This is a genomic window from Pseudoalteromonas sp. bablab_jr010 (assembly GCF_016464105.1).
GTDB lineage: Bacteria > Pseudomonadota > Gammaproteobacteria > Enterobacterales > Alteromonadaceae > Pseudoalteromonas > Pseudoalteromonas simplex.
Genome location: NZ_JACDWV010000161.1, coordinates 1 through 57,671, shown reverse-complemented (window position 1 = coordinate 57,671; position 57,671 = coordinate 1). Strand labels below are relative to the sequence as shown.

Annotated in this window: 55 protein-coding genes and 1 pseudogene (1 of these 56 running past the window's edge); 24 read left to right on the top strand and 32 right to left on the bottom strand. The window is 41.2% G+C overall.

Annotated features, from left to right (window positions below; genetic code table 11):
- Both JIG37_RS17255 and JIG37_RS17250 read right to left on the bottom strand, forming a co-directional pair.
- Positions 1–342: the 5' portion of a pyridoxal phosphate-dependent aminotransferase gene (locus tag JIG37_RS17255; RefSeq protein ID WP_138600096.1), read on the bottom strand. 876 nt of this gene lie to the left of the window's left edge; only the first 342 of its 1,218 coding nucleotides appear in the window; the start codon lies at positions 340–342; the stop codon falls past the left edge of the window.
- Between the two features lie 93 nt (positions 343–435).
- Positions 436–780, bottom strand: a complete 345-nt coding sequence (locus JIG37_RS17250; RefSeq protein ID WP_054552950.1) for an Hpt domain-containing protein — start codon at positions 778–780, stop codon at positions 436–438.
- Between the two features lie 121 nt (positions 781–901).
- Here JIG37_RS17250 and JIG37_RS17245 point away from each other — a divergent pair, with 121 nt between their 5' ends.
- Together JIG37_RS17245 and JIG37_RS17240 are read left to right on the top strand one after the other, a co-directional pair.
- A complete protein-coding gene (locus JIG37_RS17245; protein ID WP_138600097.1) occupies positions 902–1,501 on the top strand; it encodes a tRNA-uridine aminocarboxypropyltransferase in 600 nt (199 codons plus the stop codon).
- Positions 1,501–2,277 carry a CLCA_X family protein gene (locus JIG37_RS17240; protein WP_138600098.1) on the top strand — a complete coding sequence of 259 codons (777 nt, stop codon included), beginning with the start codon at positions 1,501–1,503 and terminating at the stop codon, positions 2,275–2,277. Before JIG37_RS17245 ends, JIG37_RS17240 begins: the two co-directional genes overlap by 1 nt.
- Here the strand turns inward: JIG37_RS17240 and JIG37_RS17235 are convergent.
- The 5 genes and pseudogenes from JIG37_RS17235 to apbC form a co-directional block, all read right to left on the bottom strand.
- Complete coding sequence (locus JIG37_RS17235) at positions 2,243–4,738, bottom strand: EAL domain-containing protein (RefSeq protein ID WP_199529916.1); 2,496 nt, start codon at positions 4,736–4,738, stop codon at positions 2,243–2,245. The two genes, JIG37_RS17240 and JIG37_RS17235, sit on opposite strands and share 35 nt — an antisense overlap.
- Before the next feature lie 132 nt (positions 4,739–4,870).
- The gene (dcd, locus tag JIG37_RS17230) at positions 4,871–5,458 is read right to left on the bottom strand and encodes a dCTP deaminase (protein ID WP_054552946.1); all 588 of its coding nucleotides are present in this window, start codon (positions 5,456–5,458) and stop codon (positions 4,871–4,873) included.
- A 228-nt stretch (positions 5,459–5,686) separates the two neighbouring features.
- Positions 5,687–8,638, bottom strand: coding sequence for a TonB-dependent receptor (locus JIG37_RS17225; protein WP_199529915.1), 2,952 nt, complete (start codon positions 8,636–8,638; stop codon positions 5,687–5,689).
- A 78-nt stretch (positions 8,639–8,716) separates the two neighbouring features.
- Positions 8,717–10,861: pseudogene (locus JIG37_RS17220) on the bottom strand (glycoside hydrolase family 16 protein).
- Between the two features lie 320 nt (positions 10,862–11,181).
- Positions 11,182–12,261 (bottom strand): iron-sulfur cluster carrier protein ApbC, encoded by a 1,080-nt coding sequence (gene apbC / locus JIG37_RS17215; protein ID WP_199529914.1) that lies wholly within the window; start codon positions 12,259–12,261, stop codon positions 11,182–11,184.
- 178 nt (positions 12,262–12,439) lie between these two features.
- Between apbC and metG the strand changes: the two genes are divergently transcribed.
- Entirely contained in the window at positions 12,440–14,464 is a 2,025-nt protein-coding gene (gene metG, locus JIG37_RS17210) for a methionine--tRNA ligase (RefSeq protein ID WP_054552942.1), read from the top strand.
- A 93-nt stretch (positions 14,465–14,557) separates the two neighbouring features.
- Here metG and JIG37_RS17205 read toward each other — a convergent pair whose 3' ends face one another.
- A complete protein-coding gene (locus JIG37_RS17205) occupies positions 14,558–15,373 on the bottom strand; it encodes a hypothetical protein (protein ID WP_235372846.1) in 816 nt (271 codons plus the stop codon).
- 82 nt (positions 15,374–15,455) lie between these two features.
- Positions 15,456–16,115: a signal peptidase I gene (gene lepB, locus JIG37_RS17200; protein ID WP_166340699.1), complete on the bottom strand. Its 660-nt coding sequence runs from the start codon at positions 16,113–16,115 to the stop codon at positions 15,456–15,458.
- Between the two features lie 186 nt (positions 16,116–16,301).
- Here lepB and JIG37_RS17195 point away from each other — a divergent pair, with 186 nt between their 5' ends.
- Both JIG37_RS17195 and JIG37_RS17190 read left to right on the top strand, forming a co-directional pair.
- A complete protein-coding gene (locus JIG37_RS17195) occupies positions 16,302–16,760 on the top strand; it encodes a hypothetical protein (protein WP_199529913.1) in 459 nt (152 codons plus the stop codon).
- Positions 16,761–16,967, top strand: a complete 207-nt coding sequence (locus JIG37_RS17190; protein WP_054552938.1) for a helix-turn-helix transcriptional regulator — start codon at positions 16,761–16,763, stop codon at positions 16,965–16,967.
- Between the two features lie 56 nt (positions 16,968–17,023).
- On the opposite strand, the gene JIG37_RS17185 is transcribed toward JIG37_RS17190, so the two are convergent.
- The 4 genes from JIG37_RS17185 to aceK are packed head-to-tail and all read right to left on the bottom strand — an operon-like array spanning position 17,024 to position 20,580.
- On the bottom strand, positions 17,024–17,284 hold the full coding sequence (locus tag JIG37_RS17185) for a DUF2999 family protein (RefSeq protein WP_054561248.1): 261 nt from the start codon (positions 17,282–17,284) through the stop codon (positions 17,024–17,026).
- Between the two features lie 53 nt (positions 17,285–17,337).
- Positions 17,338–18,300 (bottom strand): zinc-binding dehydrogenase, encoded by a 963-nt coding sequence (locus tag JIG37_RS17180; protein WP_199529912.1) that lies wholly within the window; start codon positions 18,298–18,300, stop codon positions 17,338–17,340.
- A gap of 8 nt (positions 18,301–18,308) precedes the next feature.
- Positions 18,309–18,701, bottom strand: a complete 393-nt coding sequence (locus JIG37_RS17175; protein WP_199529911.1) for a hypothetical protein — start codon at positions 18,699–18,701, stop codon at positions 18,309–18,311.
- Between the two features lie 49 nt (positions 18,702–18,750).
- Positions 18,751–20,580: a bifunctional isocitrate dehydrogenase kinase/phosphatase gene (aceK, locus tag JIG37_RS17170; RefSeq protein WP_166340695.1), complete on the bottom strand. Its 1,830-nt coding sequence runs from the start codon at positions 20,578–20,580 to the stop codon at positions 18,751–18,753.
- A 105-nt stretch (positions 20,581–20,685) separates the two neighbouring features.
- On the opposite strand from aceK, the gene JIG37_RS17165 reads away from it, so the two are divergent.
- Positions 20,686–21,633 carry a LysR family transcriptional regulator gene (locus JIG37_RS17165; RefSeq protein ID WP_199529910.1) on the top strand — a complete coding sequence of 316 codons (948 nt, stop codon included), beginning with the start codon at positions 20,686–20,688 and terminating at the stop codon, positions 21,631–21,633.
- 112 nt (positions 21,634–21,745) lie between these two features.
- Positions 21,746–22,189, top strand: a complete 444-nt coding sequence (locus tag JIG37_RS17160) for a hypothetical protein (RefSeq protein WP_138602318.1) — start codon at positions 21,746–21,748, stop codon at positions 22,187–22,189.
- Here JIG37_RS17160 and icd read toward each other — a convergent pair.
- From icd to JIG37_RS17125, 7 genes are all read right to left on the bottom strand, one after another.
- Positions 22,186–23,460, bottom strand: coding sequence for an NADP-dependent isocitrate dehydrogenase (icd, locus tag JIG37_RS17155; RefSeq protein ID WP_199529931.1), 1,275 nt, complete (start codon positions 23,458–23,460; stop codon positions 22,186–22,188). The two genes, JIG37_RS17160 and icd, sit on opposite strands and share 4 nt — an antisense overlap.
- Before the next feature lie 92 nt (positions 23,461–23,552).
- On the bottom strand, positions 23,553–26,234 hold the full coding sequence (locus JIG37_RS17150) for a 7TM diverse intracellular signaling domain-containing protein (protein WP_199529909.1): 2,682 nt from the start codon (positions 26,232–26,234) through the stop codon (positions 23,553–23,555).
- A 37-nt stretch (positions 26,235–26,271) separates the two neighbouring features.
- Positions 26,272–28,536 (bottom strand): TonB-dependent receptor, encoded by a 2,265-nt coding sequence (locus tag JIG37_RS17145; protein ID WP_199529908.1) that lies wholly within the window; start codon positions 28,534–28,536, stop codon positions 26,272–26,274.
- Between the two features lie 142 nt (positions 28,537–28,678).
- Positions 28,679–30,910, bottom strand: coding sequence for an NAD(P)-binding protein (locus JIG37_RS17140; protein WP_199529907.1), 2,232 nt, complete (start codon positions 30,908–30,910; stop codon positions 28,679–28,681).
- Positions 30,911–30,912: 2 nt separating this feature from the next.
- Positions 30,913–31,860, bottom strand: coding sequence for an acetoacetate decarboxylase (locus tag JIG37_RS17135; RefSeq protein ID WP_199529906.1), 948 nt, complete (start codon positions 31,858–31,860; stop codon positions 30,913–30,915).
- Between the two features lie 45 nt (positions 31,861–31,905).
- Positions 31,906–32,481, bottom strand: a complete 576-nt coding sequence (locus JIG37_RS17130) for a dienelactone hydrolase family protein (RefSeq protein WP_166340690.1) — start codon at positions 32,479–32,481, stop codon at positions 31,906–31,908.
- Between the two features lie 445 nt (positions 32,482–32,926).
- Entirely contained in the window at positions 32,927–33,073 is a 147-nt protein-coding gene (locus tag JIG37_RS17125; RefSeq protein WP_171043800.1) for a hypothetical protein, read from the bottom strand.
- A gap of 53 nt (positions 33,074–33,126) precedes the next feature.
- Here JIG37_RS17125 and JIG37_RS17120 point away from each other — a divergent pair, with 53 nt between their 5' ends.
- Positions 33,127–33,990, top strand: coding sequence for a TIGR02285 family protein (locus JIG37_RS17120; protein WP_199529905.1), 864 nt, complete (start codon positions 33,127–33,129; stop codon positions 33,988–33,990).
- A 61-nt stretch (positions 33,991–34,051) separates the two neighbouring features.
- On the opposite strand, the gene JIG37_RS17115 is transcribed toward JIG37_RS17120, so the two are convergent.
- The 7 genes from JIG37_RS17115 to JIG37_RS17085 form a co-directional block, all read right to left on the bottom strand.
- The gene (locus JIG37_RS17115; protein WP_054552925.1) at positions 34,052–34,630 is read right to left on the bottom strand and encodes a YceI family protein; all 579 of its coding nucleotides are present in this window, start codon (positions 34,628–34,630) and stop codon (positions 34,052–34,054) included.
- A gap of 1 nt (position 34,631) precedes the next feature.
- Positions 34,632–35,186 carry a cytochrome b gene (locus tag JIG37_RS17110; protein ID WP_199529904.1) on the bottom strand — a complete coding sequence of 185 codons (555 nt, stop codon included), beginning with the start codon at positions 35,184–35,186 and terminating at the stop codon, positions 34,632–34,634.
- A gap of 218 nt (positions 35,187–35,404) precedes the next feature.
- Positions 35,405–35,866, bottom strand: a complete 462-nt coding sequence (locus JIG37_RS17105) for a hypothetical protein (RefSeq protein ID WP_199529903.1) — start codon at positions 35,864–35,866, stop codon at positions 35,405–35,407.
- Between the two features lie 140 nt (positions 35,867–36,006).
- The gene (locus JIG37_RS17100; RefSeq protein ID WP_199529902.1) at positions 36,007–36,858 is read right to left on the bottom strand and encodes a GNAT family N-acetyltransferase; all 852 of its coding nucleotides are present in this window, start codon (positions 36,856–36,858) and stop codon (positions 36,007–36,009) included.
- 74 nt (positions 36,859–36,932) lie between these two features.
- Positions 36,933–37,769 (bottom strand): ScpA family protein, encoded by an 837-nt coding sequence (locus JIG37_RS17095; RefSeq protein ID WP_054561234.1) that lies wholly within the window; start codon positions 37,767–37,769, stop codon positions 36,933–36,935.
- Between the two features lie 8 nt (positions 37,770–37,777).
- Positions 37,778–38,398: an L-threonylcarbamoyladenylate synthase gene (locus tag JIG37_RS17090; protein ID WP_130166260.1), complete on the bottom strand. Its 621-nt coding sequence runs from the start codon at positions 38,396–38,398 to the stop codon at positions 37,778–37,780.
- 9 nt (positions 38,399–38,407) lie between these two features.
- The gene (locus JIG37_RS17085; RefSeq protein ID WP_199529901.1) at positions 38,408–39,247 is read right to left on the bottom strand and encodes a PHP domain-containing protein; all 840 of its coding nucleotides are present in this window, start codon (positions 39,245–39,247) and stop codon (positions 38,408–38,410) included.
- Positions 39,248–39,770: 523 nt separating this feature from the next.
- Between JIG37_RS17085 and JIG37_RS17080 the strand changes: the two genes are divergently transcribed.
- The 6 genes from JIG37_RS17080 to trpA are packed head-to-tail and all read left to right on the top strand — an operon-like array spanning position 39,771 to position 46,331.
- The gene (locus JIG37_RS17080; protein WP_062565124.1) at positions 39,771–41,339 is read left to right on the top strand and encodes an anthranilate synthase component 1; all 1,569 of its coding nucleotides are present in this window, start codon (positions 39,771–39,773) and stop codon (positions 41,337–41,339) included.
- Positions 41,339–41,944, top strand: coding sequence for an aminodeoxychorismate/anthranilate synthase component II (locus JIG37_RS17075; protein ID WP_062565123.1), 606 nt, complete (start codon positions 41,339–41,341; stop codon positions 41,942–41,944). The genes JIG37_RS17080 and JIG37_RS17075 overlap by 1 nt, the downstream gene beginning before the upstream one ends.
- Before the next feature lie 9 nt (positions 41,945–41,953).
- A complete protein-coding gene (gene trpD / locus JIG37_RS17070) occupies positions 41,954–42,973 on the top strand; it encodes an anthranilate phosphoribosyltransferase (protein ID WP_138602342.1) in 1,020 nt (339 codons plus the stop codon).
- Positions 42,966–44,330, top strand: coding sequence for a bifunctional indole-3-glycerol-phosphate synthase TrpC/phosphoribosylanthranilate isomerase TrpF (trpCF, locus tag JIG37_RS17065; RefSeq protein ID WP_199529900.1), 1,365 nt, complete (start codon positions 42,966–42,968; stop codon positions 44,328–44,330). Before trpD ends, trpCF begins: the two co-directional genes overlap by 8 nt.
- A 7-nt stretch (positions 44,331–44,337) precedes the next feature.
- Positions 44,338–45,522: a tryptophan synthase subunit beta gene (gene trpB, locus JIG37_RS17060; protein ID WP_138619900.1), complete on the top strand. Its 1,185-nt coding sequence runs from the start codon at positions 44,338–44,340 to the stop codon at positions 45,520–45,522.
- Positions 45,519–46,331, top strand: a complete 813-nt coding sequence (trpA, locus tag JIG37_RS17055; RefSeq protein ID WP_199529899.1) for a tryptophan synthase subunit alpha — start codon at positions 45,519–45,521, stop codon at positions 46,329–46,331. Before trpB ends, trpA begins: the two co-directional genes overlap by 4 nt.
- A 59-nt stretch (positions 46,332–46,390) precedes the next feature.
- On the opposite strand, the gene JIG37_RS17050 is transcribed toward trpA, so the two are convergent.
- Complete coding sequence (locus JIG37_RS17050) at positions 46,391–46,963, bottom strand: type 1 glutamine amidotransferase domain-containing protein (RefSeq protein WP_054552914.1); 573 nt, start codon at positions 46,961–46,963, stop codon at positions 46,391–46,393.
- Positions 46,964–47,100: 137 nt separating this feature from the next.
- A complete protein-coding gene (locus JIG37_RS17045) occupies positions 47,101–47,370 on the bottom strand; it encodes an HU family DNA-binding protein (RefSeq protein ID WP_138602350.1) in 270 nt (89 codons plus the stop codon).
- 194 nt (positions 47,371–47,564) lie between these two features.
- Here JIG37_RS17045 and JIG37_RS17040 point away from each other — a divergent pair, with 194 nt between their 5' ends.
- A complete protein-coding gene (locus tag JIG37_RS17040) occupies positions 47,565–48,152 on the top strand; it encodes an inner membrane-spanning protein YciB (protein ID WP_054561224.1) in 588 nt (195 codons plus the stop codon).
- Between the two features lie 58 nt (positions 48,153–48,210).
- Entirely contained in the window at positions 48,211–48,849 is a 639-nt protein-coding gene (locus tag JIG37_RS17035; protein WP_054552911.1) for a CPBP family glutamic-type intramembrane protease, read from the top strand.
- Between the two features lie 55 nt (positions 48,850–48,904).
- Here JIG37_RS17035 and JIG37_RS17030 read toward each other — a convergent pair whose 3' ends face one another.
- A complete protein-coding gene (locus JIG37_RS17030; protein WP_054552910.1) occupies positions 48,905–50,329 on the bottom strand; it encodes a sodium-dependent transporter in 1,425 nt (474 codons plus the stop codon).
- Positions 50,330–50,505: 176 nt separating this feature from the next.
- On the opposite strand from JIG37_RS17030, the gene JIG37_RS17025 reads away from it, so the two are divergent.
- From JIG37_RS17025 to JIG37_RS17005, 5 genes are all read left to right on the top strand, one after another.
- Positions 50,506–50,805 carry a YciI family protein gene (locus JIG37_RS17025; RefSeq protein WP_054552909.1) on the top strand — a complete coding sequence of 100 codons (300 nt, stop codon included), beginning with the start codon at positions 50,506–50,508 and terminating at the stop codon, positions 50,803–50,805.
- A gap of 151 nt (positions 50,806–50,956) precedes the next feature.
- A complete protein-coding gene (locus tag JIG37_RS17020; protein WP_054552908.1) occupies positions 50,957–51,208 on the top strand; it encodes a PepSY domain-containing protein in 252 nt (83 codons plus the stop codon).
- A 2-nt stretch (positions 51,209–51,210) separates the two neighbouring features.
- Entirely contained in the window at positions 51,211–51,885 is a 675-nt protein-coding gene (locus tag JIG37_RS17015; protein ID WP_054552907.1) for a response regulator transcription factor, read from the top strand.
- Positions 51,879–53,216, top strand: coding sequence for an ATP-binding protein (locus JIG37_RS17010; RefSeq protein WP_054552906.1), 1,338 nt, complete (start codon positions 51,879–51,881; stop codon positions 53,214–53,216). Before JIG37_RS17015 ends, JIG37_RS17010 begins: the two co-directional genes overlap by 7 nt.
- Positions 53,203–53,619, top strand: coding sequence for a hypothetical protein (locus JIG37_RS17005; protein ID WP_138602354.1), 417 nt, complete (start codon positions 53,203–53,205; stop codon positions 53,617–53,619). Before JIG37_RS17010 ends, JIG37_RS17005 begins: the two co-directional genes overlap by 14 nt.
- 210 nt (positions 53,620–53,829) lie before the next feature.
- On the opposite strand, the gene JIG37_RS17000 is transcribed toward JIG37_RS17005, so the two are convergent.
- Entirely contained in the window at positions 53,830–54,867 is a 1,038-nt protein-coding gene (locus tag JIG37_RS17000) for an AI-2E family transporter (protein WP_054553083.1), read from the bottom strand.
- A gap of 152 nt (positions 54,868–55,019) precedes the next feature.
- Here JIG37_RS17000 and JIG37_RS16995 point away from each other — a divergent pair, with 152 nt between their 5' ends.
- From JIG37_RS16995 to JIG37_RS16985, 3 genes are all read left to right on the top strand, one after another.
- Positions 55,020–55,610: a hypothetical protein gene (locus JIG37_RS16995; protein ID WP_199529898.1), complete on the top strand. Its 591-nt coding sequence runs from the start codon at positions 55,020–55,022 to the stop codon at positions 55,608–55,610.
- 63 nt (positions 55,611–55,673) lie between these two features.
- The gene (locus tag JIG37_RS16990; RefSeq protein ID WP_199529897.1) at positions 55,674–56,579 is read left to right on the top strand and encodes a M14 family metallocarboxypeptidase; all 906 of its coding nucleotides are present in this window, start codon (positions 55,674–55,676) and stop codon (positions 56,577–56,579) included.
- Between the two features lie 185 nt (positions 56,580–56,764).
- Positions 56,765–57,181, top strand: a complete 417-nt coding sequence (locus JIG37_RS16985; RefSeq protein ID WP_054552903.1) for a hypothetical protein — start codon at positions 56,765–56,767, stop codon at positions 57,179–57,181.
- A gap of 37 nt (positions 57,182–57,218) precedes the next feature.
- Here JIG37_RS16985 and JIG37_RS16980 read toward each other — a convergent pair whose 3' ends face one another.
- Complete coding sequence (locus JIG37_RS16980) at positions 57,219–57,530, bottom strand: FixG Ig-like domain-containing protein (RefSeq protein WP_348535087.1); 312 nt, start codon at positions 57,528–57,530, stop codon at positions 57,219–57,221.
- Positions 57,531–57,671: the final 141 nt, after the last annotated feature.

The following is a 57,671-nucleotide window of genomic DNA, read 5'->3' as shown; positions in this document are numbered from 1 at the left end:
TGCTTGCGTGGTCATTTGAATGAGTTCGCTGACCCCATTGCCGATATAAATATTATCGACATCAAGGTTATATAAGCCGCGTTGCTGATAGTGCTGATAGACTGCCACACGGGCTGAGTAGAGGCCTTTAGAGTCACAGTAGCCTTGGGCTGAATATAAGTTACGAATGATATCTTTGTGCATATCTTCAGGCATATCAAAGCCAAAGGCAGCTGGATTACCAATGTTTAGCTTTAATACTTTTTGCCCTTCGTCTTCCATTTTTCGAGCTTGTGCAAGCACAGGCCCACGTATGTCATAACAGACACCGTCTAGTTTGTGACTCTTTTTGATTTGTGACATGGTTACCTCTACTAATTAGCCTTAAGACTAACCTAGTAAGGGGCCACCACGCCAGAGGATTTTTGCGGTTATAACTGAAATAAATTCAAGTTTTTAGCGAGTAGCGAACCAAGCTTGTAATTTTTCTACAGAGCCAGAAACTTGCTGATCGATACTTGCACTGTTTTGCTGTGCTATATCAGCATTCCCTTCATTGAGTGCATGCTCAATTGATTGAGCGAGCTCAGATAGACTTTGGGCTCCAAATTGGGCAGCATTTGATTTTAAGCTATGAGCATGACGCGCTGCAGCTTCGTTGTCTGAACCAAGATTAGCGTGCACTTCAGAGCCTAACCTTTGAAACTCGCTACAACAAAAAGAAAGCGTGTCAGCAAATTGATCACCCAGTAGCGACTCCATTCCTTCAAGCGCACTTTCATCGATAGTGATAGTCGTCATCTTTATCCCTTAATAAAACCAAATATTTAAATCGCAATTTTAGCTGTCTGCTTTAAAAATGCAAAATTACAGCTCTAGCTCATGTATACTAAAGAGACTTCAAATGTATACAAGAGTATCTATGGCTAGAGAATTATGCTCACATTGTGGCTTTTCAATTAAAACCTGTTTATGTGATTCAATAAGCATAATCAATAATAAACTAAAAATCATTATATTACGCCACCCAAGTGAGGAAAAAGTCACTAAAAATACGGCCAATTTACTGAATTTAGGTTTAGAAAATTGCCAGATCATCGCTGGTGAGTCAGAGCAAGACTTTTTACAGCTTGCAACATTGCCAAAAGCAACAACAGCGGTTCTTTACCCTACTGAGGATGCCTTAAGTCTAGATGAGCACACTGCCACTACAGATGCTTTCAAACAGTCTTTAAATCATTTAATCGTAATTGATGGTACATGGAAAAAAGCCTACAAAATGCTGCAATTAACCCCTAGCCTCCGTGCATTTCAAACGGTGAGTTTTAAGCACATACCACAAAACAAATACGTCATCCGTAAAGCACCTCGAGCAGATAGTTTATCAACTTTAGAAGCTGTAGCTCATAGCCTTAAATTAATTGAAGGCATTGATGTAACACCACTATACAGATTATTAGCAGCACTGGTCGATAAGCAAACCCAGCATATGCCGGATGATGTTAAGGCACGCTATCTCTAATGCGTGTATCAAAACGACTAAGCGCAGGTTTTCATCGTAAGGGACCCGATTATCGCTTTGATGATCAGGTCGATTTTGACGATATTCGCGACACCTTTGGTTTTCGCACTATGGTGGTTGGTAATTGGGTTAATAAGCAAGAACGGCTATTAGCGGCGAATTTAATTTACGATGCTTTAGCCGATCTTGCGCAAATACTGACTTTACCGCCAACGGCAATTGGCCTTAGAGGGAAACTCAATTTTGCTTTTGGTCATGGCGGACAAAAAGGTGTGCAGGCTCATTATAATGCTCACAGCCAAACCCTTGCGCTGGCTAAAAATGCAGGTGGTGGCGCACTCGCCCATGAATGGTTTCATGCTTTTGACCATCATATTTGTCAGCACTTATTTAGCGGCAGAAAGAGCATGCAATTCTGTTCGGCGCTGTGGCTCGAACAGTCACCAGACTTGAGTCATCCACTTAATCAACGCTTAAATGAGTTTTATCATCAGGTATTTTTAGATAACTCTGGTAAAAATCCAAATGAATTCGTAAAACAATCTATCGCTTTTGATAAGCAAGTAAAGCAACTTTATATGAGTATGCCTGAGGAACTAGCTGCCCGCTGTTTTGAAAAGTGTATTAGCGTCCACCCTAACATCAAAAATAGCTTTTTAGTGAGTGGCTTATCGAAAAGTGGCTTAATCTACCCGGATGAGCAGCATACGATGAATTGTTTTGAAGCCTTGCTTAAATATTTTAATCAGCTAGGTTCGCTGTTGCATCAAGATTAAGGTCAAGTTTTTGCACCTTGCTTATCCAGTCTAAATAATCATCTGCGGCAAGGGGTTTTGAAAAATAATATCCCTGTCCAAACTGGCAACCATAGCTTTGTAACATAGCGAGGCTTTGCTCATCTTCAATACCCTCAGCAACAACATGTGCACCTAAAGTAGTGGCGATATCACAGGTTGCCTTACAGATACTTTGATCATTAACCGAAAACGGCAGATTTAACACAAATTGTTTATCTATTTTGACTTCATCAAAACCAAGTTGGCTTAAATAGGCAAGTGATGAGTAGCCTGTACCGAAATCATCAATAGCGAGTTTTAAACCTATTAAACGGTAATCATCAAGCATGGCTTTAATTTTTTTACTCTCTTCTAAGGTCGCTGATTCAGTGAGCTCTAACATCACTGATTCAGCCGCCACATTTTGCTCATTTAAAATGGTAATTAGCAGCACAGGTAAATTTTTATTTAATAAATCCTTTGCAGAAATATTGATGGAAATAACATGATCGGGTATCAGTTTGCAAAACTTCGCTTGCCATTCAACCCCCTTTTCAACGACCCACTCTGTTAGCTGATTGATCACCCCTGCTGACTCTGCAATTGGAATAAATATCTCAGGACTAACAATACCAAAAATTGGATGTGTCCAGCGCAGTAATGCTTCACAGCCAACTACTTTGCCCGTTTTCAAACATATCTGCGGTTGAAAGTGCAAACTTAGCTGATTTTCATCAATCGCAATTTTAAGCGCTGCCGCAATGGATAACCTTTGTTCAGAAAGCCGCGCACTTTCTGAGTCGAACATACGCCAACGTTCACCTTGTAGGCGCTTTTCAGTCATTGCTTGTATTGCACATTGCAATATTTGTTTCGCGGTATTGCCATGCATCGGGTAATAAGCAACACCAATATCAACACGGTCGACTAAGTTAATTTCTTCATGAGTAAGGCCCTCTTCAAACACACCATGGATCATGCAGGCAAATTGCTCAATATGGCTTAATTCTAGTTCGCCCAAGATCAAACACCCAAATGTACTATCGTCAATATGAGCAAGCCATGTGCTTCTGGTGGCTTGAACTTCCAACTTTAATGTATTCATGGTCTGCATCTGAATGTTTAATATACTTAGTTTTTCATTGATACAAATATTAGCTTGCTCAAACCCAAAGGTAGAACGTGCATTTGAGAGTACATGAGGTTTAAATAATAAAACTGAAAAATGTTGCTTTTGCGACACTTTTTTCATCATTTGCGCGAGTAAAAATTGTTTATTTGGTAGCTTCGTATCCGCATCGTGCAGCATCGAATAACTAAATGCTGAAATTTGCTGACGGTCTTTTAATAACAGTACGGAGCAGATCGCCAATGATGTGAGCAATAAAATGGTGTTATGAATTCCATGGTAGCCAATACCAAATCCATTCCATAAAAACAGACTTAACGCCTGAATAACAATAATTAGAAGCATAAAAATACGCAGATGAGTACGATTACCCTTACGCTTAATCAAACTATAAAATATTACAGAGGCAAAGCACAAAAAGCCCAAACAGCTGACTATAAATAACCACTGACGATTAAAATGAGGCAATAGTGATGACAATAAAGCTGCACTGAATAAACACAGCATCATTGCTTGCCAGGCCTTTTTAAACTTTGCTGTATAGGTATGGATCGCTAAAAAATGATATAAAAAATAGCTCACAAAACATAATGCAAACTCATTAACAGGCCATTTAGATTCCCAATTAAAACCACCAATTAGATAATTTATTAATCCGTTATCGATTAAAAACCCAATGGTGACCAATATAAAATAGGCATTTAGGACTAAGTATTTTGTTCGCTGGGATACAAAAAAGTAAACACCACAAACAAACATACACAAAATCAGCCCCCCTAAAATCGCACCGTAACTCAAAATAGTTTGATGTAAGTCAACTTCAAAACTTTTTGCTGTTTCGACACCTAGTTCTAATGTTAGAGATCTTTTGTGCACGAAGTTAACTAGCGCCCAGCGAGCTCCTTGGCTGTGCTCTATTAACCAATGAGGTCGCACATTCGATAAACTTTCTAGAGAAGCAAGCCGCTGATCATTGGTGGACTGATAATTTTCATCTAACAGATAAAACTTTGCCCACGTTAAGTTAGGCTCACTAAGATAAACAACATAGTTTTTATTTTCAGGCAATTGCTGTAAATCGATAATTAACCAATAGGAGGTTTGTGCTGCGAGGCGAACCGTATTGTTTTCTAAAGCATTTAAAGGCTCAGCATTTTGCAGTGATACTTCGAGGGTCTGACTAAGTTTGGCTAAAGGCTGTTCTGAATCAAGTACCCATACCGGTAAGTTATTGCTTGCAGCATTAATACTGGCACTATGAAGCGATACGCAGCCCAGTAAAACGAGCAAAATTTTTATAACCTGATGGATCAGCTTGCCAATAAAGTGCATTTTAGCTCCGTGCTTTAAACACCAGCTAAAAGTATGGGATGAATACGCTTAAATTGCCAATTTATGAGAATGCAAATAAGTAAAAAGTTGAACAAATAATGATATGTGGCCCAAAGACCACATGTTGAAGGATTATTTATTATCGTCACTAATGCGGCTTGCTACTGCCGTATTTTGATCTTTATATTTAGCATCTTTACGTGTGTTATAAGGGCTCTGTGCTGGGCTTGTCATGGTTTCAAAACTCATGGCACCAATTTTCATCATTGGACGAAGCGCAAGTGGCAGCTTGCCTGAGTTATAAAACTCTAAAACGATATTACCCGACCAACCTGGATCAATACGATGCGCTGTTACATGTACCATCAAACCAAGGCGTGCTAACGACGAGCGACCATCTAACCAACCAACAATATCTGCTGGTAAAGTAACTTTTTCATGAGTAATAGCCAATGCTAATTCACCTGGATGAAGGAAAAAAGCTTCTTCTTCATCAAGCACAATTTCATCACTCATGATTGATTCCATTGCCTTATTAAGCTGATCTTTAGGGCCACTTAAATCAACATACGCAGCAGTATGATCTTGGAAAACACGAAACTTATTGCCCAAACGCAGGTCAACCGTGACACCCGAGATCATTTCATTACTTGGTGCTGGCTCTATAACAATGCGGCCTTCGTCAATATATTGCTGAATATGGGTATCTGATAATCTCATTTATTATTCTACCTAAACAACTTAAACATTTGATTTAAAGTTGGAAAAAACGATAACTTTAACAAAAAACACAAACCTTTTGCGTCTACGAAAAGCTAATTATAGTGGACTTAGTGAGGCATATATTACACAAATCAACAGTGCGTTGCTTCAATAATTATTAATTAATTAAAATAGATAATAAAAAGCCGCTCAACGAGCGGCTTTTGTTCCTTTTGAGATCACATATTAAAAGCTATAACGGGCACCGATTGTGTAACGTGGTCCATATTGACGAGCAAATAAGAACTGCTCTTCGTAACGGCCATAGCCACGCTCAGTTTCGTTGTTAAGGTTTATACCTTCAAAGAAAACAGTCGTGTTTTCGTTAATGTCGTAGTTAACACTCAAGTCCCACTGACCATATGTATCGCCAAATTGTGGCGGCGCATCAGATGAGCCTTGTGCTTGACCAACACCAATTAAGTAAGAGTCACGCCATGCGTAAGTCACTTTCACAGATAAACCATCTTTATCGTAAAAAGCTTGGAAGTTAGCTGAGTCACTTAAGCCAGATAAAGGAGCTTGTTGAGTCAAACTTGCTACATCAAATTCAACATCACCATCAACAAACGTAGCATTAACCCCTAAACCAAAGCCGCTTTCACCAAATAAGTGTTGAACAGCTAGTTCAAAGCCATCAACTGATTTACTATCCGTGTTTTGTGGTTGAGTAATATCCCACACCATCAGTGGATCAGAACTCGTTGGTTCAATAGCACCATCCGCATTACCATAACCTAATGCCAGCATTTCATTGAACACAGCGTCACTTGTAGCTTGCTCACCACGAGCTTCTACAGATGCCACAGCTTCAAGGTAACGAGGACCATTTAAGATATCGTATAAACCATCAATGGTTGTTTCAGTTATTTGCGTTTGAATAAAGTTATCTACGTCTTTTTTGAAGTAACCAACCGAAGCATAGCTACCTTCGCCGTAGTAGTACTCAAGTGATAAATCGAGGTTAGTTGATTCAAATGGCAACAGATTAGTATTACCTTGGCTACCTGTACGCGAACCTGGTTTCGGGCTACCCGTTAAGCTACGGCCACCAGCCAAATTACCCAGCGGCGCACGTGCCATGGTTTTACCCCATGAAACACGACCAACAAGCTCGTCTGTAATTTCAACTTTTACGTCGATGTTCGGCAACCAGATATCATAGTTACCTTCTTCTTGATAAAAGTTATCTGTACCGCCAGTTTCGTACTGCATGATCCACTCAGATGCACTCACCCAGTTAACTTGGCTTTCAACACGTTGACGAACCGTACTGGTCACATCCGTTTCTTCATAACGAAGACCTGCGTTAATCTGTACGAAGTAATCAGATAATTCAAACTCCCATAAGCTGTTCACATAGAAGCTTTGTGTCTTCTCTTCTACGTAGCTTTCACTGTCGATACCATCAAAGAATGGGTCTATTGAGTACTGATTATCGCCCAATAAATCTTCGTTTAAAAAGTCAAGTTGACGCGCTAACGCTTCTTCAAAGCTATAGGTGTAATAGTAATTTGGTTCAAGGGCACTACCACCACCAGAGAATTGATCTAGCATGTCGCCTGTATCATTATAAGTGAACATGCCATCAGGGAAGATTTCGGTGAATGATGGGTTAAAACCAGGGCCGCCACGTAAGCCACTCCATGCAGTAAAACCGCCCATAGTTTGCTTAGTATTGGCAGCACCGAATTTCACTTTAACAAGTGGAATTTCAAAGCTTTCATTAAACCAGGTTGCATGAAGCTGAGCTTGCTCAACATTAGACTCACCAGGCGAGTAAATAAACTGACTGAAGTTTGAATCAATCTCACTTGGATCAAGCACCGTTGTGCCATTGTTCCAGTTAACGTAGGCATGCGGAACTTCACCAGTGCGATAATCATATACTTTGCTCTGTAACTGATCTGAGCCAAGAATGATTTGACCATCAGAACCTAAGCCATCATCTGCGCCGTTATCTGTTTCGTTTTTCGAATCGTGATAATCGAACTCAACTTCCCACTGGTCGTTAATTTGCCACTCTAGGTTTAAACCAATTGAACGTGCTTTAACTTCAGTAGTGCCACGGCTTGCTGTAAATGAACCATCATTACCACTGATATCGGCATAAATCGCTGTACCATTTTCATCAAGCTCATAGCTGTTAATGTTACTGCCAAACTCATTCCAAATACCCCAACCCACGGTATTCACACCGGTGATTGCACGACTCGCCGTGTAATCAACCGTTGCAGTGAAGCTTTCAATTGGCGAGTACTGTAAAGTTACTTGGCCATTAGTGCGCTCACGTTCAACATCAGCAATGCTGTAGTTCATGTCTTTCGGAAAGAAATGATTACCGACACGGTTGCCTTCGCTATCGACTGCACGAGGGTCAATGTAGTCAGCTTCATCAAGGGTCGGTAAATCAACATTGGCTTGCCAACCTTGAATATTGGCGTTTTGCTGTTGAAAATCACGTTCTTGATGTGAGAATGATGCCGCAAAACCAAATGTATCATCAACATAAGTATTGCTGTACATTGCAGAAAACTCTGGGGTTACATCATCACCGGCCTCATTAGATGAATCGTGAATAGCCTTAATAGACGAGCTAAATTTCTCGCCAGGGCTATTTAATGGGCGCGTAGTAATAATATTTACCGTAGCACCTAGACCACCACTTGGTACATCTGCTTGCCCTGATTTCGCTACTTCAAGTGCACTGACACCGTCAGCGGCAATATTCTCAAGGGCGTAAGAACGGGTGTAACCCGTACCTGGCATTTGACGGCCATTCAGCATTACGAGGTTAAACTCAGGACCAAAACCACGTACCGTAATTTCGCTACCTTCGCCGTTAGAACGACTCACTGATACACCTGTAATACGTTGTAATGATTCAGCTAAGTTAGTATCTGGGAATTTACCCATCTCTTCTGCTGAAATCGCATCTACAACACCTGTTGCATCACGTTTCATATCCATGGCGCGGATCATACTGCCACGAATACCTTTAATTTCGATAACTTCAATATCGTTATCAGCTTTCTCTTGTTCATCTTGTGCATAAGCAGACATAGTGCCCAGCCCTGCAGTTAAGATCATCGCAACTGACGCTGCAAGAGGTGTTTTAATAAATTTTGTGCTTTTCATGATTTACCTGCTTTTGCAATATGTTGTCATGGATACTGAGTGCCGAATTCAGCACCCATCACTTGTTGCCAATGTTAATTACGGGTTTGAAATAACTGCATTATCAATACGGAACACAGCTCCCTCACCTTGACTCCACGCAGGAAATACCATGATGACATCAATTGAACTTATGTCTAAACCGGCTTGTAACAATGAATTGACCGTAAAAGTATAGGTTTGCCACTCACCTGCAACAGGGTCAACACCTTCTATGCTGGTATTAAGGTTAACTTCAACTGCAGTACCACCATTATCAGGGCCACCACTAGATTCTACTTTAACAAACCAAGCTGCATCCGGTGTTGATGATAAAGAGGTGATCTTCATCTCAAATTGCAATACACCCTCATCAATTAAAGATGATGCATCAAATTGACTGCCACTGCCGCCTGATGTAGTACGGTTGTTAAAGCCAACAACGGTTGGTTTTGGTCCAATCGAAAATTCAGCAGTCAAACCATGTTGCTCATCATCGACGGCCTCAATAGGTGCTAAATCACCACAACAGTTCCAAAGTGGCCAATCAAGATTCATCTCGTCAGCAAAAAGAGTTAATGTTGCAGGAGGTGCATCATTTGTGATCTCTACATTATCCACACGATAAACAGCACCATCACCTTGACCCCACGCAGGGAAAATCATGATCACATCAATCAGCGATACATTTAAACCCGCATCAGCTAATGTTTGCAGTGGGAAAGTATAAGTTTGCCATTCACCAGCAACTGGGCTAACACCTTCAGTGCTAGCACTTAGGTTTAGTTCAACGGCTGTCTTGCCTTCATCACTTTCAATTTTGAAAAGCCAAGGTGCATCTGGAGTAGAAGGTAATGAAGTCACTTGCATATCAAAACGCACATAACCGTCTTATAGCATAGCGCTTGCGTCATAAGGAGTGGCTTCACCGTTTTCATCGGTAATAAAGGCATCACGGCTAATAAAACCATTTACCGTAGGCTCTGCACCCACACTAAATTCAACCACATTGCCACGGTCGGCATCTTCAACTAACTCAGGCGTTGTGCCACCACAACAGTCCCATGCCGGCCAGTTAGGGTTAAAGCTACTATCAAAAATAGTAAGCGGCGTTACCGTGCCATCACTTGGTGGTGTTGGAGCCGGAGCTTTGCCTTGCACAAGTGCATCGTCTAAGTTGTCATAACCTGGGCGGACTGTTTCACAACCTTTACCTGTATCAGGGTCTTGCGCACACTCATAAACACGAACATAATCCACTTCAAAAGTTTGACCATTTTCGAATACAGTTGTATCAATACCGGTTGCATTAACGTTTTCAGGCCAATCACCACCCACTGCGAAGTTCAGGATTAAATAAAATTCTTGATCGTAAGGAGATGCATCCCAAAAAGTCGTTAACTCTCCGGTTGTTTGATCGAAGTACTCTGAATACCAGCCTCTGTGCTTAAGTGCAATCTCATTGCCCTTCGCATCATAAAGCACTTCTGATTGGCGCTGTGTAGCATATAAATAATCATCTACGTACCAACGAATTTCCCCCTCTTGCCACTCGATAGCATAAGTATGAAAGTCATCAGCAGGATTAGAATCTTGAGCGAAGGTATAAGCTTTGCCACTGCTATCATTATTTGGCCACTCTTGGCCGTAATGTAATGTGCCGTAGATATTTGATTCTACACCGTCTTCGGTTGGTACTTTTAAATTAACCGACTCAACAATGTCGATTTCACCAGAGCGAGGCCATCCACCATAAACTTCATCGGTAGGCATCATCCAAAACGCAGGCCAAGAACCTTGCCCACTAGGCAGCTTTGCGCGTACTTCAAAGCGACCATATTTAAAATCAGCTTTGTAACGAGTATTAATACGCGCAGAGGTATAAGGCTTATCAGCCCCTTCTTCCGCAGGTAACGCAACGATATGTAGAATACCGTCTGCAATAAAGGCGTTTTCTTCACTGTCGGTATAACATTGTTTTTCGTTATTACCGCCACCCGCACAGTTTATTTCGAAACTCCATTTTTTGTCATCAATGGCATCGCCGTCAAAGTTATCTTCCCAAACCATCACCCAATCTGAAACAGGCTCAGTTGGGTTGACAGTATCAATTTTCGTATCTGTGGCAGAGCCGCCGCAGCCAGCTAATGTCGCTACTGAAAGCGCCATTGTAAGTTGTGTTAAGTGTGTTTTGAATCTGTTCATTGCATTGAACCCTAACATTATGTGTTTGTTAGTACTCAACTGATTTATATGAATATTATTCTAACCAGTCAATTGTAAGCGCTTACATTTAAAGACAAATAAAAAACCCCGTAAATGTAAGCGCTTTCATTAGACTATGATAAGGTTATTAAAACGTCAATAAAAAATTAACATTTGTGGCGATTTTGTTTTTTGGACATATTTAACGAAAATGTAGGCTATATACGGCTAAAAGAGGGGGTTAAGAGCAAAGTTAATGATAAAGAACCACCCAAGATTTTGTTAATAAGATAAACCCATTAACAAAATCTTTGCAACAATCAATCTTCAGTAATGACTATTTCAACTGCGCTTGTGTGCGCCTGTTGATAATACAAGCTACTGGCAAGTACACGGGCAGCGGTTTTGTAGGTTTCGCTTATTTGAGCCGCGTTGTCTTTGGCAATTAAATCGCCCTGCTCCGAGCTTTCACGAATTTCAATGGCCAGTGGAATATTTGCCAGCACAGGCACACCATGACAATGTGCTAATTTTACGGCACCATCTTTACCAAATACATGATTAGGCTCACCACAATGACCACATAAGAAGTAGCTCATGTTTTCAATTAAACCAAGTACAGGCACGTTCACTTTATTGAACATAGCAATGCCCTTTTGTGCATCGGCTAGCGCTAAATCTTGAGGCGTGGTAATGATCACTGCACCACTGGCTGGCACTTTTTGGCTCATGGTTAATTGAATATCGCCCGTACCTGGAGGCATATCAACAATTAGATAATCAAGCTCACCCCAAGCGGTTTCGTTCATTAACTGATTAAGTGCTCCCGATGCCATTGGTCCGCGCCAAACGGTTGCATCATCGCTAGGTACTAAAAAGCCGATCGATTGCGCTTTGAGGTTGTGCGCTTCAAAAGGAAGTAAGTTTTTATCATCGGCTGTTTTCGGCTCTGCCCCTTGCAAACCTAAAAGCAATGGAATAGACGGGCCATAAATATCAGCATCAAGAATACCCACTTTGGCACCCTCTTGTTCTAAAGCCGAGGCAAGATTCACCGCGGTGGTTGACTTTCCAACGCCGCCCTTACCTGAAGCAACGAGCACAATATGTTTAATTTGCTTAAAACTATATGCGCTAGGTAATTTCACTTTAGCACTAATTGACACCTGTACTGATAGTTTATCGGCGACAAATTTTTCAATTTCAGGGATTTCGCCCACGCTAGCAAAAGGTAGGCTTAGTTTTACCTGCCAGCTTTTATCGCTGTTTTGATTAAGCTCTTCGAGCCAATCTTGCTCAATACCAATGGCAAATGCGCTACTACGATAAGCGGCTAAGGCAGCAATGATAGGTGCTTTTTCAGCCGATTTACTTGAGAATAGTTTTGACAGTCCAAACATAGCAATAAATTAGCGTTTCTTTGATGAAAAGTGCTGCGGAATTATGTAACATTCAAGGCATTAAAACCAGACAATTAGATAATATCATTGCTTTAGGTTGCATATAAGCAACTCACAATGAATTAAATAATGATATTCGAGCATATTTGCATCGAACTAATCTCAATTCGGAATGATTATGGCACAGCGAAAGATCCTGATTACTAGCGCATTACCTTATGCCAATGGCCCGACTCACTTAGGTCATTTACTAGAATATATCCAAACTGATATTTGGGCGCGTTTCCAAAAACAACAAGGTCATGAAACCTATTACGTTTGCGCGGATGATGCTCACGGCACACCAATTATGCTTAATGCGCAAAAGCAAGGGATCTCGCCAGAAGAGATGGTTAAAAACGTGAGTGTTGAACGTCAACGTGACTTTGCTGATTTCAACATTGAGTTTGATAACTATCACAGCACGCACAGTGAAGAAAACCGTCATTTCAGCGAGTTAATCTACAACCGTTTAAATGAAGCAGGTCACATTAAAAAGCATACTATTTCTCAACTTTTCGACCCAGAGAAAGGTATCTTCTTACCAGATCGTTTTGTAACAGGTACTTGCCCAACGTGTAAGTCAGAAGATCAAAACGGTGACAGCTGTGATTCTTGTGGTGCAACTTACAGCCCAACTGAGCTTATTAACCCACGCTCTGTAATGTCGGGTGCTGAGCCAATTTTAAAAGATTCTGAGCATTACTTCTTCGACCTACCTGCTTTTGAAGACATGCTTAAAGAGTGGTTACACTCAGGCACGATTCAACAAGAAATGGCGAACAAGCTTGATGAATGGTTTGCAGATGGCCTACAGCAGTGGGATATCAGCCGTGACGCACCTTACTTTGGTTTTGAAATCCCTGGTGCACCGGGTAAATATTTCTACGTGTGGCTCGATGCACCAATCGGCTACATGGCAAGCTTTAAAAACCTGTGTGATAAAAAAGGGATTGATTTTGATGCATTCTGGCGCGAAGACTCAGATGCAGAGCTTTACCACTTCATTGGTAAAGATATCATCTATTTCCACAGCTTATTCTGGCCGGCAATGTTAGATGGCGCAAAATTCAGAAAGCCAACAAATGTATTTGCCCATGGTTTTGTAACTGTGAATGGCGCGAAGATGTCTAAATCAAAAGGCACTTTTGTTAAGGCGCGCACTTACCTTGATAACCTAGATCCTGAGTATCTTCGTTATTACTACGCAGCAAAACTAAACAACGGCATCACTGACCTTGATTTAAACCTTGAAGACTTTGCACTACGTGTAAACTCAGACTTAGTAGGTAAAGTGGTTAATATCGCAAGTCGTTGTGCAAGCTTCATCACCAAGAAGTTTGACGGCAAGCTTAGCGACACCGTAATGGACGAAGCGCTATTAGGTGAGTTCCAAGCGGCTTCTGCAAGCATTGCAAATCACTACGAAAACCGTGATTACAGCCGTGCAATTCGTGAAATCATGGCCCTTGCTGATAAAGCAAACCAATTCATCGACGCTAAAGCGCCATGGGTGTTAATTAAAGACGAAACAAAACAACAAGAAGCACACGATGTATGCTCACTTGGTTTAAATATGTTCCGTGTACTTATCACCTACTTAAAACCTGTTCTACCTGGTATGGCTGCAAACGTTGAAGCCTTCTTAAACGACGGTTTAACATGGCAAGGCGCGCAAACAGCGCTGGTTGGTCACGCAATTAATAAGTTCAAACCGTTAATGCAACGTGTTGAAATGGATAAAGTAAACAAAATGATTGAAGAGTCAAAAGAAAGTCTAGTTGCTGAAAAAGACAAGATTGATCCAAACAGCCCACTAGCAAAAGAACCTATCAGCCCAGAAATCGAATTTGATGATTTTGCTAAAGTTGATTTACGCGTAGCAAAAATTGCTAAAGCAGAACACGTTGAAGGCGCAGATAAGCTATTAAAACTAACCTTAGATTTAGGTGGCGAAACGCGCCAAGTATTCGCAGGCATTAAATCTGCGTATGCACCAGAAGACATCGAAGGCAAGCTAACTGTAATGGTAGCAAACCTTAAGCCTCGTAAGATGCGTTTTGGTATGTCTGAGGGCATGGTATTAGCTGCAGGCCCTGGCGGTAAAGAAATTTATATTCTTAACCCTGATGAAGGCTCAGAGCCTGGCATGCGTGTAATGTAATTACACAATTGCTAGTTAATATAAAGAACCGTTGTGTTTCAGACACAACGGTTTTTTTGTATTTAATGAATGCTTTAGATTAATGTTGTTAGCTTAAGAGCTGGGGCATGCAGGATATTCAGTCAGTACTTGAGTAATTATTTGCCCAAACTGCTGGTGTTGCTGTTCGGTAATCGCAAAAGCAGCATTGTAAGCTAGGGTATCTGCAAGCTCACCTGTTATAACTTCATAAAAAGTCATCGCGGTCAGTAAGTGCCCTGCATCTGAAGCATGATTTCCATCTGCACTGTAAAAATTAAGCCCAGGTAATGCGGCGATTGCTTTGTCCCAAACTAAGCCGATTGGTGCAACACAGCTTGCCTCTTTTTCGCTAATCGACAAATGCAATTGATAAACAAGCTCCCCTTCTTTGCTATCACCTCTTTGCGGATGCTCAGGAAACAAAATAGGTGTAATTTCCAGCTCTTTTGCACTGGCAATTAATCGCTCAGCCTCACTTGTAGAATAATTAACAGAGCCAGACTGAGAATACTTTTGACCTTGAAAAATAGCATGGCTCCAATTGGCTTGCTGTAGCTTTTCAACATTGCCCGATGTGTTCACTATTTCATCTAAAAAACGACCACTGACGGTAAGCGTTGAAACTTGAGCGTTGGTTAACTCACTGGAAATAAGCTGTTCAAGCAAATCCCCTAATCTAGCACTATGGCTATTGCCATAAATAATAATTTTATAGTCAGCACTACCACTGTTATCGACAAGCTCAACACCTGTATCCGGTGTTGAGCTGTTAGTGTCATCAACTTTTGTAGATTCGTTTTTTGAGCTCGAACCACATGCAACTAGGCTAATTGAAAAGACGAGTAACAAAAAAGATCGAATTAATCTCGCACACTTATCATTTATCATACTTTACCTTTTGGCTTATTATTTTTATGTCGTTAATATTGAAACATAAAATTATAAATTGCCAATTTTGTACGATTTTTATCTAGGGTGCTATGTACAAATCATGCAAGAGTCGCTCTTTTCGAGGTAAGTAATAATCATCATAATCAAGTGACACTATGACTCTTTTAGCTTTGCCTAATAACTCACTGCGAGGCACTAGCCCAATCACTCGCGAGTCTGCACTGTGGTCTCGGTTATCGCCCATCGCTAGATACATATCATTTGGAATAACGACAGGGGCAAAATGCTGCATCACCGAAGGCGTTTTTGATACCTGAATAGCATGCTGAACACCAGCAAGGTTTTCAATCAGTGTTTGCTGCTGTTGCTTGTCATCAGCCAATAAATAATCAAGTGCTTTACCGTTAATGATCAATTTATTATCGACTAAAGTCACTGTATCGCCCGGCACGCCAATAACACGCTTTATCAAACGGTTATTTGCAGCCTTAGAATCAAATACAATAATATCGCCGGCTTTTGGCTCATCAGTACGCATTAGCGAAATATGACTAAATGGTACACGCAGATCATAAGCCATTTTATCCGTTAAAATACGGTCCCCTTCAACAATGGTCGGATTCATAGAACCTGTTGGCACTTCATACCAATCAGCCACTGCACTTCTAAACACACTCATCAAGCAGATAAATAAAATCAATGAGCGGTTATTTTTCCATACTTTTAAAAGCCAGTTCATATTCGTTCCTTATTTATTGTTTGTGTCATTAGGAGTCTGAGCGGTACAAATTAGTTCTTAACTAAATGTAACGAAATGCGTCAATGATAAAAATACCATACATGATGTTAAAAATATTTGACACAGCAAGCAATGAGTAGTTTACTTAACACCAAGTCAAATATTTTTTACATAGGGTGGAAGAAAATGAGCTACAAAGAAATGACAATTTGGGGCACCTTGGTGGTAACCATAGGCCTGTTAAGCTATTACCTGTTAGGTATTAATTCACTACAAGCCGCGGGTGCTCTAAGCCAAGAGACCATGGTGTCTTATTTGTATAGGGTTGCCGTAGTTGCGGTGATCCTAGAGATAATTATGCAATCTGTACTTGCTGGTATTAAACACAAAGAAGCAGACTTAGGGGATGATGAGCGTGATAAGCTCATTGACCTAAAAAGCACCAAGCTTGGTCACTGGTTTTGCTCTGCAACTATCTTAATATGTGTATTTTTAGCGACGCAAATTGAGCGCGTATCTGGACGCATGCTGTTACCTGAGGTCTCTGATCTATATAATATTATGCACTTTCTTATTATTGGTTTTTTAGTCAGTGACATTATTACTATTGCCAGCAAAGCCTATTTATATCGAAGAGACAGCTAGATGACAAAACAGCTCAGTAATACCATTCGGGAACTTCGATTTCATCACAACGAAATGACTCAGCAAGCATTGGCAGAGGCAGTTGGCGTTTCAAGGCAAACTATAGTAGCAATTGAAAAAGGTAAATATTCACCCTCGCTCGAGGTGGCTTTTAAGATTGCTCAACTGTTTGATAAGAAACTAGACGACGTGTTTTCGTATCAGTAATTAACAAAAAAGGTTAGCCGAAGAGCTAACCTTTTTTAAATTCGTATCATTTAATTTTATGACTGCTGATTTTTGAACTGCGCTTTGGCTTGCTCAACTTCATCATCACTGATACCCACTGATTCAGCCGCTTCTTTAATAAGGTGTGGCTGCGTCATCACTAATGCCATCAATTGTTGAAGCTTTTCTGGTGGGATACCTAACTGTTGAACCAGACCCATTGCCATCATTGGGTTTTCCATAAACGCTTGAAACAGCTCACGCACTTTTTCGTCACTTACATTGTGCTCTTTGAGCATTGCAATAATAGGGTTCATATTAACCTTTACTTTTAACTACTAATAAAACCAATAATATGGGCAAATTGATGTTATTCAACTAACATCACCACTTTTCCCGAGTTTTCGTTGTTATCTAAAATACGGTGAGCCTCATTCGCTTCTTGCCAATTTAAGGTTTTATAGATATTGCAATCGAAAAGCCCGTTGGCCAAGTCATCATAAAAACGCGAAATAAACTGCTCTTTTAAATCACGTTTAAATTCAATTGAACGGTTACGCAAGGTTGATGCATGAAAGGAAATACGTTTGCTTAGCAGCCTTGCAAAGTCAACCTCAGCAAAGCGCGCATCTAAAAAGGCTAACATCACAATTTGGCAATCCATTGCTGCAACGGCAGCATTTTTATTTAAATAGCTTCCAGAAACAGGATCAACAATGGTATTGGCCTGTAAATTATTGGCTTTGAAGTACTCTACAAAATCAGTGGTTTTATAATTAATGGTGTGATCTGCACCAAGCTGTTTGGCATGCTCACACTTTTCATCACTACCTGCAGTGATCACCACTTGAGCGCCTGCGCGTTTTGCCATTTGAATTGCCGCCCCACCGACACCACTAGCTCCCGCATGGATCAGTGCCGTCTGCCCCGCTTTGAGCTGACCAAATTGAAATAAGGCAGAAAAAGCCGTTAAGTATACTTCACTGATAGCAGCGCCCTCTGCCATTGTCATTTCATCTGGTAACGACATTACTTGCGCAGCATCAACGGCAACATACTCGCTGTAAGCACCGCCCGCACACAAGGCAAAAACGCGTTTATTAAGCCAATCTCCCGATACTGCACTACCTTGCTCAACAATGGTACCGGCGCATTCTAACCCTAGAATCTCACTGTCACCTTTGGACGCAGGATATTTACCTTGTCGCTGTAAACAATCTGCGCGATTAACGCCGATTGCTGCAACAGCAATAAGAACTTCGTTATCTTTTAGGGCTGGTTTATCTGTTTGCGCAAAATGTAACTGTGAGTCTTCGTGCTTAATATAACGCATATCACCTTCTATTTAATTCGTTGCCAGATCTCAGCTTCGACTAACTTACCATTTTCATACAAGGTGTGGTGCCACAAGTCACCTTCTAGTTTGTAATCAAATGCCATGGTCTTACCAAGTAGTGAAGGTACATTACCATAGGAGAAAGTTTCGATAAATTGCTGGTCTTGCAAAACATATTTGCCGCCACCAGCATAATGAAAGTTGCCTTGTTTTTGGGTGATATAGCTAAAATGACTGGGTGTAATCAGTTTAACTGAGGTTATTTCTGGCGCTTTTGCCGTCACATAGCCGTCATTGGTTGCATATTTGCCTTCAACAAATTGCCAGCTACCTAATAACGGATTGGCGCTTACCATAGACGAAATAAATAAACTCGATATTAACAGTGTGTTTTTCATAGTGCGTTCCTTAGCTTTTTAAACAGCATACGCTAACACTATGTTCCTATTAAACAGTTATAGATTGAGATTTTTTCATTTGAGCTCTCATCGAAGAAAAGCGCCAAGACTGCTTATAAGGATAAACATCAAGCAATTGCCCATCGTTTATAGCTGTTTGTAATTGCTGCCACATTGTGGCGGTGAAAATATCTTGATGCGCAACATTAAAGTGATCAAACGCCCGCTTATTGGCGCTAAAAAATACTTTAAACTGGCTCGGAAATACGTCATTTTCTGCAATATCAAAGTAACTTTCGCTACTGAGTTCATCTAATGAATCCTCGGTTTTGGGCAGCTCTCGAAATTGGCACTCTGTCATCGGGCAAATTTCATCGTAGTCGTAGAACACCACTCTTCCCCAACGAGTTACACCAAAGTTTTTCATCAGCATATCACCGGGGAAAATATTAGCCCCCGCAAGCTCTTTTATTGCTTTACCGTAATCAACCATTACTTGCTGCAGTTTTCGCTCATCACAGTCGTTGATATACAAATTAAGCGGCGTCATTTTGCGCTCAACATACACATGGCGCAAAATAAGTGCATTACCCGAAATCACTAAGCTATCGCCAATTTGCTGCTGCATTATTTGTATAAGCTCATCACTAAATCGGCTTAAATCAAACGCTAAATAACGAAATTCGTGTGTATCAACTAGCCGGCCTACTCGGTCAGCTTGTTTAACAAAGTCGTACTTAGCCATTACTTGTTGTTTGGTGGCCGTTTTTGGCGCACTAAATTTATCCTTTATTACCTTGTACACATAATCTGAGCCTGGGGTGGTAAATACCAGCATCACCATGCCCGGCGTACCCGGCGCAAGTGTGTATTTATCGTCAACGGGGCTATTACGGGTGGTATCAACTTTATAACGATAAAACTCGGTTTTCGCGTGTTTGATAAAGCCTATGGCATTAAACAGCTCAAAACGTTGCTTATGAGGCATTAAAACACTGAGGTAATCAACATATCGGGCGGGTTGGTCAGTGTCGACCATAAAATAAGTACGCGCAAAGCCAAACAACAAGCTGAGTTGATCAGCTCCCATCATCACGGCATCAATGTGAAGACCTTTTTCACTGTTTAATAGCGCAATCGCAAATGGCATGTTATCGCCATTTTTAGCAATACAGCGGCCTATGATGTAGCACGCTTTATTTCTGAAAAACAATGAATTGGCGTATTCAATATAGCCATCGTTGAGAGCAAGCAGCTCATAAACTTGTGGGCATTGTTGTTTCGCTCCAGCAATCAAGGTGCGCTGTAACATGGCTACATCATCAGCAAAGTTAGCGTATTGTGAGCGAAACACATGGCGCTTTATCAAGCTACTAATCGCACTTTCAAAGCCATTTTGCAGAGAAATGCGGCTAACCAGTGAATCAAAGGGCCTTGGCCCCAGTTGATAGCGCGCTTTTAGCACAAACAAGTGCACATTGCGGATTTTTCGTGAGTCCCAAATTGCACCGAAGGTTGAATTAAAAAAGGTATGAGCAATGGGCTGGTTTTCGTGATTTTGCACCATTTCTGCGTATATTTGTTTGGCTAATAACCAAAGCGCTGGGTCGTCTACTTCGCTATAAGCAATAATTTTTACCGCTTGGCTTACCTTTTTTACTTGCCCTTCGTAAACCTGCAGTCGCGATTTCATAGCTCCTTGAACTTGATGCCACTGGCGCTGTTCAAAACGACTTTGAGCGCCGAGAGTTATATTTAAAAACTCTGCAAACATAGCCTCAAAGCCAGCATACACCGCACGGGCAAGCTTAGTCGCTACGACCTGATTTAACTGTTCGCTGTGTGATTTAACAGCCAAATGTGAACTTTGCTGTGGCATTATTTTTATCGCTTATGCTGATTATTTTAGTCGCCTTGTTTACACACAATAGCAAGCGCGCTTTAATTTAGGTAATTAATAAAGATAATAAATAAGATTGATCAAATGAATATTAGGCACGTCGACCTCAACCTATTGGTGTATTTAAATGTCCTCATTGACGAACAAAGTGTGTCTCAAGCCGCCAATAAACTAGCTTTGACTCAACCTGCAATGAGTAATGCCCTTAAACGTTTGCGTGATTTATTTGATGATCCATTATTAGTAAGAGCCGCTGGCACAATGACGCCAACCGCAAAAGCGCTCAGCCTTAAACCTGAAATAGAATCACTGTTAAAAATGGCTGAGGAAATTACTCAGCCTAGTGAGGTATTCGACCCGAGCACCGCAAATATAACGTTTCGGATCATGGCAAACGACTACCTTGAGTCAACGCTTATTGCGCCGTTTATCACCCAGCAGCTAGCAAAGAACCCTGGGCTTAATTTTGATATTTTGAGCCCAAGTGATGTTAACCTTCAAGATATGGAAAAAGGCACCATCGACCTTGCCATTAATCGCTTTAACGGCCTGCCCCGCTCATTCCACCAAGCCAGTGTGTGGCGAGACAATTACTGCTGCTTAACACACCCAGACAACCCTTACTTACAACAACAAAACCTTGAAGGCTACCTTGCACAAGAACACATTTGGGTAAATCGGGCTGGTTGGGGCGTTGAAGCGGCCGTAACAAATAAATCAGGCAGCCAAAAACTCGGCTGGGTCGATGAGGCATTATGGCAATTAGAACAAACCCGCAATATTCGCGTATTCACCCGCCATTACATGGTGGCGAGCCTACTTTGCCAATCACCTCAACTTATTGCCACATTGCCCCGCCGCCAAGCCATGTTACTTGCAAAACACACTGATTTGGTAATAAGTCCAGTTCCATTTCAAATAGTTCCTATTGAAGTAAAAATGTTATGGAGCCCTTTGCTACATCACGCAAACCCGCATCAGTGGCTGCGTAGAGAGCTACTCGCCTTTGCCAGTACTGTGGCTGATCGCTAAAAACAAGCATAATATTGATAAAATCAATATCAGTTATTGAAAACAACAATTTCATTAATAATGAGTGAAGGGCTAGAGTGAAGTTAAGCACATAAACAAAGAGAAAATGATTATGGAAACTTCAGCGCAATTCACTCAACAGGACGGCCTTTACATCAATGGTCAATTACACTCATTCATCGAGCAGCAGCTTTGTAAAAAAAGCGATTTAGCTTGCGAAGAAATTTACCAAACACTGGCAACCATGGTTGATGAGTTTGGTTGCCAATGTCGTAAAACCAAACATCAAGATGATGATGTTTTACAAGCAGACACACTGTTAAAAGCATATAGCACAGTACGTACTCACCCGCATTGCCATGTTGATGCACAAACAACAACTGCAGTGCTCGATGAATATTGCTGCCAAGTACCAGCTATTTTAGTGGTTGCGTTAATGGATACATTAACAGGCATGACAAGCAATGAGCCGGGTGCAGAGCACATTTATCAACGTGCAGCACAGTTAACAGGTAAACCATGTGTCTACGCAGTTAAAAGCGCCAATGCCGCTTAATATGGTTCATTATTTGAGTTACTTATTCGCGCGATGATGCTTGTTGCAAAATCACTGCAACTAAGCATCGTCGCATCGGCTACTAAGTTAGCCAAATCAAACGTCATTTCATTCGCTGTAAGCGTCTGTTCTAGGGCTTTTTCTATTTTATTCGCCGCTTCGTGCCAGCCCATAAAGCGTAGCATCATAACCGCACTTAAAATACTGCTTGTTGGATTTGCACTATCTTCCCCGGCGATGCGATTAAATGTGCCATGAGTTGGTTCAAAAAAGGCCACTTCATTATTTAAGTTTGCCGCAGGCATAATACCTACCCCACCGACTTGTGCGGTTAGCATATCAGCTAAGTAATCGCCGTTTTGATTGGTTGTTACCACCACATCAAATTGCTCTGGGGTGAGCAGCGCTTGTTGAAGCATATTATCAGCAATCACTTCTTTAATGATTAAATCATCTTGTTCGTCTCGTTTGATCACCAACCAACGACCATTTTCATGCGCTTCAGCGTTAAACTCTTGCTCTGCAAGGGCAAATGCCCAGCGTTTAAAAGCGCCATCGGTAAATTTTAATACATTGCCTTTGTGCACCACAGTCAGTGATTCACTGCGCTCTTTAAGGGCAAAGTTAAGGGCGTAACGCATTAGTCGCTCTGCCGCCTCTTTCGAGCTATTTTTAATACCAATGCCACATTGGTTATCAAAACGAAGTCGGGTGACACCCATTTCTTGGCATAAGAAATCAAGCATACGTTCGTTGTCAATACTGCCAGCCTGCCATTCAATGCCCGAGTAAACGTCTTCAGAGCTGTCGCGTATTACTGTGATTTGGGTTTTTTCAGGCTCTTTTAAGGGCGATGGTAAATGCGGGTAACTGCGAATGGGCCGCATGTTAACGAATAAGTCCATCTCATGACGAAGAGCCACATTTAATGAGCGAAAGCCTCCGCCAAGGGGGGTTGTTAACGGCCCTTTTATGGCAATTTTATACTGTCTAACGGCATGCAGGGTTTCTTGCGGGAACCAGTCGCCGTCGTATAATGCTGCCGCTTTTTCGCCATTGAACACTTCCATCCAATGTATTTGTTTATCACCTTGATAAGCATGACTCACCGCAGCATCGACAATATCTCGCATCACCGGGCTAATATCTTGACCCACACCATCGCCTTCAATATAAGCAATAACCGGGTTATCAGGAATATGCCATTGGCCCTTACTATCAATCGTAATTTGCGCGCCGTTCGAGGGGACTGAAATATGTTGATACTGCATCATGCCTTCCCAGCAAAGAGTTTTAACAATATTAATATCAAGAAATAGCTAATTTGTCTGTGCTTACAAATAAATAGCCGCTATTCAAACAATCAATGGGTTACCTTGGTAAATTCATTTTCCATCGCATTAAATAATGAGCCAATTAACTGGGTATCCAAGGTTACAGTATCCTCTTTTAAGGCCGTATCGACAGCCACTGCTTTTACATACAGCATTTCACACTCAAACATATTAGCTGCACCTTTGAGCATATGCACATTTTTGCTAAACCCTTCTAAATCCATTTTTTTATATTGTTCTAGCATTTCTTTGTACTGTGTCTCTAACCCTTTTATATAATCATTTTTTAATGCCTGAAACTCTTTTTCAGGCAACTTTATATCTGCTAACTCATCGCATTCTAAATAACTGGCAATTTTATGACTAAAGGCATTTCTATCGATTGGTTTTGCAATCAAATCATTAAAGCCCTGCTTCATATAACGCGTCACTTCATGCTTCATAGTATTCGCTGTTAGCGCAATGATAGGCACGCTTACTCCGGTTGCTTGCATCATTTTTAAAGCTTCTTGGCCGTCCATAATCGGCATTTGAATATCGAGCAAAATAAGGTCAAAGCTGTCTTCGAGGGTTGCTTGTACTGCGTCTTTACCATTTTCAACGGTGGTCACTGTCAGCCCCATACGCTCTAATATTCGCGCAATTAAACGTCGGTTATCTGGGTGGTCTTCGGCAAGTAATACCCTGCCCTTTAGGTTCTCTGGCGCATCAAGCTTACTAAACGGTGAGGTTTCAACAAGTTTCACTTCGCTCATATCATTGAGCCAACGAGTGTTGTCTGTGGTGTACACCGACATAGTGAAAATAAACTCACTGCCAGAGCCGACATTACTTTTAACGCTGATATCCCCATCCAATTTCTGCGCAAGGCTCTTTGAAATATTAAGACCAAGACCTGTGCCACCATACTGCCTAGAAATACTCGAATCAGCTTGATAAAAAGCACTAAATAACAACTGCTGCTCTTTTTCAGTCATACCAATGCCAGTATCTTTTACACTAATTGACAACTTATCGTTGTGACAGCTCACAGTTAAGGTTATACGCCCCACTTGCGTGAACTTAAGGGCATTGGTTGTTAAGTTTAATAAGATTTGCCTTAATCGACTCGGATCGGTAATCAAGTAGTCTGGTAATGGGAACTGATAATCGACACTGAACTTTAAGCCCTTATCGCGAATTTGCTTGCCAATGAGCGACTCTATATTGGCAATCGTGGCAAACAAGTCCGTTTCGACTAAATCAATTTCGAGCTTGTTAGCTTCAATCTTCGACATATCGAGGATATCGTTAATTAATCCAAGAACATGACGACTATTTTGCAAAATAACCCCAATTCCATGGTTGCGCTCATGGGGCTTAATATCCCCGAGCATAATGCCATCTGCATAACCAATGATTGACGTCATTGGGGTGCGAATTTCATGACTGATATTCGCTAAGAAACGGCTTTTAGCCTCATTTGCATCGCGAAGCTCTGAGGCGAGTTCTTCAAGCTCCAACGTTCTTAAATGGACTTTTTCTTCTAGATTTTTGTTGAGCTCTACGTTGTCATCGTGAAGCAGTCTAAACTTATCGGCCACAGCAAACGCAAGCAACATAGCGTCCATAGCGGTGCCTATCAAACCCAATAAATATAAATTAATGGAGGTTGCTGGCAGCAAGCCTAAATTCGTTAAATTACCTACCATATTCGGTAGCATCATGGCTATGTAAGCAAGCACAAAATATCGCGCCGGCTTAAAGCCAATAAGCATACAGCGAATACCTATGTATAAGCCTAAACATAAAGCAACGCCCGTCACTAACGTTGACCAATAAAAACCAAAGCTTGGCCATAAAATACAAAACGGTATACCCAAGGTCGCGATCACACCCACCATCAATGATAATTGCGCCAGTTTTGGAAATGTCTCTTTGAGTTTAAGCAAGTTGTTGTAAAACAGAATATTGGTTAATGGCGTGAGCGCAAAGCCAAGCCAATGAAGGTGAGGATTATAGTAACCAAATAGCTGATCCGAAATATGGAAAAAGTGGCTCCAAGCAAACACCCAAGATGCAGTAAATAATGCATAGTAAAGATGTGTCACATCACGGGAAACCAAATAAATTAATAAGTTATATAAGCCAAGCGCAATACCCACCCCAAAGCAGAGCATCATGACCATATTTTCAACGGTTATATTCTGAAAATAATCTTGGTATGGCGTTAATACTAGCTTTGCAGGGGTATAAAAGTAGTCACTTTCAAAATAAGTAATAAGCGTATAGCGCTTGCCTTTCACAAGAGACAAACGATTACCATAGTGGAATGCAAACTGATTTGGCTCTTTACCACCCGTTACAAAGTGCTGTATGGGGGCTGTTGGATCAGTGATATCGTAAATGCGGCTTTCTATTTTTGAAACCAAGGTGTTATACGGATAGAGCACTAAATCTTCGATATCACTTTGATTTTCAATTTCAACAATTAACCAATAACTACCACCAACCGAGCTTATTCGAGATTGTGGCTTTTTGCTGGCTCGCCAAGTATCAATTTCAGCCACTGATTGCGGGAACATATTATCGTTCGCCGTAAACACATCACCGACATCATGAAGATTTTGATCAGCCACAGCATCGGTGTAGACAAACGTCTCTTGTGCATTAGCCGAAACACTTAATAACAACAAAAACAGCAGAGTACTAAAATACAGCTTAAACCGCATTCACAAAACCCCTGTACCAGTGTGGAGATGGCAACGACTAGAATTGCAGTGAAACATCAAAGCCATAGCGACGCCCTTCCCCTTTAAAGTCTTCAAGCATGCCTAGGAACGAGCTTAAATCGAACTTTAACTGACTGTATTCAGTATCAAATAAATTTTTGCCCCATAAAGTAAATGACCAATTTTCAACATCGTATTTTAGATGCGCATTAACAATGCTAAAACCGTCTTGGCGGGCATATGGGTTCATGTTCTGGTCAAAATAAAACTCAGACTGATAATCGTAAATAATGTTGGCCGATAACGGATACGACGCCAAGCTGGTGTCGTATTTTAACCCCGCTGATACATTCCATTTAGAGGTAAATGGTAGTTGGTTATCGGTAATACTATTACCAAGTGGGTCAACGTACTCTTCAAATTCAGCATGGGGGATATAGCCTACTGAAAGTAGCATGGCTAATTGCTTAGTTGCTTGGTAATTAATTTCAGTTTCAAGGCCGTAAATTGTTGAGTCAGCCACATTTTCAAGTAATTGCACTGGGGGCATTTGCGGTGTTTCTGACGCTTGGTTCATAAACACTTGTTGGTCGTTATAATCATAATAAAACGCCGCCCAGTTCATTCTAAGTTGCTTCCCAGGCCAGAACGACTTTAAGCCAATTTCATGGGCATTTAAGCGCTCTTTGCCATAGTTTGCCAAGATTGCTTGTTCTTCGGATGACAAAAAGCCGCCATTGTAGCCACCGCTTTTACTACCATTAGCAAAACGATAATAAAGATTGCTTGTATCTGAATAGCGATAATTAACGGCAAATTGCCCGGTAAAACCGTTATCCGACTGCTCATCGGTAACGCGATAAAATGGTACCAGTACCCCGTCTAAGTCGTTCACATCAACCACCGCATTTAAGGTGGCGATTGAGTCATACTCAAGTGACTCATAGTCATATCTAAGACCGGCTGTAATCATCCATTTATCTGCGACAGGCACTTCAATTTGGCTAAATACAGCCAAATTTTGCATCTTGATTTCGTTATCGTAGATAAAGGTCGCGGTTAAATTTGTCGGTAAAACACCCCGGAAATCACGCAAAATATCATTTAAATTATCTTGCTCAATTGTCTCATCGGCAAAATAAATACCACTGGTGAGTGTGTAATCAGCAAGTTCGTTTAATAACCTGAATTCTTGGCTGAATAGTTGGGTATCTAACCCTAATACCCCTTCGCACAAACGAGCTGGGGAGCCATCGCAGTTAAAAGCGTGGCTTCTTTCTAAATCGTTAAAGCTCGACAGTGAAGTAAATGTACTTTGCTCGTTTAAATGCCAATTCAGTTCAGCAATAAAACCGTAGCCATCGGATTTATGAGGTGAATCGTTATTGACGCTCACCGCAAAGAAGTCATCACTGCCATCATTAAAACCAAAGTTATCAAAACAGCGTGTTGAGCCCGCATCTGCTGGTGAACACAGCTCACCCGTTAAAGGGTTTGCGACAATACCAATACTACCAACTGGCTGGGCAATACCATCCCAATCTTCAATATGCGCTTGCAGGTAAAGATCAACCTCATCCCACTCAGACAAAAAAGACACACGGGCATTTTTCTGCTCCATGCCTGCTGTTGGCGAGTCTGCATAAGTGTTTTTTGTTGAGTATTCGTAGTCTTGATAGTTAACCGCAATTCGTAATGCACTGGAACCTGATAGTTGCTGGTTCCACATACCATCAACGCTGGTGGCATTATTGTTGGCAACGCCTAATGTCAACGAGCCATAGCTATCAAACTCAGGGCGATTTGAGCGTATAAGTATTGCACCACCGGTAGAATTACGACCAAACAAGGTACCCTGCGGGCCGCGTAAAATATCGAGCTGTTCAATATCGTACAAGTTAACAATTTGATTATTAGCAGACCCCATCGCAACGCCATCAAGATACATAGCAACAGGTGAGGTATTAGCCGTATTGTAATCAAGTAACCCCACCCCACGGATACTCACAGCGGGAGGCGTCCCTTCTGCGGCGTTTTGGGTGATTTTAACATTTGGCGCAAACAAGCCAATTTCAGTTGAATCTTTAAAATGCTGAGCTTTTAAAATTTCGCCATCCACTTGGCTTACCGCTACACTCACATCTTCAATTGCTTGCGGACGCTTTTGTGCATAAACGCTAATAACTTCCATGTCTTTTTCAGTCTCAGCTCCTTGTGCAAAAGCGCTTGCCATTACACATGCTGCCAAGCAGGTGCTCGACATCATCATAAATTTAGGATCATTCAGAAAGGGTCGCTTCATTGGCTTTTAGACCTTAAAAGAGGGAAACTTGTTAAATTGTTGTAATTTAGTGGTAAGTATAGACCAAACAATAGATTAAAGTCGCATATAAATCATGAAAATTCATGACTTATACGCATACTTATTTATAACTTTGCTCACCCTAACTTTTTTCGAATGCATGCTCTCCGCTAATTTCGCTTGGCCAACCACATATTGCCCGCGCTGTTTGCATACCGGCCATTACAGCAGCCTCAACACAGCCAGCATTAACACCGGTTTTTATCCAATCGCCAGTGATGCGCAAATTGACAAACTGACTGCCATCAGTAGCTAGGCGGTATTTACTTGTATCAACCACAGATAAGACGTAGCGCTCACTGGGATCAACATTAACGCGCCAGTATTGTTGCTCGAGAGCAGGTAAAATGCTGTGCGGATCACTGTAAAAAACCTGCCAATCAAATTTGTTATCAATATAGGCTTGAGGCCAAAGTGGCCGCATATCTGCACTAAACAAATTATGCATATTTGATTTTACTTCGGCTTTCATTTGCTCTGGGAATTGATGAGCACTGGCAGGTGGATAGTTTTCGCAGCTAAATGCACTGCAAAAATAGGCAATGTTCACGGGCGCATTTTCACTTGGCCAATCTTCTTTATCGAGCAAGTTGCCCATTGCCGCCCAGGTATCAAACGGCTCAACAAAGCCACTTAAAATAGGTCCTTCATGAGCGGCATTGGTTTGCGTAAAGCCAAGTTGTTGGTCGGTTTTATTCAACCATACCTGGCAAGCCTGAGTCGCTACACTTTGTACTTTTGTAGCTTGTTGAGAGAGCGCGTAATCTACAGCTAAAAGTTCAGGGGCCACGTGTTCAAGTGAGGCAACCGATACACCTAAAATAAGTGTGTCAAAATCAATACCATGGCGAAGCGTCACTGTTGGCAATGGGGTACCAAAGTGCTCTTGATACACCTCGGGCCAATTACTCCAAAATGACTCTAAATTGATTTGATATTCTTGTAATAAGTGCGCTTGTTCAGAGCTGATTTGCTCATACAGAGGCTCACTTGGCCAGCATGGTAGCTGCTTAACATCGATGAGCGGATCATAGTCTTGGCCAACTAAACTCACCTGTTGGCAAAGCTCAATTTTACTTACCAGCTGTTCACCTTGGTCAGTTTGCCCTGCAGCTAAGTTAGTTAACTGATGGAAAAACTTAAACTTAACGCCGCGCTGCTTTAAAAGTTCATAAATTGGCCCAAAAATGACATCGCCCATCCCAGCTTGCATTTTCCACATCACGCCGCCTTTATAGCAAAGCCCTATACGTAACATGGCAAGGGCGGCAACGCCTGCTTCAACATTGGGTTTATTAAAGTCACCTTTAGGGTATGCGAACACCAAATCATAAAAGCCACGCACTGGCGCGGAATCGACACTGTAAGTTTTGTTAGCACCATTTTTTTCGAGCCACTGACGAAAGTCGAAGCAATTAATGACACCAAAACCGTCGCGATATACTTTGTCTTTAATCAATCCGGTGAGCATTGCAATCGCAAGATCGGCACAAATATAAAGTCTGCGCAGCTCTGGGTTGTCATCGAGTAAATCAATAACTTGGTCTTTAAACCAACGTTTTAACTTTCTGACGATATACCAAATCACCAGTCGATCGGCCTGTTTATCTGTATGGGTGGCCTGCTTTTCGGTGAACTGCAGCAAATGAGTTATCAATGTTCGTGGGTTCGAGGCAATTTCAGTTGCGCCTGCTTCAATATCATCGATGAATTTCTTTGCGCCATTTAAATGGGTATCAATGTCTGCTTTGATTTCTTGATACATGTGTTTGAGTAACGATTGATCCCGTGACTTTTTAGTCACTAAAGTGGTTTTAGCGTCTTGCTGCTGACAAACATGTTCAATACCTTCGGTCCATTTTTTTAGCCATGCTAATGTCATGGTGACAAAGTCCCACACTGTTATATCTAGGCTGCCATCAGCGGGGTTCCCTTCAACGGTAGGAAAATCTATCGGCCAAGTTTGCCATTCGTTATCAATAAACTCTTGTAAAGCAATAAAACTGTGTGGTTTAAATGCCTGCTGCCAAGTAGCCAATGAACAACTAGCAGGTCGATTGAGTGCGTTATACACCCCTTCTAAGGTGCGAAAGCTATTTACGTAGGCACCAAACCAAACATGTAAACCATGCTCTTCGATTCGCTGTCCAAAATGGGCGTTTCGGCCACTCGCCCCTTTACCACCTAGGCGCCACCCCTGTTGATAAATGGTAATCTCGCGTTGGCTTTGCCAATTAGCTTGCTCGGTTAAATACACTGCCGCGGTCATCGCTGCAACACCGCCACCGACAATGGTAATTTTTTCTTTTTCCATGGTTACCCCTGTACCGGTAACAGTTGTGTTGCGCCAAGCTGGTCAAAGTCCATATTGACGTAAAAGGGTAAATGAACCGCTTGTTTGCCAAGTGCAATGCCAAACATGTCATTCAGAGGAAAGCTCGCAAGGGCTTTTACATCCAAACTAAAATCATTGTGTAAAAGTTTTAATTGGTGAATTTTTTTGATTAAAGATGGTGAGTGAACCACGCTTTGATAAACGGCTTTATCTCCTTGACCATCGGGAAATTGTTTAAACAAAATCTGATCCATCTGCGGATGTATAAACCCGCTTAACAATTGTTTAAGAAGTGATAAATCAATGCCTTGAATTTGCGCATCAAATAAATCTGTCACGTGTTTAGAAAAATGCGATAAGTTATCGAGTAGGTTTTCCTTCGTGCTTGCCTGCGTTTGCTCAATGGTTAATAGATCATGCATCGCTAATTTAGAGTCTGGGTTAAACACATCAAAACATTCTAAAGAAATGCTAAAGGCGCCCGCATCACTCACAGTCGCAGGCATTTGATATTCACAGAGGTATTTATTATAACCCCAGGCTTCTCGGCCATTAATTAAAGCATAAATGTTATTGACGCTAATAAATGCCGGATACCAATATAAATGACTAATGTCACCACCTTGCATTTTTGCGACTGGGAGCCAAATAATAATATCGGTTTCTTGCATCCAGCCATGATCTGAAAAAGGTGGCGTTAACGAAGAGATTTTTTCGATATCAGTGAAGGTAAGTAAACACGTGCTCCCTAACACATTAAACGAGGTTGATTCGGTTGCTAGTAAATTTAAAGTTGCATCAACATACTGCTGCATTTTTTGCTCACACCCTGCAACAAAAAATCCGTACATTTGCGCATTGATCATTCGACAAGGTGGTTTAGCAACCGGGTTAGATAAGAAATGGCTGTAATTTGCTTGGTCCGTCATAGTTATTACTTATATTATTGTTTAGTAATGACTATAGACTAGTTTTTAATGGTTGGTGGTAACTTCTAGATGACAACTTTCTTTTAACAGTTGTTCTGTAAATTGCTGATAGCCAAACTGATTAAAATTTTCAGATAACGGATTCATAAAACCATGACCAAAGTCGGCTATTTCACAGCTCACCTTTGCTTTGCTTTTTAATGAAGCAACCACAGGCTTAATATCAAAATGCTCTTCACTGTGAGGAAAAATAAATCGACAAGGGACGTTAGCCTCAAGCTCAAGATGATATCTGACTTGGGATGGATAAAAGGCAATAATTTTTTTAATGAATGAATTTTTTAACTCTGCTTGAGCTCGCCAAACGGCAGCAGCGCCTGCACTAAATGCAATAATCGTGGTTGGCTGACGAATAGCAGCCATTTTTAAATGTACTTTTTCAAAATAACTATCATGGCCGCATTGTGTTAAGAAATGCTGGTATTGAAACTGCTCATTTATAGGGAGCTGAATTTCTCCTTGGTAAGGGTCGCAAAGACTCACCTTACCGCGAAGCTGCTGGGCAAGCAGCGATAAATGCGCTGTTTTACCAAATATATCTGACACCAAAAGGTAATTCATATGCATACTTCTTATTGTTATTTTGTGCCTAATCACAATACGCCCGTTTCTATAAAACATCCAGAAATTATTTTTGATGTTTAAAAAATAAACCTTGCGCTTAGTTAATTCTTACAGTACTCTACTTGTCTGGTTTTTAGAAACCACGCGGTTAACCCCTTACCTTGATCCAGTAATTCCCGCATATTCGTATAAATACTTGCAACTCGTTTGCTAAATGACATTTTGATGAATTTTCAAATCATCACCAAACTGTCACAAACTTAGTCAACACTGTTAGCAAGACAACAAATGTCGGTCTGTATTTTTTAAATGCCTATTAAAGCTCTACAGACACAGACAAAAGAAAGAGTGAGTTTTATTATGTCATATAAATACAACGGATCTTTGATCCAGATCGCACACCCAGTGCAATCAATCTCGGTAAATAAACAGCGTGTAATTTTTAGTGACACGCAAGGCTTAAAAAACGCCATCTTCCAAAAGGCCAGTGATGCACGCCAATTTGTGAAGTGGCTAAAAGCCAACTAAACCCTACCGATAAACGCCAGCCAATACGCTGGCGTTTTAGTTTTTCATCACCAGCCTGCATATAGCTAAATTCCTGCTACACTTATATTTTAAGCCCACAAATAGGTAGTAAAAATGCGTTTTACGTGCTCTATTTTACTATTACTTTTCTGCCTGCCAGTTGCTGCAACCAAGCAACCGAAGTCAATCGAATGGATCATGGTTGATTTTGCTCCCTACTACATCATGAATGACAAATATGAAGGAACTGGTCGTGACGAAAGTGTGATCAAATTACTAGAGCAATTTCTGCCAGAGGTTTCATTTAAACGCACTTTATTGCCGGCTAGTCGTGCCGTGAATGAACTATCAAACCCACACAACAATTACTGTATGCTGTCGTTATATCAAAGCGAGCACCGTAAGCAGCATATTCAGTTTACAGAGCACACTTCAACAGTGGGTTTATCACCCTCCATTGCCATACGTAAAGAGTTAGCCACAAAACTTAAGTTAGACGTCACAAAACCCGTGTCTTTAAAATCGTTATTAAACGAAAAACACTTGGCATTAGGGGTATCAATGAGCCGCTCGTTTGGCACCGATATAGATAGCGTGATTAACGAAAGCCATGACGCTAATATTATCTCACGCCCCGGCAGAGATACACTCGCAAGCTTAACTTATATGCTGCATAAGAAGCGCATTGATATATTACTTGGCTACCCTAGCGAACATTACTATTTGGCGCACTCAATGGGCTTTAAAGATGAATTGACCCAACTGACACTCACCGAAGCACCGGCATTAAGCGTTGGTTATATAGGTTGTACAAATAACAAACAAGGCAAAGAAACGGTAAAACTACTAGATGAAACCCTTGAAAAAATAGCTCACACAAACGCTTTTCATGATGTTTTAGTTCGCTGGCTACCTGATAATTTACAGCCCATTTTAGAAAAAAGGTTAAAAGATAGAAACGAAAGTGCCGCTCATTGAGCGGCACTTTTAATTTCCTAATCCACATAGTTATGCGAATTGGCAGTCGTATTAATGGTGCTTACTTACGCACACCTTCAATGAATAAACCGATATCAACATGCGTAGAAGCAGGGCCTAGATTGTAGTCGATACCATAGTCAGCTAGTTTAAGGCTTGTTTCACCTTCAAAACCAACACGGTATCCACCCCATGGATCTTTACCTTCACCAATTTTATCAATTTCAAAAGTAATGGTTTTAGTCACACCATTTAAGGTGAATTCACCTGTTACATCTGCTTCGTCACCGTCTTCATCAAACTTGATTGAGGTGCTTTTGAATGTTGCCGTTGGGTATTTATCAACATTTAAGAAGTCTTTTCCGCGTAAGTGCTTGTCACGCTCAGCATGGTTTGAGTCGATGCTTTTAGTATCAATCGTTACATTGATTTTAGATGCATTAGGCGCTTTATCGTCATAACTAAAGTCACCTGAAAAAGTATTAAAACGACCATGTAACCAGCTGTAACCTAAGTGCTTAATTTTAAAAGTTACAAATGCGTGTGCACCGTCTGTATCAATAACGTAGTCAGCTGCATTTGCGTTTGCTGTTGAGAAAAGTGCAGCACTTAGTGCTGTGCCTAATAGTAATTTTTTCATTTTAATCATCCTTCAATGGTTTGATCATTCTAATTAAGGTTTTATCTTTATCGATAAAATGATGTTTTAGTGCCCCTAAAGCATGTAAAACAACCACAGCTATTAGCCCATACGCGGCATAAAAGTGAATTTTACCTGCAATATCTTCTTGGTTTGCGACCGACTCTGGTAATGCCGGTACATCAAATAAATTAAATACTTCAATTGCACGGCCATCAGCCGTAGAAATTAAATAGCCTGATGTCACAATGACGACTAAAGCTAAATAAATTAGTTTATGGGCTGAGTGTGCAACTCGATTCATTGCTTTTGAACTGCCTGCAACAGGCTCAGGTTGGGTGCCTAACAAGCGCCAACCAAATCGAAACAGCAATAATGCCGCTAAGGTAATACCAACGCTTTTATGCAAGTCCAAAGAACCTTTGTACCAAGCGTCGTAATAGGTTAGCTCAACCATATATACGCCTAAGCCAAACAAACCAAACACCCCAAGTGCCATTAACCAGTGCACTAAGATGGCCACCCAGCCATAACTTGACTTTGAATTCTTTAACATACTCATTTCCCATGAGAATCGTGAAACTAGGTACAGCTTAGCTTAGGATTTATATAATGAAAATAGCGTAAAACGAACAGCTTCTGTGCGTATGTGCACACCCAAAAAAAGTTGAAAGGGGAAGGTGTTTGGTACTATACGGTAATTTGATATAGGCAATTTCGACTATTTTCACCCATAAAACAAAGCCAGCTTCTGCTGGCTGTGGTTTCAAATCATTACTTCCAAGGGGAGTCAGAACGACCAATTCTCCAACCTGAGCAAGGATTATATTCAATATATTCTGAATTAGGGCAGAAAACATGAAACATTTCGTCGTCCTCATCTGATAAACACAGAATTTCTACAAGAACAAAGTTATCAAAAGATAAAGTTACGTCGCCAACATCATTTTGAGATACAGCCCTAATTGAACCAAAACTGATAGTTTTAAGTTTTTCATCTAGCTCTTCATTTGTTTCAACGTCATCTAAACATGCACAAATTACCTGTTTATTTTTAATAACTCTCCAATTACTTGAATACGTTCCAATTTCCCATTCACGGTACTCTCCAGAACTAGCTTCGTTATCTTTTTTTCCAAAACCTAAACTCAAGGATGTGCTATTACCAACTGCTTGGCGAACACAATACAAGTTAATAACTTCATTTATTTTATTTTCTATTACACTATTAATCATTATCCCCCCCAAAGATTTTAGCCAGCTTGGAACACACATTATGAAAATTAATATAAAATTAACCTCATTATCTGAGACAATGGATTACACACTCTTTAGTAAAGTTTAATTGGTAGATATTAGCTAATTCTAAATCTAGCTCAGCCGATTTCAAAAGAAGTCACACCGAAAATACGGTTTAATGGCAAACTCGGAGAGTCGTTGGTATACATTCTGGCGGTTTCAAATGACACCTGCATGTTGTATTTCTGTGCCAAAGCGACAGCAGCTTGATTGATTTCTGGTGTATCAAGGAAAATAGCGTCGGATGCACTCGCTTTAGATTTTAAAGCAAGGAACAAAGATTCAGCTAATTCTGGTGAGTCGGCAAATAAGGGGCCAACTTTAAAGCCGTTCTGGCACTTGCGAATTACGCCGTATCCTGCCAGTTCCCCATTGTTCATTACGCCCAAAGCGTCGCATTGGGGTTGGCTTAACCAGGCTTTGGTAAAGTTTGCTCTATTCACTGGGAAAAAAGCCTGTTCGTATGCGTCAAAAATTTCGAATGGCACAGCATTAAGATCTACAATGTCTGCATTTTGCGGTGAACTACCACCGCCTACTCCTGCAAAACGAATATTACGATAAGCCAAATTAAAACCAGACTTTTTATAGTTTTCTTGCTGTTCCACCACACCATCAAGGCCAATATTCAACCCTTCAAGGCGCTTTAATGCGGCATTCCAGATTTGTATTCCGTAACCTTTGCCACGGTAACCGGGTTTAACAATGTAGAAGCCAATAAAGCCAAATACATCGTGGTAATTAATGGCAGAAATTGTAGCAATAGGTTCAACGTCAAGAAAACCGACAAGAAATCCTTCAGGATCAGCAGCAAAATAACACTCTGCATCATTAAGGCCCGGATTCCAGCCTTCTGCTGCAGCCCAATCAATCATGAGTTCGACTTCCTTCTTGGTCATGGTTTTGATTGTAAAATGTTTACTTTGCATCTGCTTTCCTTATATTTTTCAGTCTACTCTGACAGCTAACTTAAAACTTACTGCTTAAAACTATTAACTTCCAGCTATTCGCCTTCTTCCACCAAACCAACATAAATCTGGCTATTGGCATCTACCTGAAAGCAGCTGATCAGGTTTTCTTTCACCAGCTCTAACATGGCGATAAAACTAACGACAACACCACTTCTGCCCTCTTCTACCGTAAAAAGAGTACTAAAAGGTAGCTGTGATTGGGCTTCTGAGAGTTTATCTAAGATTAAGCTCATCCGTTCACGGGTCGATAAGGCTTCTGCGGTAATATGATGGTGTTCAAATGTTTTAGCTCGGGCCATAACGTCGCTTAGCGCAACTAACAAGTCTTTCATGTCAACGTCAGGTAACAGTACCTCACGCTCACTGAATTCTGGCACCAGTGCTTCGGCAACAAAAATATCGCGGCCTTCGCGAGGGATCTCATCAAGATTTTCTGCGGCTTTTTTAAATTGTTCGTATTCCTGTAAACGTCTGACAAGCTCAGCTCGAGGGTCTTCTTCCTCTTCAAGCTCTTCATGTTTTGGTAATAATAGTCGTGATTTAATTTGTGCTAATAACGCCGCCATCACAAGGTATTCACCAGCCAGCTCAAGCTGAAACTCGCTCATCATTTCAACATAACTCACGTATTGCTCTGTAATACTAAAAATAGAGAGCTCTAGTACATCGAGTTTATGTTTTTTGATTAAATACAGAAGTAAATCGAGAGGACCTTCAAAGGTTTCTAAAATGATCTCTAATGCATCGGGGGGAATATATAAATCTTCAGGTTTATCAACCACCGCTTTACCATGCAAAAAAGCCAGTGGCAGCTTTTGCTGTACTGGCTCTTGTAAATTATCTGGCGCGTCAAGCTCTGGGCTAGTCAATGAAGTCTCTACTCAAATGGTTTAGTATCACCACAACCCACACGTAAGATTTCGATATCATCATCCGACAAGTCAATTACTGTGGTTGCCTGTTCAGGAAGATAACCACCATGAATAATTAAATCAACTTGCTTTTCAATGCGATCGCGAATTTCATCAGGATCTGCCTCGGTATATTGCTCACCCGGTAAAATTAAAGAGCACGACATTAACGGCTCACCTAATTCAGCCAATAAAGCACAGGTGATTGGGTGTTCGATAACACGAATACCAATGGTTTTTTTCTTTTCGTTTAATAAACGCTTTGGTACTTCTTTAGTGCCTTTAAAGATGAACGTATAAGGCCCAGGGGTGTTATTTTTAATCAATCTGAATAACTGATTATCAACGCGAGCATAGGTAGATAGCTCAGATAAGTCGCGGCAGACCAAAGTAAAGTTATGGTGTTTTTCAATGCCACGAATACGTTCAATGCGCTCTTTTGCTTGCTTATTACCAATGCTACAGCCAAGTGCGTAACCCGAATCGGTTGGGTATACGATAACACCGCCTTGCTTAATAATATCAACCGCTTGGCTGATTAAGCGTGGTTGCGGATTATCTGGATGAATATGAAAAAACTGACTCATTACACGCTCCTATTGCCCTTCCCATGCTTGCCAAACCCCTTGGCAATCTTTTGGTAAGTATAAATTTTTACCTAACTCCAACCAACTGGTCGGAAAATGAAAATCTGACCCTTGTGACGCAAGTAAGCCATATTCACGGCAAAGTTCACCTAAAAACTGGCGCTCACTGGGTGCTTGCTGTGGTTGTGCAACTTCCATCGCATCGCCACCGGCATCTTTAAATTCAATAATTAATTTCCGTAGCCACTTATTCGACATTTGATAACGCCCAGGGTGTGCTAGAACGGCAACCCCACCGGCTTGATGAATGGCAGCAATTGCAGTTTGCATATCGCACCAACTACTTGGTACATAACCTGTTTTTCCTCGCCCTAAGTACTTTTTAAATACCCCAGGAAAGTTTTTAGCTACACCACGTTCAATCAGTGCACGGGCAAAATGCGCCCGTGTGATCTGGGCGTTTTCAGCAAATGTCCTTGCTTGGTCATAAATGCCTTCAAAACCATTTTTCGCAAGGCGACGACCTATCTCTAAAGCGCGCTCTTCACGCTTGGCTTGTTGAGATTGTAATAATGACAACAGTGCGTCATTTTCGTCATCAACATTTAAGCCAACAATATGAATTTCAAAGCTTTCCCATTTTGTTGATACTTCAACGCCAGCAATTAATTTAAGCGGTAAATTATCATTTGTAATGACTTGGCGAGCAGGTTTTATCGCACTTAACGTGTCGTGATCGGTAATTGCAAACACATCTATGTTTTTCTCAACCGCGCGGTGTAACAATTGCTCGACTGATAGCTGACCATCTGAGTATGTGGTGTGGCTATGTAAATCGTATTTTATCAAAGGGAAAGACTGCTTTACGTAAGTTCTTGAATCAATGATGTGAGTATAACAAAAATTTACTGCGAGGGCGTGATTATCTTATATAGCTGTGTGTTTTACCCTCATAAATGGGCAATTGCGATGGGTAAATGCCGAACTCGTACTAATATGTAAATTAATACTTGACAGTATCCGCTTAGGTACGCTTTACTGTATGCACTTTCAGACACGTTAAATAAGCAATAACAATGAACAAAACAATTCAAATCACAATTTGGTGGTGGCACTCGTAACTAGCGGGTGACGAATTGTCGTGTCTAACGATTTCAAAACCCGCTCAAGTAGCGGGTTTTTTTATATCTAAATTTTAAGGTTTTATAATGAATTACATAGCAACTCTTACACATCATTGGTGGTGGCGCCTGGCTTAGCGGGACGGTAAGGGTCTATCTAATTTATAGGCATCTTTATACGAACCCCGCCAAGCATCGCTTCGCGGGGTTTTGTTTTTTAAAGAGTTTTTGGGAATGAGGGAGAATGAGGTTTGATTTTTAGTCATATAACAACGACACCGGGTGAAGTAACCAGTATCACTCAAGTGCGCGACTACATCAGTAGCCCACTTGCGTTATACAGTTTACTCGATAAGCCTAATTCACTGCTGTTAGAGTCTGCTGAAATTGATTCTAAAGACAGTGTAAAAAGTCTAATTTTGGTTGACTCAGCGCTACGTATTGTTTGCCAAGGCAAACAGGTCACACTCACTGCACAGTCAAATAATGGCAAGCAATTACTGCCTTATTTACAAACTCATGTGCAAAACTGCTCTGCAGAGCTTGTAGAGGATACATTAACGTTAACCTACAACGAGGTCGCAAGCGATATTGATGAAGCCAGTAAATTAGTAGCAGATAATGCTTTTAGTGCGCTACGTAGCTGCATTAACAGTATTAAAAGCACCACAGACAACCCATTCTCTGTGTTCTTAGGCGGTGTGTTTGCCTACGACATGGTTGCTAATTTCGAAACTCTTTCTGATGTGCCTGACGGCGAAAACAGCTGCCCGGATTATGTTTTCTACCTCGCCGAAACGTTAGTTGTCATCGACCATCAAGCAAAAACAACCGAGCTAATTGGCAATGTGTTCAACGGCCCTGAAGTCCATGCAAACTGCTTTGAGGTTGGTCAACAGTTAGAGCGTTTAAATGCCGTATGTGACAATGCACAAAGCTACCAAGGGCAAAAGCAAACAGGCTCAAACCCAATTTCTGTTGATGTTAGCGACGAGCAATACTGCGAACATGTCATCAAGTTAAAAAATAACATCGTTGATGGCGATATATTCCAAGTTGTGCCATCACGTACTTTTTCTCTCGCCTGCCCTGACTCACTTCATGCTTATAGCCAATTAAAACTACAAAACCCAAGCCCATATATGTTTTACATGCGCGATGAAGAGTTCGTGTTATTCGGCGCATCACCCGAGTCAGCCCTCAAATATTGCGCAGAGAGTAAACAAGTTGAGGTATACCCAATTGCCGGCACTCGCCCGCGTGGCAAGTTTGCTAACGGGCAAATTAATCCAGACCTAGACAGCCGCATTGAGCTTGAACTTCGTAACGACCAAAAAGAACGTGCCGAGCACCTTATGTTAGTTGATTTAGCAAGAAATGATGTAGCCCGTATTAGCGTACCCGGCACACGTCACGCTAAAGAGTTATTAAAAGTAGACCGCTACTCACAAGTGATGCATTTAGTTTCACGCGTGGTGGGTACTTTAAAACCTGAACTCGATGCGCTACATGCTTACCAAGCTTGTATGAACATGGGCACCTTAGTGGGTGCACCTAAAGTACGCGCTGCCGAGTTAGTTCGTCAAACCGAACAAAAACGCCGCGGCAGCTATGGAGGTGCAGTGGGTTATTTAACGGGCGATGGCGCCATGGATAGCTGCATTGTTATTCGCTCTGCCTTTGTTAAAAACGGCACGGCCTACGTGCAAGCAGGTGCAGGTGTGGTGTTTGATTCAGATCCACAATCAGAAGCCAATGAAACCCGTGCTAAAGCACAAGCTGTGATCACTGCGATTCAATCGACTTACGAGGCACAATAATGACGACAACATCAGCCTATAAAATCTACTTTTTAGATAACTTTGATTCATTTAGTTATAACTTAGTCGATGAACTTTCTATGTTAGGGTGCCAGTTAGTGGTATACCGTAATAACATCAGTGCACAAAGCATCTTCGACAAAATGTGCCAAGAGACAGTGCCTGTATTATTAGTGCTTTCACCTGGTCCTGGCGCACCATCTGATGCTGGTTGTTTAATGGAGCTCATTGAACTGTGTAAAGGCCGCTTCCCGATGCTGGGTATCTGTTTAGGGCAGCAAGCACTAACACAAAGCTACGGTGGGGTTATTGGTCATGCAGGCGAAACTGTGCACGGCAAGTCATCAATTATTACGTTGACTGAGCACCCAGTATTCGCGGGTATGGGCGATAAAATGCCGGTTGCTCGTTATCATTCATTAATGGCAACCAAAGTCCCTGATGATGTTGAAGTAATTGCTTGTTATGAAAATATTCCGATGGCAATTTACCATCAACAAGATAATGCCCTTGGCTATCAGTTTCATCCTGAATCAATTTTAACGCCAAATGGCGCATTGCTATTACAACAAAGCATTGAATTTTTAACCGCACGCGTGCAGTAGAGGAATAACATGGAAGCAACAACTCAAACCCAGTTAAACCAATTATTAGCAAAGCAAGATTTATCATTTTCGCAAGCAACTGCATTATTTGATGCCATCATGAATGGCCAGCTTAATGATATTGAATTAACGGCTGCACTTATCGCCCTAAAACTAAAAGGCGAAACAAGTGATGAAATCGCCGGTGCGGCGGCATCAATGCGCGCCAATGCAGTGCCATTTCAAACCAGCAAAACCTTACTTGCTGATAGCTGTGGTACAGGTGGCGATGGCTCAAACACAATTAATATTAGTACAACGGCTGCTATTGTTGCTGCCGCTGCGGGCATCAACATGGTCAAACATGGTAATCGCAGTGTGTCGAGTAACTCGGGCTCAGCTGATTTACTTAAAGCCTTGGGTATCAATATCGATATGAGCCCTGAGCAAGCAGCGCATTGTTTAGACAATACTGGGTTTACATTTTTATTTGCACCGCATTATCACAGTGGTGTACGCCATGCGATGGGCGTGCGTACGGCTCTTAAAAGCCGCACAATTTTTAATATCTTAGGTCCACTGGCCAACCCTGCTGCCCCTGAGGTGCAATTGCTTGGTGTTTATGACCCTTCACTGTGCTTACCAATGGCCGAAACCTTAAAAACCCTTGGCACAAAACGCGCTATGGTGGTTCACGGTGCAGGCACTGACGAAATCGCCTTACACGGGACAACCAAAGTGGTTGAGCTTAATAACGGTGAACTGAGCGAATACACGCTAACAGCGAGCGATTTTGGTCTTGCAAACTATTCACTTGAACAACTAGCAGGCCAAGGCCCAGAATATAACGCAAAAGCAAGCTTAGCGATTTTACAAGGTCAAGGTGAAATGGCGCATAACGCTGCCATTATAGCCAACGTCGCCGCCCTTCTTTATTTAACCGATAAAGCAAGTGATTTAAAAGCAGCCGCAGATCAAGTAATTGAATTATTAGCATCAGGCAAAGCGATGGACACATTGAACGCAATTATTGAGGTAAGTCATGGCTAACGTGTTAGACAAAATTGTTGCCGACAAACGTATTGAATTAGAACAAAGAAAAGCACAGCGCCCGCTTGAGTCATTCATTAGCGAGGTTGTGCCAACCAAGCGAGACTTTGAAGCAGCATTAGCAGCAACCGGTACGCAGTTTATTTTAGAATGTAAAAAGGCCTCACCGTCAAAAGGACTTATTCGCGAACCATTTAATTTAGACGAAATTACATCGGTTTATAAAAAGTACGCAACCTGTATGAGCGTACTAACAGATGAAAAATATTTCCAAGGCAGCTATCAGTACCTTGAATACGTGCGCAGCCAAGTGGAACAGCCGCTTATTTGTAAAGACTTCTTTATTGATGAGTACCAAGTTTATTTAGCACGCTTATCTGGTGGTGATGCCATTTTATTAATGCTCTCAGTTCTTGATGACGAGCAATATTTAGCGCTTCATAAAGTGGCTGACTCTTTAAATATGTCGGTACTCACTGAAGTCAGTAATGAGCAAGAAGTAAGCCGTGCTCTTGCACTTAATGCCAGCCTAATTGGTATTAATAACCGCGACCTTCGTGATTTAAGCACTGATCTTGCAACAACAGAGCGTTTACGTCAGCTTATCCCAAATGACAAAGTGGTAATTTCAGAGTCGGGCATTTATACCCATAAAGATGTAAAACGCCTTGCACCATTGTGCGATGGCTTTTTAATTGGCAGCTCATTAATGGCTGAGCGCGACTTAGAAGCCGCATGCCGTAAAGTCATTTTAGGTGAGAACAAAGTGTGCGGTTTAACCCGTTCACAAGATGCGATAGCAGCCTACGCCAGTGGTGCTGTGTATGGTGGCTTAATTTTTTATCCTAAGTCACCGCGTTATGTCGATATCGACTGTGCCAAGCAAGTTACGCAAAGTGCCCCGCTCGCGTATGTGGGTGTGTTTGTCAATGCACCTCTTGAACAAGTGGTCGATTATGCACAAAGCTTAAAATTAGCTGCAGTGCAATTACATGGTGACGAGAATAGCGAGTATATTCAAAGTCTCAGAAAGCAATTACCGCTTGGCTGTGAAATTTGGAAAGCCCAAGCCGTTAAAGGCGAATTACCCAAACCGCTTGAAGGGGTTGACCGCCATTTGTACGACACTTACAGCAAAAGCCAAAAAGGCGGCACAGGCGAAGCATTTGATTGGTCTGTGCTAGAAACGGCAACCGTGCCGTTTATGTTAGCCGGGGGTTTAAACCCAGAAAATATTCACGCAGCGCTTTATCGCGGTGCTAATGGTCTTGACCTAAATTCTGGCGTTGAAGCGTCAGCGGGTAAAAAGTGCCAAACAAAATTACAAAATGCGTTTTCGCATATCAGAAATTATTGAGGTTAGAATGCAAAATCCAGCTTATTTCGGTGAATTCGGTGGTATGTTTGTACCACAGCTGCTTGTGCCAGCACTCAAGCAACTAGAAGCAGAGTTTAATAAATCGCAAAACGATCCAGCTTTTCAGGCTGAGTTTGAAAAACTATTAAATGAATACGCAGGCCGCCCTACGCCATTAACACTGACACGTAACTTAGTTAAAAACCCTAAGGTAAAACTGTATTTAAAGCGTGAAGATTTACTGCACGGCGGTGCACACAAAACCAATCAAGTACTTGGCCAAGCACTCCTTACTAAACGCATGGGTAAAAAAGAAGTGATTGCAGAAACAGGTGCCGGCCAACACGGTGTTGCAACGGCCCTAGCCTGCGCCCTACTTGGCTTAAAGTGCCGTATTTACATGGGTGCAAAAGACGTTGAACGCCAACAACCAAATGTATTTCGTATGAAATTAATGGGCGCAGAGGTTATTCCTGTCACAGCGGGCTCTGGCACCTTAAAAGATGCCGTAAACGAAGCCCTGCGTGACTGGTCAGCAAATTACAAAGATGCTCACTATCTACTAGGCACTGCAGCAGGCCCTCACCCATTCCCAACCATGGTGCGTGAGTTCCAAAAAATGATTGGTGAAGAAGCAAAACAACAAGTGCTAAAAGCTGAAGGTCGCTTACCGGATGCTGTGCTTGCTTGCGTGGGTGGTGGCTCTAACGCCATTGGTATGTTCACAGACTTTATTGATGAGCCAAGCGTAAAATTAATTGGTGTAGAGCCTGCTGGTAAAGGCTTAGATACCCACCAGCATGGTGCAACCTTATGTAAAGGCACAAAAGGCATTTTACACGGTACCTATACCTATATTATGCAAGATGATGATGGTCAAATTGAAGAGTCTTACTCTGTATCAGCAGGTCTTGATTACCCTGCTGTTGGCCCACAACATGCGCACTTACATGAAACTGGCCGTGCTGAGTACGTAGGTATTACCGATACTGAAGCGCTTGAAGCATTCCAACTACTGGCTAAGAACGAGGGGATTATTCCAGCGCTTGAATCAAGCCATGCCCTCGCATATGCCCTTAAATATGCCGAGCAACAAACCGAAGACACTATTTTAGTGGTTAACCTAAGCGGCCGAGGCGATAAAGATTTGGCTCACGTACACAGTGTTTTATCAGAAGGAGGCGCACTATGAGCCAGACTAACCGTTACGGACAACTGTTCGCCACATTAAATGAAACAAACCAAGGTGCTTTTGTACCCTTTGTTACGATTGGCGATCCTAATAAAGCACTGAGCGTAGAAATCATCAAAAGTTTAATTGATGGCGGCGCCGATGCCCTTGAGCTAGGTATTCCATTTTCAGATCCGATTGCAGATGGCCCGGTGATCCAAGCGGCCAACATTCGTGCACTTGATGAAAACATCAATACCCAAGATTGCTTTGATATCATTAAACAAGTGCGCCAGTACAATGCCGATATTCCAATTGGCCTGTTATTGTATTCAAATCTTGTGTTTAAGCGTGGCATCGAAAAGTTTTATCAAGATGCTAAAGAAGCCGGTGTCGATTCAATTTTAGTGGCTGACGTGCCGCTACATGAGTCAAAGCTATTTCGCCAAACAGCAATGAAAAATGGTATTGACCCAATTTTTATTGCTACACCGAATGCTGATGATGACACGTTACGAGAGTGTGCGTCATATGGCCGCGGTTACACATACCTTCTTTCACGCGCAGGTGTGACAGGCACAGAAACCAAGGCACAAATGCCAGCAGATTCATTAGTTAAAAAACTAAAAGATTACCATGCTGCACCGGCATTACTTGGTTTTGGTGTATCAACGCCGGAAGATGTTAAATCAGCACTCGATTCAGGAGCTGCTGGTGCGATTTCAGGCTCTGCGGTTGTTAAAATCATCGAGGCAAACCTTAATGATCAAGCAGCAATGCTAACTGGTTTAAAAGAGTTTGTAGCCAGTATGAAGGCAGCTACAAAGTAACTTATTGTATTGCTTAAAAAAGGGCCATAAAGGCCCTTTTTTGTGCTTAACATTTATGATTAATGATGGCGATGCTCGCCCTCTTTAATCTCTTCTATGAATTTTCGATTAAAAGCCTCTAAGTCGGCTGGGCTTCGGCTTGTAACTATGCCCTCATCAACACACACCTCTTGATCAACCCAATTAGCTCCTGCATTGATTAAATCAGTTTTAATACTTGGGTATGAGGTTACTTTGCGGTCGCGTAGTTTATTAATTTCGGCTAATAACCATGGGCCGTGGCAAATCGCGGCGATGGGCTTGTTTTTACCGGCACTGAAAAAACCATCAACAAAGGCTTTTGCTTCGCTATCTTGACGTAACGTATCTGGGTTAAATAAGCCACCAGGCAGAAGTAACGCGTCATACTCAGCAGAGTCTGCTTCGCTGACTACACGGTCAACACTGACTCGCTCACCCCATTGGTTTTCATCCCATGCGGTGATATCGCCACGCTCAAGTGACACAACTTCGACAAGTGCACCCGCTTCTAATAATGCGCTTCGTGGTGACAATAGCTCGCTTTGCTCAAAACCATTGGTTGCAAGAATAGCAATCTTTTTACCATTCAGTTGGCTATTTAAATTTGACATGTTATCTCCTTATTTAGGTAAACCTAAATGATTAACAGCATACAACATGCCAAACTTAATAGATTGAAAATATTGAATAAATTTTCAGGTGTTCTATTTATGCTCTGTAAATACTACAACAGCTTTGCAAATCCTGCTTATAAACCGTCTTTGAGTGCTTTAGCAGGTTTAAAAACTGGCTTGTTAGCGCCTTCTATTTCAATTTCTTCACCGGTTTGTGGGTTGCGTCCTTTGCGTGCTGGGTAATAACTCAGAGCAAACGTACCAAAGCCATTAATTTGCACTTGATCGCCCTCAGAAAGAGACTTTTCGATAGCATTTAACATGCTGGTTAAGGCAGCTTGAGTGTCTTTTTTTGTTAATTCACTGTGGGCAGCCATTTGCGATACTAACTCGGCTTTATTCATAAAAAGTGCTCCAAAATACGCCGCTTAATCATCTGAGGTTAAGCGGAAAAAGATAAGGTAAAACAACCTAAACGCAGGTTTAGGCCAGATTGGCTCGGGAGGCTAAGCTTTCAGGGCTGCTAAGTCAACCTTGTATCTTGCACGATAACTTGATACAACCCAGTATCTTTTTATATTAGAGCATTTATAAATTTATGCATGCGATTATTGAATACATCCCGCTGATCCTGTTTTTTGCGGTTTTCAAGTTAGTTGATATTTATTGGGCAACAGCCTTGCTGATGCTAACCACCTTAATTCAAGTTGCTTACTGTTATTTTAAAGATGGTAAAGTGCCAACCCGTCACTGGGTGTTTTTTGCCATAGCGGTGGTGTTAGGTACCCTCACCTTAGTGTTCCACGACGAGCAGTTCGTAAAATGGAAAGCCACCATTGTGTATGCCATTTTCAGTGTTACTTTGCTGGTAAGCCGCTATGTACTTGGCAAAAACTTAGTGAAAAAAGCACTAAGCTCGATTTTAGAAAATGCCTCTGAGAGTAAACAAGAAATCAACGTACCTGAAGCGCTCTGGAATAAGCTTAACCTGTTTTGGGTTGCAGTGACTGCTGGTATCTCGGCGCTGAATATCTACATTGCCTATAACTTCTCGCTCGATTTTTGGGTTAACTTTAAAGTGTTTGGCTTAATGGGCATTACCTTTGTTTGCGTGTTAGCAACGATCATCACCCTATTCAAATACTTACCAGAAGATGACGAAGAGAAAGATCCAAAGCAATCTTAATGTCATAAATCTGTCGTCTTAGCTTGTTAGCGTAAGCAAAAAACACGCTGAGACGACATTGAACGCTAACCAATACCGCTGGCTTGAATTTACCCTCATATTTGTTTCTTTGCCGCTATTAGGCTTCTTTCTTCGTGCCTACCTCGCTAACTGGCTTATTCCTGCCCTTATTATTTTAATGGCCGTGTGCGGCATGTTGCTTTTATCTGATCCCCATTTTAAACGCTTTCGTTTAACAAGCCTTGGGCAATTTAGTGCGGTAAAACGTCGCTTATTTAGTTTCTTCTTTTTAGGGGCGCTATTCTCTGGAATGTTTTACGGGATCATGAATCAAGAAAACTGGTTTTCACTGCCACGAAACTCGTTTAACGATTGGCTAATGTTGTTATTGCTCTACCCTATTTTATCGGTGATGCCGCAAGAGCTGATTTTTAGAACCTACTTTTTCCATCGCTACAAACGCATTATGCCAAGTAAAACGGTGCGTATTATTGTCAGCGCATCAGTGTTTGCATTGGCGCATATTGTCTATGCGAATGTATTGGCCGTACTGTTGGCTTTTTTAGGGGGGCTGCTGTTTTCTTATACTTACGCGCAAAGCCGCTCAACCTTCGTATGTGTGATTGAACACAGCTTATGGGGACTTTGGATGTTTACCCTTGGCTTGGGTGATGTGCTCGATGCGGGGGCCTTTTAATTTAATAGGCATAAAAAAGCCGCGCAAAGTGCGCGGCTAAGTATTGAACTGGTCTTTAAAATCCGAAAATACTAAATGCAAAAAACTTAGTCGCCACCGTATTTACAAAGATTAGTAATAAAATGGCAGGGATAAACGTTGATAGTGAGAAGTTCACATACTTCTCTGTGAAGCTGCCAATATAGCCTTCACAGCCTTGGCTTAACTCTGCCGACAAGTTTGCTTTTTTCCAACGATACATAACGAATAAACACACCATTAAACCGTTAAGCGGTAAAATTGTGTCGTAAAACACATCATAAACAATATCAAATAAGCTCTTATCTGCACCGCCATAGCTAACAAACTTTGTAAGCGAGTCAACCATACCAAATGACATTGTACACAGCACAGTTAAAACACCTGTAGATAAAGTTAAGATAGCCAGTGCTTTTTTACGGCTAATACCTTTGCGGTCGCTTAAAGTCGCTGTTGGCACCTCTACAATTGATACAAGTGACGTAATTGCAGCAAAAAAGACAAGTAAGAAGAATACAAACGCAACAATTGATGCACCCACGTAGCCAATATCAGCTTGTAACGCTAATAAAATTTTTGGTAGGTAAACAAAAATCATCGATACTGACGAATCTGATAAATTACTAGGGTCAGTATCTGGGTTAAAACTGAAAATAGCTGGAAGCACCATTAGACCAGCAATAAATGCCACCATCGAGTCAGTAACTGCAACCATTTTTGCACTACCAACAATGTCATCTTTCTTAGAAATATACGATGCATAGGTCATTAAGATACCCATACCCAGTGACAACGAGAAAAACGCTTGAGCTAATGCACCATTTAATACGCTGGCATCCATTTTTGAAAAGTCAGGAACAACATAGTACTTAACACCGGCCATTGCGTTATCAAGAGTTAGTACGTATACAACCAACGCGGTGAGTAGTACAAATAAAGCTGGCATCATAAACTTAGCCGCTTTTTCAATACCTTCTTTAACACCGCCCACTAAAATCAAGTTAACGATGATGGCAACCACGGCCATATAACCAAACACGGTGTAGCTATTGATAAAGGTGCCAAAATTATCCGGCTGCGCCAAGGCATCTAGATTACCAAAAGCGGTTTGCGATAAATAACCGAAAATCCATACCGTGATCACCATGTAAAAAACAGCAATCATAAATGGCGTTAATACAGCTAAAAAGCCAGCAAAGTTCCATTTTGGATCATTACCCGCTAAAAATTTGTATGAACCTAGTGGATCTTTTTGCGCTTTACGACCCATGGCCATTTCAGCCATCATCACTGGCAAACAGATAAAAATGACAAACAATGCATAGACTAAAAGGAAAGCACCACCGCCGTTTTTTGTGGCTGAAACAGGAAAACCTACTAAGTTTCCGATACCTACAGCAGAACCGGCTGCCGCTAAAATAAAACCGAGGCGGGAGCTAAAATGCTCGCGTTTTTCGCTCATTTAAAAACCTTATTATTATTTTCTCAACCCAGCGACTCTAACAGTGTTACACCGCGTATTTCAAGCTTTATAAGTTAAAGTTATATGGGTTTGTGTAAAGATTATTACGCGAATAATCTCTCGTCTATTGCTAAGAATATGCTACTATTTTTTAAAAATAACATTGAGAACACACCATGCTGTATATGATTTATTCAACGGATGTTGAAAATAGTTTAGAAGCTCGCAAATCTGCACGTCCTGCTCACTTAGCACGCCTTCAAGAATTAGACGATCAAAACCGTTTATTTACGGCAGGCCCATTGCCAGCCATTGATAGTGAAGATCCAGCTGACGCTGGTTTTACTGGTTCATTAGTGGTTGCTGAGTTTGAGTCGTTAGAAGCAGCACGTGAATGGGCTGCAAACGATCCGTATATTGCGGCGGGTGTTTACGACAACTCAGTCGTAAAACCATTTAAAAAAGTATTTGGTTAACCTCTGAACTTAACTGAATCAATAATTCAGTGTTTGTTCACGGCTTATTAACTAAGATTTGGCTATTGAATTACAGAATTTAACGTAATTACTTGAATTTTAGTTAATTGGTTAATTAAACTAAATGGGTCTGGTTTAGGAGTTCCCCGTCATGCGCATATTATTAGCCTTCAGTTTTAGTCTTTTATTTGCATTATCAAGCTTTCATGCTGATGCCAATAAGAAACAAGCCCAAGAGGTGACTAAAAAGCAGGCTGTGACGATCGCCAAAAAGTCTGAAGACGGCCGAACCCTAAAAATCACAGAGCAAGATAAAGTATTTACCGTAAGAATTTTAAAAACGAACGGCCACGTGGTTGATGTCCATGTGAACAAAAAGACTGGCGAAGTGAAAAAGGATTAAGAATGCGAATTTTAGTTATTGAAGATGATTTACACTTAGCAGATAACCTTCGTAATGCCCTAGAAAAAGAGCGTTACAGCGTTGACCTTTGTCACGATGGTGAAGCTGGTTTATTCCATATTACCGAATACCCGCTAGATATGGCGGTAGTCGATTTAGGCTTACCTAAAGTTGATGGTATTGAACTAATTACCAAAGCACGTGCACAAGGTATTACCATTCCTATTTTGATTTTAACGGCACGTGACCGTTGGCAAGATAAAGTAGAAGGCTTAGATGCAGGTGCAGATGACTACCTAACTAAACCTTTCCACGTTGAAGAGCTAATTGCCCGCTGTAATGCGCTTATCCGCCGTAGCGCCGGTAAAGCAAACCCAGAAATGACAGCTGGCCCTATTAAAATTCATACTCGCTCACAGCAAGTATGGGTTAACGATAAAGAACTTAGCTTAACGGCATACGAATACAAAGTTTTAGAATACCTAATGGTTAATCCACAAAAGGTAATTTCTAAATCTGAACTAACTGAGCACATTTACGACCAAGACTTTGACCTTGATTCAAACGTAATCGAAGTTTTCGTATTGCGTTTACGTAAGAAGCTTGACCCTGATGGTACCCTTAACCCAGTAGAAACATTACGCGGCCGTGGTTATAGGCTTAAAAGTCAGTGGTAGCATCGCAAATACCGCTTAAAGTAAGGCAAGGATTTATCCTTGTCTTTGTTTTATTAGTCGCCCTACCAATTCTGTTTTTCTCAATTGGTAAGGCTTACTACGCCTCTTTGGTCGAAGCGACCGAAAAAACCCTCGAAGCTCACTTATATTCATTAATTTCTGAAGTTGATTTCACTGAACGTGGCATTGTTATGCCTAGCACCATCTTAACGCCAGAGCTAAATCGATTAAACTCAGATACCTACGCGATGGTTTATCGCGGTGACTTACCAGTTTGGTATTCTGAATCGGCTACTAATATCAACTTTATTCCTGATAACTTTGAAGCCCCAGCTGGCTCTGCGGATTTTCGTCGTGTTGAATACAACAATACCGTGTACTGGCAGTTAACCCTTACCGTTATTTTAGAAAACATTGATCAATCTGAGCATGCACGTTTTATCCTATTAAAGCGTAATGATGCCCTACTGAGGTTGATGGATGGCTTTAAGCAGACACTCGTAAATTGGATGTATGTCATGGGAGTGTCCATTGCTGCACTCATGGCGATTGGTTTTGTTTGGAGTGCAAGACCACTGCAACGACTCGATAAAGAAATTAAAGCCATTGAGTCGGGTGATAACCAACAAATTAAAGGTCTTTACCCGGTTGAACTACAAACTATTAAAGCCGATTTAAACTTATTGCTTGAATCGCAGCAACGCCAAAAAGAGCGTTACCGTGCTTCGTTGAGCGACCTTGCTCATGCATTAAAAACGCCTTTGGCAGTGCTTAAATCAAGCCCTTTAGCCAATGATGCGGATGCACAAGAGCAGCTAGACCGAATTAATGTGATGATCGAACACCAGTTAAAGCGCGCTGCAACAGGTGCGTCTGACACATGGAAGAAACAAACTCATATCAAGCCTGTTATTGACTCAATTATAAGCGCGATGAGCAAGGTTTATCGCGACAAAGATATTATATTTACCTCAGAGGTTAGTGAAAAAGACTATTTCTTGGGTGATAAAACAGATTTGATGGAACTACTTGGTAATTTAATCGATAATGCCTGTAAAGCTTGCCGTTCACAGGTCGATATAAAGGTTAAGCAGAACAAAAAGTTAACCCTCAGTATAAGTGATGATGGCCCAGGTGTCCCTGAGCACAAGCGTGAATCATTACTGACTCGCGGTACCAGACTCGATACCTATGAAAGCGGCCACGGTGTCGGCATGGCTATCGTGTCGGATTTAGTCAACTCGTATAATGGCACCTTAACCATTAAAGATGCAGAGAAACTAGCCGGTGCTGAGTTTATATTAGAGTTTAATTACCATGATAAAAAATAAAACATCAATACTCGTTAAGGGCAGCTTTCTAGCTTTAATTGCGAGTGCATCGCATGCTCAAGCAGAGCAAACGTGTGAGCTTGCTAGCAACAATACCGATGACACCAAACGCTATATTCAATGTCTTGATCAAGTTATCGCCGATCTGCAGCGTGACCAAAAGATGTGGATTAATAAGCTCACTATGGATCTTGAGAAAATCAAAGAGGATAGCGGTAACAGCCAATTGCTACCGATTTTTAATCGCAGCATCAAGAACCAAGAGCGTTATTTAGAAGACAGCTGTCGTTGGCGTTATCTACAAAAAATGCCAAATAGTACGAAAGCCGCTATTGCCTACAAGCAATGTGAAATTGAGATCCTAAAAAACCATGTGCAGGTTTTACAGCGACCTCTAAAGTAATAGCAACTCACAGATTCTCATGGACAAAAAGGCGCTTAAGCGCCTTTTTATACCAATTCGCTTAATTAAGTGGTCTATTTTGAGGCAAGAAAACCTCGTTGATAGCAAGGCAAAAATTTCGTTATTTAGTTGTTCTAAATCAGAAATTTTTAACGCAGATAGCGACAGGTTTAATCCCTCAAAATGATTAAGTATTATTGCGGATTGGTATTACTCTTCAAGTTTTAGCTCTTCGCCATTGCCAAGCAAGGTAGCTAACCATCGCCCTTCTTGACTAGTCTCTAAGGCTATTTTAACTATCATGGTTAATGGGACTGACAACAACATGCCCACGGTCCCCATCAGCCAGCCCCAGAATATTAACGATAAAAACACCACCAGCGTCGATAAACCCAACCCTTTACCCATAAAGCGCGGTTCAACAATGTTACCCATGACGGTGTTAATAACCAAATATCCGCCAGCAATAAACCCTGCAACCAGTGGGCCTTGAGTTATCAAAGCAAGTAACACAGGAGGCACGGCAGCAATGATAGAGCCTATGTTTGGAATGTAATTAAGCATGAACGCCACTACACCCCAAAGTACAAAGTAATCAACATCAAGTGCCCACAGCATAAAGCCTGCAAGCATACCTGTGCCTAAGCTAACCAGCGTTTTAATAGCCAGGTAAGAATTAATTGAATCTAAAAAGCGATCAACCTGCTGCATTTTCATTTCAGGATCATCAAGTGCTAAATGCACTTTTTTACTCAGCATAGGTCCTTCAAACAACATGAATACCACGGTTAGGATGATCAAAAACAAGTTAGCCATCACGCCACCGAGGCCTGTGAGCATGTTGGTTGCAACATCAATCATTTTGCCCGGATCGAATAAAGAAATAATCTGTTCTTTATCAATCAGGATGTTATAACTCGCTGCAACATTAACCACCCAGACAAATTCTTCTTTTAGTTGTGCTTTGTACTCAGGCAGCTTTTCAGAGAAATCGGTCATCGATTGCCCAACCAACCCGGCAAGGCTTATCCCTACACCGACAATCATCAACATCACAAATACAACAGCAATGCCTTTAGGGATACCGTATTTGGCAAAGAAACGAATTAAGGGATTACAAATAATGGCAATAAAGGCTGCCAATACAAATGGGATAACAATCACACTTGCAGCTTTAATACCAGCTAAAACAACGACTAAAGCAGCAAATATCACTAAACTTTTATTTACACCAGTCAGGCTCGACAAAATAAAATCCTTGTTAGTTTTTTTATCAGTGTAAGTGAAATACGTCGCAAAATAAATCACAAAGCTGCTGGCACAATTAATGCTCTTTATACGTGCATAATTTGAACAATTTATGATACATATAAGTAAGCGTGCTTTAAAAGGAGCTTTATATGGCACATTTATCCGAACAAGAACTCTCTTTTTTCAACCGTTTATTCGAGGCTGAACGGACTGATAGCGATCCAACCGATACAAAAATGTCTGTTAGGCTTAATTTGCCTGATAAATTAAATGGTTTACTTACCAATGCCAAACTGACACTGCTTGCTGAAGTGGGGATTTATCAATTGTGGTTTCCTCTTGAATTTACCAAGGACGAGAATGGTCAGCTGATCCCTTTACTTAGCGCACCAGAAGTAATAGACACCAAAGGCATCGAACGCAGCTGGCGTACGCCTGATCTCGAAATTCACACAGAGCAATTTCAGATACTGTCTTTATCAAGCACAGGCGTGTTACTCAAGCCAAAGCGTCAAACTCCTATTCTCAATAAAGAAATACTGTTGGTATTTAATTTACCGAGTGAAGAACAGGTTATTCTTAGCGTAAAGCCAATAAGAACGACCAGCAAAGGAATTGCCGGAAAAATAGTGAAAGTGTGCCAAGGTGAAGATGCACTTCGTAATTACTTATTTGAGACCCATAAGCACCATCATGCAAAGCTGTACGAGCAAGGTAACTTTACTACTGAGCTTATCTAGTTGCAGCAGCTTAACAGCTTAGATAAGCTTGGCGTTTTGCAGCAAGTCACAACAAGGTATTTTATGAGTTACCCTATAGGAACCCCTGGTAGGCCGTGGAACAAAGAAGATAAGAAAGCATGGTTTGAATTACAGTCAGTAAAGCGTAGCTATTTAGATGATGTTGTATCGCAACTAGACTCTTTAACAAGCGATTTCAATATTGAGCAATATGGCGCATTAAGTTACGACAGCGACAAATACCCTCTTTACATTTTAAAGAGCAAACAATGGCAAGCTGATAAACCTGTTGTGCTGGTTACCGGTGGTGTTCATGGTTATGAAACAAGTGGCGTGCATGGTGCTTTAGCGTTTGCTAAGAGAAGTGCCAAAGACTACTTTGCTGATTTTAATATTTTAGTGGCTCCGTGTATCAGCCCTTGGGGATATGAAACGATTAACCGCTGGAATCCAAATGCCACGGATCCAAATCGCTCTTTCTATGCAGATAGCCCCGCTGAAGAGTCTGCAGCAATTATGCAATATTTAGCCGATAACACTATTGCACCTTATGTGCATATTGACCTACATGAAACGACAGACACTGATAATAGTGAGTTTCGCCCTGCTCTAGCAGCACGTGATGCAAAGACCCACGATAACTGGAACATTCCTGATGGCTTTTATCTTGTCGCTGATAGTGAGCGTCCGCATGATGCATTTCAAACAGCGATTATAAAATCAGTTGAGAAAGTAACCCACATCGCACCAAGTGATGAAAATAACCAATTGATTGGCGTACCACAAACTCAATTTGGTGTAATTAATTACCAAGCGAAAAAACTGGGGTTATGTATGGGCTTAACCGATGCAGAATATGTCACAACAACAGAGGTTTACCCTGATAGTCCACAAGCAAATGATGACATTTGTATTGATGCACAAGTAGCCTCAATTAGCGGTGCTCTAAATTACATTGTTAACAAATAGTTAGCTATACTTTAAAAAGGGAGTGGATTATTTATTCACTCCAATGCAAAATAATTAGATAGGATTCACATAAAAATAAAATTAATGAAAAAGTTATGTTTTTTGAAATTTGTATACTAAATAACTAGACACATACATAGAATTGTATAAAATTCGCGCTCTTTTTAAGTTCAAAAGGAAGCAAATTGGAATTTAAGAATCACTATGGCAGTGTCAGGATTATTACTGAAGGTCCAATTGTTATTGGGCAGTTTTCTGGCAATATTAACGCTCGTTTAGTCAATGACTTTGCAATCAATTTAAAAAAGCATATTACTGCTTTCGCTGGAAAGCCGTGGGCGTATATTAGTCATTCTACCCATTTACTTGCTACCACCCCTGATGCAGAACGTGGTTTTACTCAATTATTCCGTGCCCTGCAAGGCACTAACTGTATAGCAACCGCTTATATGTTTAGCTCGTCTATTGTGCTTAATCAAATGAAACGCATCATTGCACAAGCACAATCTCCAATTCAAATAATGGACTGTTTATTTGATGATTTAGACAGCGCTAAAGCTTATGTGCTAAAGCAGCTCGAATTTGCAGAAATGGCTTGTTAAAAACAAGCCATTTTCGTTTCTAGAGCCGTGATTGAGGTTAATCTCGGTAAAACTTAGTTTCTTTAGTTATTGCGATATCAGCATCTTCTAATGCTTGAATGTGAAAACTAATAGGCGTTACTTTTGACTTTAACTCGTAGCCATCAGCAACCACAGTGACAGGCACACGTTTCATCTGACCTGCTTCAACAGTTATCTTTTCAGGCACCTGTAAGCTTGCTTCTGCAATACCACTTATACCGATTGAATAGCTCAAGCTATGCTGTGTTTTGTTGATAATTGATAAAGTATATGGGTTTTCTACTAAACCTTCAAAATTAACACGATACAGGGAATTACGGTCACGAATGGGCCTTGTTGATCAAATGCAACTCTCTAACAAATTCACTTAACTTACTGATATTTAGGCAGACCAAGGGTGTTGATCTTATTTAGCGCCTTCACTTTGATCATCGCTTCAACCAGTTGGCGATTGTAATCACGCGCATTT

What these genes read in the sequence shown, in the direction of transcription:
- JIG37_RS17250 (WP_054552950.1), bottom strand. Translation starts at nt 780, where the DNA reads ATGACGACTATCACTATCGATGAAAGTGCGCTTGAAGGAATGGAGTCG.
- JIG37_RS17245 (WP_138600097.1), top strand. Translation starts at nt 902, where the DNA reads ATGGCTAGAGAATTATGCTCACATTGTGGCTTTTCAATTAAAACCTGT.
- JIG37_RS17240 (WP_138600098.1), top strand. Translation starts at nt 1,501, where the DNA reads ATGCGTGTATCAAAACGACTAAGCGCAGGTTTTCATCGTAAGGGACCC.
- JIG37_RS17235 (WP_199529916.1), bottom strand. Translation starts at nt 4,738, where the DNA reads ATGCACTTTATTGGCAAGCTGATCCATCAGGTTATAAAAATTTTGCTC.
- dcd (WP_054552946.1), bottom strand. Translation starts at nt 5,458, where the DNA reads ATGAGATTATCAGATACCCATATTCAGCAATATATTGACGAAGGCCGC.
- JIG37_RS17225 (WP_199529915.1), bottom strand. Translation starts at nt 8,638, where the DNA reads ATGAAAAGCACAAAATTTATTAAAACACCTCTTGCAGCGTCAGTTGCG.
- apbC (WP_199529914.1), bottom strand. Translation starts at nt 12,261, where the DNA reads ATGTTTGGACTGTCAAAACTATTCTCAAGTAAATCGGCTGAAAAAGCA.
- metG (WP_054552942.1), top strand. Translation starts at nt 12,440, where the DNA reads ATGGCACAGCGAAAGATCCTGATTACTAGCGCATTACCTTATGCCAAT.
- JIG37_RS17205 (WP_235372846.1), bottom strand. Translation starts at nt 15,373, where the DNA reads ATGATAAATGATAAGTGTGCGAGATTAATTCGATCTTTTTTGTTACTC.
- lepB (WP_166340699.1), bottom strand. Translation starts at nt 16,115, where the DNA reads ATGAACTGGCTTTTAAAAGTATGGAAAAATAACCGCTCATTGATTTTA.
- JIG37_RS17195 (WP_199529913.1), top strand. Translation starts at nt 16,302, where the DNA reads ATGAGCTACAAAGAAATGACAATTTGGGGCACCTTGGTGGTAACCATA.
- JIG37_RS17190 (WP_054552938.1), top strand. Translation starts at nt 16,761, where the DNA reads ATGACAAAACAGCTCAGTAATACCATTCGGGAACTTCGATTTCATCAC.
- JIG37_RS17185 (WP_054561248.1), bottom strand. Translation starts at nt 17,284, where the DNA reads ATGAACCCTATTATTGCAATGCTCAAAGAGCACAATGTAAGTGACGAA.
- JIG37_RS17180 (WP_199529912.1), bottom strand. Translation starts at nt 18,300, where the DNA reads ATGCGTTATATTAAGCACGAAGACTCACAGTTACATTTTGCGCAAACA.
- JIG37_RS17175 (WP_199529911.1), bottom strand. Translation starts at nt 18,701, where the DNA reads ATGAAAAACACACTGTTAATATCGAGTTTATTTATTTCGTCTATGGTA.
- aceK (WP_166340695.1), bottom strand. Translation starts at nt 20,580, where the DNA reads ATGCCACAGCAAAGTTCACATTTGGCTGTTAAATCACACAGCGAACAG.
- JIG37_RS17165 (WP_199529910.1), top strand. Translation starts at nt 20,686, where the DNA reads ATGAATATTAGGCACGTCGACCTCAACCTATTGGTGTATTTAAATGTC.
- JIG37_RS17160 (WP_138602318.1), top strand. Translation starts at nt 21,746, where the DNA reads ATGGAAACTTCAGCGCAATTCACTCAACAGGACGGCCTTTACATCAAT.
- icd (WP_199529931.1), bottom strand. Translation starts at nt 23,460, where the DNA reads ATGCAGTATCAACATATTTCAGTCCCCTCGAACGGCGCGCAAATTACG.
- JIG37_RS17150 (WP_199529909.1), bottom strand. Translation starts at nt 26,234, where the DNA reads ATGCGGTTTAAGCTGTATTTTAGTACTCTGCTGTTTTTGTTGTTATTA.
- JIG37_RS17145 (WP_199529908.1), bottom strand. Translation starts at nt 28,536, where the DNA reads ATGAAGCGACCCTTTCTGAATGATCCTAAATTTATGATGATGTCGAGC.
- JIG37_RS17140 (WP_199529907.1), bottom strand. Translation starts at nt 30,910, where the DNA reads ATGGAAAAAGAAAAAATTACCATTGTCGGTGGCGGTGTTGCAGCGATG.
- JIG37_RS17135 (WP_199529906.1), bottom strand. Translation starts at nt 31,860, where the DNA reads ATGACGGACCAAGCAAATTACAGCCATTTCTTATCTAACCCGGTTGCT.
- JIG37_RS17130 (WP_166340690.1), bottom strand. Translation starts at nt 32,481, where the DNA reads ATGAATTACCTTTTGGTGTCAGATATATTTGGTAAAACAGCGCATTTA.
- JIG37_RS17125 (WP_171043800.1), bottom strand. Translation starts at nt 33,073, where the DNA reads ATGCAGGCTGGTGATGAAAAACTAAAACGCCAGCGTATTGGCTGGCGT.
- JIG37_RS17120 (WP_199529905.1), top strand. Translation starts at nt 33,127, where the DNA reads ATGCGTTTTACGTGCTCTATTTTACTATTACTTTTCTGCCTGCCAGTT.
- JIG37_RS17115 (WP_054552925.1), bottom strand. Translation starts at nt 34,630, where the DNA reads ATGAAAAAATTACTATTAGGCACAGCACTAAGTGCTGCACTTTTCTCA.
- JIG37_RS17110 (WP_199529904.1), bottom strand. Translation starts at nt 35,186, where the DNA reads ATGTTAAAGAATTCAAAGTCAAGTTATGGCTGGGTGGCCATCTTAGTG.
- JIG37_RS17105 (WP_199529903.1), bottom strand. Translation starts at nt 35,866, where the DNA reads ATGATTAATAGTGTAATAGAAAATAAAATAAATGAAGTTATTAACTTG.
- JIG37_RS17100 (WP_199529902.1), bottom strand. Translation starts at nt 36,858, where the DNA reads ATGCAAAGTAAACATTTTACAATCAAAACCATGACCAAGAAGGAAGTC.
- JIG37_RS17090 (WP_130166260.1), bottom strand. Translation starts at nt 38,398, where the DNA reads ATGAGTCAGTTTTTTCATATTCATCCAGATAATCCGCAACCACGCTTA.
- JIG37_RS17075 (WP_062565123.1), top strand. Translation starts at nt 41,339, where the DNA reads ATGACGACAACATCAGCCTATAAAATCTACTTTTTAGATAACTTTGAT.
- trpD (WP_138602342.1), top strand. Translation starts at nt 41,954, where the DNA reads ATGGAAGCAACAACTCAAACCCAGTTAAACCAATTATTAGCAAAGCAA.
- trpCF (WP_199529900.1), top strand. Translation starts at nt 42,966, where the DNA reads ATGGCTAACGTGTTAGACAAAATTGTTGCCGACAAACGTATTGAATTA.
- trpB (WP_138619900.1), top strand. Translation starts at nt 44,338, where the DNA reads ATGCAAAATCCAGCTTATTTCGGTGAATTCGGTGGTATGTTTGTACCA.
- trpA (WP_199529899.1), top strand. Translation starts at nt 45,519, where the DNA reads ATGAGCCAGACTAACCGTTACGGACAACTGTTCGCCACATTAAATGAA.
- JIG37_RS17050 (WP_054552914.1), bottom strand. Translation starts at nt 46,963, where the DNA reads ATGTCAAATTTAAATAGCCAACTGAATGGTAAAAAGATTGCTATTCTT.
- JIG37_RS17045 (WP_138602350.1), bottom strand. Translation starts at nt 47,370, where the DNA reads ATGAATAAAGCCGAGTTAGTATCGCAAATGGCTGCCCACAGTGAATTA.
- JIG37_RS17040 (WP_054561224.1), top strand. Translation starts at nt 47,565, where the DNA reads ATGCATGCGATTATTGAATACATCCCGCTGATCCTGTTTTTTGCGGTT.
- JIG37_RS17030 (WP_054552910.1), bottom strand. Translation starts at nt 50,329, where the DNA reads ATGAGCGAAAAACGCGAGCATTTTAGCTCCCGCCTCGGTTTTATTTTA.
- JIG37_RS17025 (WP_054552909.1), top strand. Translation starts at nt 50,506, where the DNA reads ATGCTGTATATGATTTATTCAACGGATGTTGAAAATAGTTTAGAAGCT.
- JIG37_RS17020 (WP_054552908.1), top strand. Translation starts at nt 50,957, where the DNA reads ATGCGCATATTATTAGCCTTCAGTTTTAGTCTTTTATTTGCATTATCA.
- JIG37_RS17015 (WP_054552907.1), top strand. Translation starts at nt 51,211, where the DNA reads ATGCGAATTTTAGTTATTGAAGATGATTTACACTTAGCAGATAACCTT.
- JIG37_RS17005 (WP_138602354.1), top strand. Translation starts at nt 53,203, where the DNA reads ATGATAAAAAATAAAACATCAATACTCGTTAAGGGCAGCTTTCTAGCT.
- JIG37_RS16995 (WP_199529898.1), top strand. Translation starts at nt 55,020, where the DNA reads ATGGCACATTTATCCGAACAAGAACTCTCTTTTTTCAACCGTTTATTC.
- JIG37_RS16990 (WP_199529897.1), top strand. Translation starts at nt 55,674, where the DNA reads ATGAGTTACCCTATAGGAACCCCTGGTAGGCCGTGGAACAAAGAAGAT.